53 protein-coding genes, 1 tRNA gene and 2 pseudogenes (2 of these 56 running past the window's edge) are annotated in these 54,984 nt (G+C 68.1%); 41 read left to right on the top strand and 15 right to left on the bottom strand.

Annotated elements, in window-relative coordinates; genetic code table 11:
• Positions 1-1,222, bottom strand: the 5' portion of a protein-coding gene (locus AC3A6X_RS15475) for a protein adenylyltransferase SelO (RefSeq protein ID WP_487843017.1). Its footprint begins 269 nt before the window's first position; 1,222 of the gene's 1,491 nt are visible here — the first part of the coding sequence; it begins with the start codon at positions 1,220-1,222; the stop codon falls past the left edge of the window.
• Between the two features lie 170 nt (positions 1,223-1,392).
• On the opposite strand from AC3A6X_RS15475, the gene AC3A6X_RS15470 reads away from it, so the two are divergent.
• Positions 1,393-2,694 (top strand): UDP-N-acetylglucosamine 1-carboxyvinyltransferase, encoded by a 1,302-nt coding sequence (locus AC3A6X_RS15470; RefSeq protein WP_487843016.1) that lies wholly within the window; start codon positions 1,393-1,395, stop codon positions 2,692-2,694.
• A gap of 17 nt (positions 2,695-2,711) precedes the next feature.
• Here AC3A6X_RS15470 and AC3A6X_RS15465 read toward each other — a convergent pair whose 3' ends face one another.
• Positions 2,712-3,806: an AraC family transcriptional regulator gene (locus tag AC3A6X_RS15465; protein WP_487843015.1), complete on the bottom strand. Its 1,095-nt coding sequence runs from the start codon at positions 3,804-3,806 to the stop codon at positions 2,712-2,714.
• Positions 3,807-4,091: 285 nt separating this feature from the next.
• Between AC3A6X_RS15465 and AC3A6X_RS15460 the strand changes: the two genes are divergently transcribed.
• The 19 genes from AC3A6X_RS15460 (at position 4,092) to AC3A6X_RS15370 (ending at position 25,325) form a co-directional block, all read left to right on the top strand.
• Complete coding sequence (locus tag AC3A6X_RS15460; protein ID WP_487843014.1) at positions 4,092-5,738, top strand: 3-(methylthio)propionyl-CoA ligase; 1,647 nt, start codon at positions 4,092-4,094, stop codon at positions 5,736-5,738.
• 162 nt (positions 5,739-5,900) lie between these two features.
• Positions 5,901-7,139, top strand: a complete 1,239-nt coding sequence (locus AC3A6X_RS15455; RefSeq protein ID WP_487843013.1) for a branched-chain amino acid ABC transporter substrate-binding protein — start codon at positions 5,901-5,903, stop codon at positions 7,137-7,139.
• Positions 7,140-7,239: 100 nt separating this feature from the next.
• Positions 7,240-8,187 (top strand): branched-chain amino acid ABC transporter permease, encoded by a 948-nt coding sequence (locus AC3A6X_RS15450; protein WP_309962329.1) that lies wholly within the window; start codon positions 7,240-7,242, stop codon positions 8,185-8,187.
• Between the two features lies 1 nt (position 8,188).
• Entirely contained in the window at positions 8,189-9,574 is a 1,386-nt protein-coding gene (locus AC3A6X_RS15445; protein ID WP_487843012.1) for a branched-chain amino acid ABC transporter permease, read from the top strand.
• Between the two features lie 82 nt (positions 9,575-9,656).
• A complete protein-coding gene (locus AC3A6X_RS15440; RefSeq protein WP_309962333.1) occupies positions 9,657-10,427 on the top strand; it encodes an ABC transporter ATP-binding protein in 771 nt (256 codons plus the stop codon).
• Positions 10,428-10,429: 2 nt separating this feature from the next.
• The gene (locus AC3A6X_RS15435) at positions 10,430-11,125 is read left to right on the top strand and encodes an ABC transporter ATP-binding protein (protein ID WP_487843011.1); all 696 of its coding nucleotides are present in this window, start codon (positions 10,430-10,432) and stop codon (positions 11,123-11,125) included.
• 181 nt (positions 11,126-11,306) lie between these two features.
• Positions 11,307-13,409, top strand: coding sequence for a 3-hydroxyacyl-CoA dehydrogenase NAD-binding domain-containing protein (locus AC3A6X_RS15430; protein ID WP_487843010.1), 2,103 nt, complete (start codon positions 11,307-11,309; stop codon positions 13,407-13,409).
• A gap of 24 nt (positions 13,410-13,433) precedes the next feature.
• Positions 13,434-14,903: a M20 family peptidase gene (locus AC3A6X_RS15425; protein WP_487843009.1), complete on the top strand. Its 1,470-nt coding sequence runs from the start codon at positions 13,434-13,436 to the stop codon at positions 14,901-14,903.
• A 37-nt stretch (positions 14,904-14,940) separates the two neighbouring features.
• Positions 14,941-16,116 (top strand): acetyl-CoA C-acyltransferase, encoded by a 1,176-nt coding sequence (locus tag AC3A6X_RS15420; RefSeq protein ID WP_487843008.1) that lies wholly within the window; start codon positions 14,941-14,943, stop codon positions 16,114-16,116.
• Between the two features lie 3 nt (positions 16,117-16,119).
• On the top strand, positions 16,120-17,952 hold the full coding sequence (locus AC3A6X_RS15415; protein ID WP_487843007.1) for an acyl-CoA dehydrogenase: 1,833 nt from the start codon (positions 16,120-16,122) through the stop codon (positions 17,950-17,952).
• Complete coding sequence (locus tag AC3A6X_RS15410) at positions 17,952-18,155, top strand: hypothetical protein (RefSeq protein ID WP_487843006.1); 204 nt, start codon at positions 17,952-17,954, stop codon at positions 18,153-18,155. The genes AC3A6X_RS15415 and AC3A6X_RS15410 overlap by 1 nt, the downstream gene beginning before the upstream one ends.
• A 46-nt stretch (positions 18,156-18,201) precedes the next feature.
• Complete coding sequence (locus AC3A6X_RS15405) at positions 18,202-18,996, top strand: SDR family oxidoreductase (protein ID WP_487843005.1); 795 nt, start codon at positions 18,202-18,204, stop codon at positions 18,994-18,996.
• 1 nt (position 18,997) lies between these two features.
• Positions 18,998-19,459 (top strand): PaaI family thioesterase, encoded by a 462-nt coding sequence (locus tag AC3A6X_RS15400; RefSeq protein WP_487843004.1) that lies wholly within the window; start codon positions 18,998-19,000, stop codon positions 19,457-19,459.
• A gap of 12 nt (positions 19,460-19,471) precedes the next feature.
• A complete protein-coding gene (locus AC3A6X_RS15395) occupies positions 19,472-20,488 on the top strand; it encodes an NADP-dependent oxidoreductase (RefSeq protein ID WP_487843003.1) in 1,017 nt (338 codons plus the stop codon).
• 25 nt (positions 20,489-20,513) lie between these two features.
• On the top strand, positions 20,514-22,154 hold the full coding sequence (locus AC3A6X_RS15390) for an isovaleryl-CoA dehydrogenase (protein WP_487843002.1): 1,641 nt from the start codon (positions 20,514-20,516) through the stop codon (positions 22,152-22,154).
• A gap of 22 nt (positions 22,155-22,176) precedes the next feature.
• A complete protein-coding gene (locus AC3A6X_RS15385) occupies positions 22,177-23,115 on the top strand; it encodes a glutathione S-transferase family protein (RefSeq protein WP_487843001.1) in 939 nt (312 codons plus the stop codon).
• Positions 23,116-23,221: 106 nt separating this feature from the next.
• Complete coding sequence (locus tag AC3A6X_RS15380; protein ID WP_487843000.1) at positions 23,222-24,130, top strand: SDR family oxidoreductase; 909 nt, start codon at positions 23,222-23,224, stop codon at positions 24,128-24,130.
• An 83-nt stretch (positions 24,131-24,213) separates the two neighbouring features.
• Entirely contained in the window at positions 24,214-24,684 is a 471-nt protein-coding gene (locus tag AC3A6X_RS15375) for a hypothetical protein (RefSeq protein ID WP_487842999.1), read from the top strand.
• Between the two features lie 281 nt (positions 24,685-24,965).
• Positions 24,966-25,325, top strand: a complete 360-nt coding sequence (locus tag AC3A6X_RS15370; RefSeq protein WP_487842998.1) for a DUF1428 domain-containing protein — start codon at positions 24,966-24,968, stop codon at positions 25,323-25,325.
• 73 nt (positions 25,326-25,398) lie between these two features.
• Here AC3A6X_RS15370 and AC3A6X_RS15365 read toward each other — a convergent pair whose 3' ends face one another.
• The gene (locus tag AC3A6X_RS15365) at positions 25,399-26,334 is read right to left on the bottom strand and encodes a LysR substrate-binding domain-containing protein (RefSeq protein ID WP_487842997.1); all 936 of its coding nucleotides are present in this window, start codon (positions 26,332-26,334) and stop codon (positions 25,399-25,401) included.
• A 124-nt stretch (positions 26,335-26,458) separates the two neighbouring features.
• Between AC3A6X_RS15365 and AC3A6X_RS15360 the strand changes: the two genes are divergently transcribed.
• Together AC3A6X_RS15360 and AC3A6X_RS15355 are read left to right on the top strand one after the other, a co-directional pair.
• Positions 26,459-27,157 carry an FMN-dependent NADH-azoreductase gene (locus AC3A6X_RS15360; RefSeq protein ID WP_487842996.1) on the top strand — a complete coding sequence of 233 codons (699 nt, stop codon included), beginning with the start codon at positions 26,459-26,461 and terminating at the stop codon, positions 27,155-27,157.
• Positions 27,154-27,564 carry a RidA family protein gene (locus AC3A6X_RS15355; RefSeq protein ID WP_487842995.1) on the top strand — a complete coding sequence of 137 codons (411 nt, stop codon included), beginning with the start codon at positions 27,154-27,156 and terminating at the stop codon, positions 27,562-27,564. The genes AC3A6X_RS15360 and AC3A6X_RS15355 overlap by 4 nt, the downstream gene beginning before the upstream one ends.
• Before the next feature lie 10 nt (positions 27,565-27,574).
• Here AC3A6X_RS15355 and AC3A6X_RS15350 read toward each other — a convergent pair.
• A pseudogene (locus tag AC3A6X_RS15350) lies at positions 27,575-27,745 on the bottom strand (EscR/YscR/HrcR family type III secretion system export apparatus protein); the annotation flags it as partial.
• An 81-nt stretch (positions 27,746-27,826) separates the two neighbouring features.
• Positions 27,827-29,569: a winged helix-turn-helix domain-containing tetratricopeptide repeat protein gene (locus tag AC3A6X_RS15345; protein WP_487842994.1), complete on the bottom strand. Its 1,743-nt coding sequence runs from the start codon at positions 29,567-29,569 to the stop codon at positions 27,827-27,829.
• A gap of 222 nt (positions 29,570-29,791) precedes the next feature.
• Between AC3A6X_RS15345 and AC3A6X_RS15340 the strand changes: the two genes are divergently transcribed.
• Genes AC3A6X_RS15340 through AC3A6X_RS15310 form a run of 7 tightly spaced genes read left to right on the top strand, consistent with a single transcriptional unit; the run spans position 29,792 to position 35,574 of the window.
• Complete coding sequence (locus AC3A6X_RS15340) at positions 29,792-31,138, top strand: vanadium-dependent haloperoxidase (protein ID WP_487842993.1); 1,347 nt, start codon at positions 29,792-29,794, stop codon at positions 31,136-31,138.
• Between the two features lie 52 nt (positions 31,139-31,190).
• Entirely contained in the window at positions 31,191-31,580 is a 390-nt protein-coding gene (locus AC3A6X_RS15335; protein WP_487842992.1) for a hypothetical protein, read from the top strand.
• Between the two features lie 56 nt (positions 31,581-31,636).
• Positions 31,637-31,771 carry a hypothetical protein gene (locus tag AC3A6X_RS15330; RefSeq protein ID WP_487842991.1) on the top strand — a complete coding sequence of 45 codons (135 nt, stop codon included), beginning with the start codon at positions 31,637-31,639 and terminating at the stop codon, positions 31,769-31,771.
• 51 nt (positions 31,772-31,822) lie between these two features.
• Positions 31,823-32,266 (top strand): helix-turn-helix transcriptional regulator, encoded by a 444-nt coding sequence (locus AC3A6X_RS15325; protein WP_487842990.1) that lies wholly within the window; start codon positions 31,823-31,825, stop codon positions 32,264-32,266.
• A gap of 42 nt (positions 32,267-32,308) precedes the next feature.
• The gene (locus AC3A6X_RS15320; RefSeq protein WP_487842989.1) at positions 32,309-32,728 is read left to right on the top strand and encodes a VOC family protein; all 420 of its coding nucleotides are present in this window, start codon (positions 32,309-32,311) and stop codon (positions 32,726-32,728) included.
• Positions 32,725-35,121: an ATP-binding cassette domain-containing protein gene (locus tag AC3A6X_RS15315; protein WP_487842988.1), complete on the top strand. Its 2,397-nt coding sequence runs from the start codon at positions 32,725-32,727 to the stop codon at positions 35,119-35,121. The genes AC3A6X_RS15320 and AC3A6X_RS15315 overlap by 4 nt, the downstream gene beginning before the upstream one ends.
• Positions 35,122-35,574 carry a barstar family protein gene (locus tag AC3A6X_RS15310; protein WP_487842987.1) on the top strand — a complete coding sequence of 151 codons (453 nt, stop codon included), beginning with the start codon at positions 35,122-35,124 and terminating at the stop codon, positions 35,572-35,574.
• 117 nt (positions 35,575-35,691) lie between these two features.
• Here AC3A6X_RS15310 and AC3A6X_RS15305 read toward each other — a convergent pair whose 3' ends face one another.
• The 5 genes and pseudogenes from AC3A6X_RS15305 to AC3A6X_RS15285 all read right to left on the bottom strand — a co-directional run bounded on the left by AC3A6X_RS15305 (position 35,692) and on the right by AC3A6X_RS15285 (position 40,856).
• Positions 35,692-36,561, bottom strand: a complete 870-nt coding sequence (locus AC3A6X_RS15305; protein ID WP_487842986.1) for a glycosyltransferase — start codon at positions 36,559-36,561, stop codon at positions 35,692-35,694.
• 3 nt (positions 36,562-36,564) lie between these two features.
• Positions 36,565-37,542 (bottom strand): ATP-binding protein, encoded by a 978-nt coding sequence (locus AC3A6X_RS15300; protein WP_487843294.1) that lies wholly within the window; start codon positions 37,540-37,542, stop codon positions 36,565-36,567.
• A 177-nt stretch (positions 37,543-37,719) separates the two neighbouring features.
• Positions 37,720-38,373, bottom strand: a pseudogene (locus tag AC3A6X_RS15295) (winged helix-turn-helix domain-containing protein); the annotation flags it as partial.
• Between the two features lie 215 nt (positions 38,374-38,588).
• The gene (locus tag AC3A6X_RS15290) at positions 38,589-39,620 is read right to left on the bottom strand and encodes an aldo/keto reductase (protein ID WP_487842985.1); all 1,032 of its coding nucleotides are present in this window, start codon (positions 39,618-39,620) and stop codon (positions 38,589-38,591) included.
• 45 nt (positions 39,621-39,665) lie between these two features.
• A complete protein-coding gene (locus tag AC3A6X_RS15285; RefSeq protein WP_487842984.1) occupies positions 39,666-40,856 on the bottom strand; it encodes an MFS transporter in 1,191 nt (396 codons plus the stop codon).
• Positions 40,857-40,999: 143 nt separating this feature from the next.
• Between AC3A6X_RS15285 and AC3A6X_RS15280 the strand changes: the two genes are divergently transcribed.
• The 10 genes from AC3A6X_RS15280 to AC3A6X_RS15235 all read left to right on the top strand — a co-directional run bounded on the left by AC3A6X_RS15280 (position 41,000) and on the right by AC3A6X_RS15235 (position 49,142).
• Positions 41,000-41,248 (top strand): type II toxin-antitoxin system Phd/YefM family antitoxin, encoded by a 249-nt coding sequence (locus AC3A6X_RS15280; protein WP_487842983.1) that lies wholly within the window; start codon positions 41,000-41,002, stop codon positions 41,246-41,248.
• 1 nt (position 41,249) lies between these two features.
• Entirely contained in the window at positions 41,250-41,759 is a 510-nt protein-coding gene (locus tag AC3A6X_RS15275) for a type II toxin-antitoxin system VapC family toxin (protein ID WP_487842982.1), read from the top strand.
• Position 41,760: 1 nt separating this feature from the next.
• Positions 41,761-42,705, top strand: a complete 945-nt coding sequence (locus AC3A6X_RS15270) for a LysR family transcriptional regulator (protein WP_487842981.1) — start codon at positions 41,761-41,763, stop codon at positions 42,703-42,705.
• The gene (locus AC3A6X_RS15265; RefSeq protein ID WP_487842980.1) at positions 42,702-43,325 is read left to right on the top strand and encodes a paraquat-inducible protein A; all 624 of its coding nucleotides are present in this window, start codon (positions 42,702-42,704) and stop codon (positions 43,323-43,325) included. Before AC3A6X_RS15270 ends, AC3A6X_RS15265 begins: the two co-directional genes overlap by 4 nt.
• 55 nt (positions 43,326-43,380) lie before the next feature.
• Positions 43,381-44,043, top strand: coding sequence for a paraquat-inducible protein A (locus AC3A6X_RS15260; RefSeq protein WP_487842979.1), 663 nt, complete (start codon positions 43,381-43,383; stop codon positions 44,041-44,043).
• Positions 44,040-45,668: a PqiB family protein gene (locus AC3A6X_RS15255; protein WP_487842978.1), complete on the top strand. Its 1,629-nt coding sequence runs from the start codon at positions 44,040-44,042 to the stop codon at positions 45,666-45,668. The genes AC3A6X_RS15260 and AC3A6X_RS15255 overlap by 4 nt, the downstream gene beginning before the upstream one ends.
• The gene (locus AC3A6X_RS15250) at positions 45,665-46,288 is read left to right on the top strand and encodes a PqiC family protein (protein WP_487842977.1); all 624 of its coding nucleotides are present in this window, start codon (positions 45,665-45,667) and stop codon (positions 46,286-46,288) included. Before AC3A6X_RS15255 ends, AC3A6X_RS15250 begins: the two co-directional genes overlap by 4 nt.
• A 1-nt stretch (position 46,289) precedes the next feature.
• Positions 46,290-46,832, top strand: coding sequence for a methylated-DNA--[protein]-cysteine S-methyltransferase (locus AC3A6X_RS15245; protein ID WP_487842976.1), 543 nt, complete (start codon positions 46,290-46,292; stop codon positions 46,830-46,832).
• Positions 46,833-47,007: 175 nt separating this feature from the next.
• Positions 47,008-48,201 (top strand): DegT/DnrJ/EryC1/StrS family aminotransferase, encoded by a 1,194-nt coding sequence (locus AC3A6X_RS15240; protein WP_487842975.1) that lies wholly within the window; start codon positions 47,008-47,010, stop codon positions 48,199-48,201.
• Positions 48,195-49,142: a glycosyltransferase family 2 protein gene (locus tag AC3A6X_RS15235; protein WP_487842974.1), complete on the top strand. Its 948-nt coding sequence runs from the start codon at positions 48,195-48,197 to the stop codon at positions 49,140-49,142. Before AC3A6X_RS15240 ends, AC3A6X_RS15235 begins: the two co-directional genes overlap by 7 nt.
• A 16-nt stretch (positions 49,143-49,158) precedes the next feature.
• Here AC3A6X_RS15235 and AC3A6X_RS15230 read toward each other — a convergent pair whose 3' ends face one another.
• Positions 49,159-50,196 (bottom strand): endonuclease/exonuclease/phosphatase family protein, encoded by a 1,038-nt coding sequence (locus AC3A6X_RS15230; RefSeq protein WP_487842973.1) that lies wholly within the window; start codon positions 50,194-50,196, stop codon positions 49,159-49,161.
• Positions 50,197-50,382: 186 nt separating this feature from the next.
• On the opposite strand from AC3A6X_RS15230, the gene AC3A6X_RS15225 reads away from it, so the two are divergent.
• Together AC3A6X_RS15225 and AC3A6X_RS15220 are read left to right on the top strand one after the other, a co-directional pair.
• Positions 50,383-51,816 carry an MFS transporter gene (locus AC3A6X_RS15225; protein WP_487842972.1) on the top strand — a complete coding sequence of 478 codons (1,434 nt, stop codon included), beginning with the start codon at positions 50,383-50,385 and terminating at the stop codon, positions 51,814-51,816.
• A gap of 85 nt (positions 51,817-51,901) precedes the next feature.
• On the top strand, positions 51,902-53,506 hold the full coding sequence (locus tag AC3A6X_RS15220) for an MFS transporter (protein ID WP_487842971.1): 1,605 nt from the start codon (positions 51,902-51,904) through the stop codon (positions 53,504-53,506).
• An 84-nt stretch (positions 53,507-53,590) separates the two neighbouring features.
• Here the strand turns inward: AC3A6X_RS15220 and AC3A6X_RS15215 are convergent.
• The 4 genes from AC3A6X_RS15215 to AC3A6X_RS15200 form a co-directional block, all read right to left on the bottom strand.
• Positions 53,591-53,664 (bottom strand) — tRNA-Gly (locus AC3A6X_RS15215).
• 59 nt (positions 53,665-53,723) lie between these two features.
• Positions 53,724-54,200 (bottom strand): c-type cytochrome, encoded by a 477-nt coding sequence (locus AC3A6X_RS15210; RefSeq protein WP_487842970.1) that lies wholly within the window; start codon positions 54,198-54,200, stop codon positions 53,724-53,726.
• A 30-nt stretch (positions 54,201-54,230) separates the two neighbouring features.
• Positions 54,231-54,863 carry a TetR/AcrR family transcriptional regulator gene (locus AC3A6X_RS15205; RefSeq protein ID WP_487842969.1) on the bottom strand — a complete coding sequence of 211 codons (633 nt, stop codon included), beginning with the start codon at positions 54,861-54,863 and terminating at the stop codon, positions 54,231-54,233.
• Between the two features lie 2 nt (positions 54,864-54,865).
• A protein-coding gene (locus AC3A6X_RS15200; RefSeq protein ID WP_487842968.1) for an ester cyclase crosses the window boundary here: on the bottom strand, positions 54,866-54,984 show its end. It continues 307 nt past the right edge of the window; 119 of the gene's 426 nt are visible here — the last part of the coding sequence; the start codon falls outside the window, past its right edge; it ends in the stop codon at positions 54,866-54,868.

Genomic DNA, 54,984 nt, shown 5'->3' with positions numbered 1-54,984 from the left:
CGATGCCGGCATGGTCGAGGAACAGGTCGCGCACCGCGGCCGGATCGCCGCCCGCCTTCAGGTCGGCGAGGCGGCGCCAGAAGATCGTGTAGTCCACTTTCTCCTGCGCCAGCAGCTTGAGCACGCCTTCGATCAGCGCGCGGTCGTCCGGCGCCGCTTCGGCCAGGCCCAGCTTGGCCCGCATGCGCGCCGCGTAGGCCTCGGGGAACACCGTCTTGTACGACTCCAGCGCGGCCACCGCGACCTCCTGGTCGCCGATCAGCGGCAGCAGCGCCTGGGCCAGGCAGAACAGGTTCCAGTAGGCGACGTTGGGCTGCTGGTTGTAGGCATAGCGCCCGCCGGTGTCGCTGTGGTTGCAGATGTGGCGCGGGTCGAAGCCGTCGAGGAACTGGAAGGGCCCGTAGTCGATGGTGAGCCCGAGGATGCTCATGTTGTCGGTGTTCATCACGCCGTGGCAGAAGCCGACGGCCTGCCATTGCGCGAGCAGCGTCGCGGTGCGCTCGCTGACCGCTTCGAGGAAGGCTGCGTAGGCGTTGCCGCCGAAGCGCTCGAAGCGCGCGTCATGGCGGCAGGCCGGGTAGAAGCGGTCGATCGTGAAGTCGGCCAGCGCGCGCAGCTCATCGACGCGGTTGTTGGCCGCGAAATGCTCGAAGTGGCCGAAGCGGATGAAGCTGGGCGAGGCGCGCGTCACCACCGCGGCGGTTTCGATCTCCTCGCGCACCACCTGTGCGTCGGAGCCGGTCACGCACAGGGCGCGCGTGGTGGGGATGCCCAGCGCGTGCATGGCCTCGCTGCAGAGGAACTCGCGGATGCTGGATCGCAGCACCGCCCGGCCGTCGCCCATGCGCGAGTAGGGCGTGCGCCCCGAGCCCTTGAGCTGCAGCTCCCAGCCGCTTGCGGTCTCGCCCAGCAGGATGGCGCGGCCGTCGCCCAACTGACCGGCCCAGACGCCGAACTGGTGGCCGCTGTAGACGCTGGCCAGGGGGCGGGTGCCGGCGAGCGGCACGTTTCCGGTGAAGGCGGCCAAGCCGTCTTGCGAATGCAGGCTGGCCTCGTCCAGCCCGATCTCGCGTGCCAGGGCCAGGCTGCGCCCGACCCAGTAGGGTTCGGGCAGGGGCGTGGGCCGGAGCTCGGTGAAGAAGGCAGGGCCCAGGGTGGAGAAGCCGGCGGTCCAGTCCAGTCCGAGGTCGACCACTTCCGCTTCGTCTGCAAGCATGCTCATGGGGGCGATTGTCCCGTACCCACTGAATCCCCGGGCCACGGAGGCCATCGCGGCCTTTCTGTTTCCATTTGTGTGCATCGGGCCTGCGGCGGGATTTCCGAGCCCGCGAGCCGGTAGAGTGCGGCGTCGCGCTGCCTTCGCGCCTCCACATCCAAGTTTCTTCCCCTCCCATGTCCAGTCTCATCGTCCACGGCGGCGCTCCCCTGCGCGGCCGGATCAGCCCTTCGGCCAACAAGAACGCGGTGCTGCCCGTGCTCTGCGCCACCTTGCTCACGCGCGAGCCCCTGCGGCTGCACGGCGTGCCCGACATCACCGACGTGCGCAAGATCCTCGAGATCTTCCAGGCGCTGGGCAGCGAGGTGCGGCTCGACCGCGAGACCGGCACGCTGGACCTGCACCACCGCGACACCGCTTTCGACGCCACGCGCCACCGCCTCCCGGAAGAGATGCGCTCCTCGATCATGCTGGTGCCGCCGCTGCTCGCCCGCTTCGGCGTGGCGCGGCTGGAGGACAACGTCAAGGGCTGCACCCTGGGCGTGCGCGAGATCGACCCGCATGTCGAGGTCCTGCGCCATTTCGGCGGCAGCGTGGAGCGCACCGAAGGCTCGCTGCTGGTGCGCTTGGCCGAGGGCATGCGGCCCGTGGACCATTGGCTGGACTACGCCTCCGTCACCACCACCGAGAACTTCGTGCTCTGCGCGGTGGCCGCCACCGGCACCTCGACGCTGACCAACGCCGCCTCGGAGCCCCACGTGCAGGAGTTCTGCCGCTTCATGGCCATGATGGGCGCGCGCATCGAGGGCATCGGCACCTCCAAGCTCACCGTGCGTGGCGGTGCGCCGCTGGCCGGCGGCGAGTTCCGCTTCGACGAGGACTTCCACGAGATCACCACCTTCCTGGCGCTGGGCGCGATCACGGGCGGCGAGGTGCAGGTGCGCAACAGCGCGCCCGGCCAGTTCCCGCTGATCGACCGCACCTTCGCCAAGTTCGGCGTGCAGATCGTGCATCGCGACGGCTGGTCCGAGGCGCGCCGCAGCGGCCCGCTGAAGGTGCAGGCGCCCTTCACGGCCAACGTGCTGACCAAGGTCGAAGCCGCGCCCTGGCCCTACTTCCCGGTCGACCTGCTGCCGATCTTCATCGCGCTGGGCGTGCGCGCCCAGGGCAACGCGATGTTCTGGAACAAGGTCTACGACGGCGCGCTGGGCTGGACCGGCGAGCTCTCGAAGTTCGGCGCCCATGTGTTCTCGTCCGATCCGCACCGGCTCATCACCTTCGGCGGGGGGCCGCTGGCGCCGGCCGTGGTCGAGAGCCCCTACATCATCCGCGTGGCGATCGCGCTCTTCATGGTCGCGGCCAGCATCGAGGGGCGCTCGGAGATCCGCAACGCGGCGCCGATCCGGCGTGCGCATCCGCGCTTCGTGGAGAACCTGCGCAGCCTGGGGGTGCGGGTGGAGTGGACGCAGGACGAGTAGGGCGGGGCCGCCGAGGCTCAGTTCAGCAGCAGCGCCCCCGGCACCGTCACCGCCGGGCCGCCGCTTTCGCGCCACAGCTGCGCCCGGTACTGGGCCGGCGGCAATCCGAACCAGCGCTTGCAAGCCCTGAAGAAGTTGCTGGCGTCGACGAAGCCCAGCAGGTCCGCCACCTCGTGCAGCGTGTGCCGCGCCTCGGCCAGGTATTGCCGGGCCAGCTCGCGCCGGGTGCGGTCGAGCAGGGCCTGGAAGGACACCGACTCCTCCTGCAGCCGCCGCTGCAACGTGCGCTCGGCCAGGCCGAGGCCTGCCGCCACGTCCTGCCGGCGCGGCTCGCCTTGCTGCAGGCGGCGCGCGATCTCGGCACAGACCCGGCTGCTGGTACTGGTCTGGCCCAGCTGCGCGAGCTGCTTGTCCAGCAGTTCGGTATGCATCGTGGCCAGCGCCGCGTGCTGCGTGGGAAGGGACACCCTCAGGTCGGCGTCGGACAGCAGCATGCGGTTGGCGCGGGCGTTGAAGCGGATCTCGCAGCCGAAGGCCTCGCGGTGCAGCCGCTCGTCTGCCGGCGCGGGGTGGACGAACTCCATCGCCAGCGGGCGCAGCTCGCGCCGGGTGAGCCACTGGCACAGGGTGAACACGGTCAGCATCGCGTACTCGGTGCGCTGCCGGGGGATCGGCAGGATGCCGCCGCCCTGTTCCAGCGACATCCAGCTGCCGCGGGGGTCGGAGCTCATCGAGAAGGTGGTGGCGTCGGAGATTACCGCCATGTAGCGCGTGAGGTTGTCCAGGCCGGTGCGCAGGTCGGGGCTGCAGCTCATCGCGTGGCCCACGGTGCCCAGCCGGCTGCAGGTCGCGGCCAGCCCGCGGCTCAGGCCCAGCGTGGGCTTGCCCACCCGCGCCACGGCGAGCTGCCACAGCGTCGTGACCTGGTCGACTGCGAAGCGCGCGTCCTCCCGGTGCAGCGATTCGCGGTCGAAGCCGGCGTCGCGCAGCAGCGCCGGCGCATTCAAGCCCTCAGCCTCGAACATCGTGAGGACACCTTCCAGCCAGGCGGCGGAACTGGTGCGTGATGGGGGTTGCTGCGGGCAGCCGGCCCGGCGGGGCGGCTGCGGCATGGAGGCTCCTGAAGTCACTGTTTTGGCGCGCTTGCGATAACGGGAAAGGAGGGGGCGATTCCTAGAATTCCGGCGGTCCGGGGGCGCAGCAGTATGGGCGCCCGGGGCCGATGCGGGAATTGCGACTAACCCGGTGTGGGGACGCCGACGCGACAGGCCAGGGCCATGCTCTGCGGGTTTCTGTCCTTGTGGGATGCCACGAAGATTGCGTGAATCTCAAGTGCCGAAGGGGCCGCCGCCGCGGCCCCGGAGTTTTCAAGATCTGTTGTTTGAAGGAGCCTTCCGATGCTGGGTTTGATGCAGGACCAACCATTGCTGATCTCGTCGCTGATCGAGTTCGTCGAACGCCACAACGGCGACGGGGAAATCGTCTCGCGGCGGGTCGAAGGCGACATCCACCGCAGCAGCTGGCGCCAGATCGCATCCCGTGCGCGCCAGGTCGCCAACGCGCTGGACCAGGAGCAGCTGATCTTCAGCGACCGGGTGGCGACTCTGGCCTGGAACGGCTACCGCCACCTGGAGCTGTACTACGGCGTCAGCGGCAGCGGCCGCGTGCTGCACACCATCAACCCGCGCCTGCACCCCGAGCAGATCGCCTGGATCGCGAACCACGCCGAAGACCAGATCCTGTGCTTCGACCTCACCTTCCTGCCGCTGGTGCAGGCCGTGCACGCCAAGTGCAGCACCGTCAAGAAGTGGATTGCGCTGTGCGACGCCGACAAGCTGCCCGCCGACAGCGGCATCCCCAACCTGGTGAGCTACGAGGCCTGGATGAGCCCCCTGTCCGACCGGTACGACTGGCCCAGCTTCGACGAGAACTCGGCCTCGAGCATGTGCTACACCAGCGGCACCACCGGCAACCCCAAGGCCGCGCTCTACAGCCACCGCTCGACCCTGCTGCATGCCTATGCCGCCGCGCTGCCGGACGTGATGAACGTGTCGGCGCGCGACTCGGTGTTGCCCGTGGTGCCGATGTTCCACGTCAACGCCTGGGGCATTCCCTACTCGGCCGCGCTGACCGGCGCCAAGCTGGTGTTCCCCGGCCCGGCGCTGGACGGCAAGTCGGTCTACGAGCTGATCGAGAGCGAGCGCGTCACCTTCGCCGCCGGCGTGCCCACCGTCTGGCAGATGATGCTGGGCCACATGCAATCGCAGGACCTGCGCTTCTCCACCCTGAAGCGCACCGTGATCGGCGGCTCGGCCTGCCCGCCGGCCATGATCAACGCCTTCCAGCAGCAGTACGGCGTGGAGGTCCTGCATGCCTGGGGCATGACCGAGATGTCGCCGCTGGGCACGCTCTGCACCCTGAAGAACAAGCACCTCTCGCAGCCGCAGGAGCAGCAGACGGCCATCCGCATGAAGCAGGGCCGCGCCATCTACGGCGTCGACATGAAGATCGTCGACGGCGACGGCAAGGAGCTGCCCTGGGACGGCAAGACCTCCGGCGACTTGCTGGTCAAGGGCCCCTGGGTGGTCAAGGAGTACTTCAAGGGGGAGGGCGGCGATCCGCTGGTGCCCGATGCGCGCGGGCGCGGGTGGTTCCCCACCGGCGACGTCGCCACCATCGACCCCGACGGCTTCCTGCAGATCACCGACCGCAGCAAGGACGTGATCAAGTCCGGCGGCGAATGGATCAGCTCCATCGACATCGAGAACATCGCGGTGGCGCACCCGGCGGTCGCGATGGCGGCCTGCATCGGCGTGGCACACCCCAAGTGGGACGAGCGGCCGATCGTGGTCGTGGTGAAGAAGCCCGGCGCCGAGCTCACGCGCGAGGAGCTGCTGGCCTTCTACGGCGGCAAGACGGTGGCCAAGTGGCAGGTGCCCGACGACGTGGTCTTCGTCGAGGCGATCCCGCTGGGCGCAACCGGCAAGATCCTCAAGACCCGGCTGCGCGAGCAGCTGCGCGACTACAAGCTGCCGGAGTGCTGATGCCCGGCCATCCTACCGGCCGGTAGCACCTTCGCGGTGCGGCCTGTCGCCTGGGTGATAGAAAGCGCCCCCGCGGCGGGCTTCTTACGGGCATTCCCTGACGGGCGGGGGTGCAAAGACCAGTAACCTCATCTCGCATTGCAGCATGACCAGGAGACAGCAATGAAATTCGCACTGAGACTTGCAAGCGCGGCCATTCTCGCCGCCATCGCCACCGGCGCTCTGGCCCAGAAGGGCGAGACCGTGAAGATCGCGATGATCGAGGGGCTCTCGGGCCCCTTCGCCAACGTCGGCCAGAACCAGCTCAAGAGCTGGCAGCTCGTCACCGAAAAGCTCAGCGGCGCCAAGAATGCGGCCGGCGTCAAGTTCGAGGTCGTCGGCATGGACAGCAAGAGTTCCCCGCAGGAGGCGCTCAACCTGCTGAAGGCGGCCAGCGACCAGGGCTTCCGCTATGTCACGCAGGGCAACGGCTCGAACGTGGCGGTGCCGCTGGCCGACGCCGTGGCCAAGCACAACGAGCGCAACCCCGGCAAGGAAATCATCTACCTGAACTACGCCGCGGTCGACCCGGTGCTCACCAACGAGAAGTGCAGCTACTCGCATTTCCGACTCGACGCCGACACGTCCATGAAGATGGCGGCGCTGACCTCCTTCATGAAGGACCAGCCCAAGATCTCGAAAATCTACCTCATCAACCAGAACTACTCGCACGGCCAGCAGGTCTCCAAGTACTTCAAGGAAGGCCTGGCGCGCAACCGGCCCGACGCCAAGATCGTGGGCGACGACCTGCATCCGCTGGGCCAGGTCAAGGACTTCGCGCCCTACGTGGCCAAGATCAAGCAGTCGGGCGCCGACACCATCGTCACCGGCAACTGGGGCCAGGACATGACGCTCCTGATCAAGGCGCTGAACGACTCCGGCCTGAAGATCCCGATCTACGCCTACTACGCGGGCGTGTCCGGCACCCCCACGGCGCTTGCGTCGGGCGGCGACCTCGAGGTCTACCAGATCGCCTACAACCACTCGAACTACACCGGCGAGCTCGGCACGCTGATGAACGAGTTCAAGACCAAGTTCGGCGACGACTTCTACACCTTCTCGATCTACAACGCGATCGTCATGCTGGGCGACGCCATGGCCAAGGCCAAGTCCACCGACCCCATGAAGGTCGCCGCGGCCGTGGAGGGGCTGAAGTTCAAGGGCTTCAACGGCGAAACCGAGATGCGCAAGACCGACCACCAGCTGCAGCAGGGTCTCTGGATCTCCAAGTGGCAGAAGGTCGATGCAAAGTACAAGTACAACGTGGAGAACACGGGCTACACCTTCGCGCCCGTGAAGTACCTCGAGCCCTACATCGCCAGCACGCCCACGTCGTGCGAGATGAAGCGTCCGGCGCCCTGAGCCAGGCTCCACCAGCAAAACGCCGGCGGGTGATGCAAGTCGCTCCCCGGCGCTTTTTTTAGGCCCTGGCCATCGCGGCTGCAACGACGACGACGAACTCGTGGAATTCTTTGCCATCTCCCTCCTGAACGGCCTCAGCTACGGGCTGCTGCTGTTCATGCTGAGCTCGGGCCTCACGCTGATCTTCAGCATGATGGGCGTGCTCAACTTCGCGCACACCAGCTTCTACATGCTGGGTGCCTACTTCGCCTACACGATCTCCGGCGTGCTGGGCTTCTGGCCCGCGCTGGTCGTGGCGCCCCTGCTGGTCGGCGCGCTGGGCGCGCTCTTCGAGCGCTACAGCCTGCGGCGCGTTCACAAGTTCGGCCACGTGCCCGAGCTGCTCGTGACCTTCGGGCTGTCCTACCTGATCCTGGAACTGGTGCAACTGGTGTGGGGCCGCGCCACCGTGCCCTACGGCCTGCCGCCGCAGCTGCAGGGGCCGCTCTTCACGCTGTTCGGAACGCAGTTCCCGAAGTCGCGCTCCTTCATCATGCTGCTCGCGCTGCTGATGCTGGTGTCGGTCTGGCTGCTGCTGACCCGCACGCGCATCGGCCTGGTGATCCAGGCCGCGCTGACCCACCCCGAAACGGTGGAGGCGCTGGGCCACAACGTGCCGCGCGTGTTCATGCTGGTGTTCGGCGGCGGCGCGGCGCTGGCTGCCCTGGCCGGCGTGATCGGCGGCAACACCTACGTGACCGAGCCCGCCATGGCGGGCGCGGTCGGGTCGATCGTGTTCGTGGTGGTGGTGGTCGGCGGCATGGGCTCGCTGGCGGGGGCCTTCCTGGCATCCCTGCTGATCGGCGTGCTGCAGACCTTCGCCGTGGCCATCGACGAATCGCTCGCCTCCGGGCTGAAGGCACTGGGCGTCGCGGTGACGGCCAGCACCCCGGGCTACGACCTGCTCCAGCTCACCGTGGCGCAGATCGCCCCGATCCTGCCGTACCTGCTGCTGGTGCTGATCCTGATCTTCCGGCCCAAGGGCCTGCTCGGCAAGCGGGAGGGATGACATGACAAAGAACGTGGCGCACGACGGCTTCGAGCCGGTGGGCGGCCCCGCGGGGCGCGGCACCGGCGCGGCCGGAACGGCGCGCGCAAGCCAACGGGTTGCGTACTACCGCTTCAAGCCCTGGAACATCGGGCGCGTGCTGATCTGGACCCTCTTCGCCGTGAGCCTGATCGTCGCGCCGCTGATCTTCCGCAGCAGCCTGGCCCTGACCATGCTGTCCCAGATCGGCTACCTCATCATCATCTGCCTGAGCTACAACATCCTGCTCGGGCAGGGCGGCATGCTGAGCTTCGGCCATGCGGTGTACACGGGCATGGGGGCTTTCATCGCGGTGCATGCGATGAACCTCGCCACCAAGGGCGCGGTGCCGCTGCCGCTGGTGACGATCCCGCTGGTGGGCGGCCTCGCGGGCGCAGGCTTCGCAATCCTGTTGGGCTACGTGACCACCAAGAAGTCGGGCACCACCTTCGCGATGATCACCCTGGGCATCGGCGAGCTGGTCGCGGCGATGTCCCTGATGTTCCCGGGCTTCTTCGGCGGGGAGGGCGGCGTTACCACCAACCGTGTGTACGGCACGCCTTTCCTGGGCTTGACCTTTGGGCCCCAGATCCAGGTGTACTACCTCATCGCGGCGTACTGCTTCGTCTCCACCGCGCTGATGTTCGCCTTCACCGGCACGCCGCTCGGCCGCATGCTCAACGCGGTGCGCGACAACCCCGAGCGCGTGGAGTTCATCGGCTACGACACGCAATGGGTGCGCTACATGGCCTTCATCATTGCCGGCTTCTTCGCCGGCATCGGTGGCGCGCTGGCTTCCATCAACTTCGAGATCGTCAATGCGTCGGACAGCCTGAGCACGGTCCGCTCGGGCGGCTACCTGCTGTTCACCTTCCTCGGCGGCGCGACCTTCTTCTTCGGGCCGATCATTGGCGCCGTGCTGCTGGTGCTGGCCTCGGTGCTGCTGTCGGAGCTGACCAAGGCCTGGCTGCTGTACCTGGGCCTGGTGTTCCTGTTCATGGTGATGTTTGCCCCGGGCGGCATCGCGAGCCTCGTCATGATGAACCTGCGGGTGGCCAAGTTCGGCAAGTTCAAGCCGCTGTGGAGCCTGTACGGCCTCCTCATCATCACCGGCGCCGTGATGGTGGTTGGCGCAGCGGCGCTGGTCGAGATGATCTATCACATCCAGCTCAACGCGGCGATCGGGCCCAAGCTCAACTTCATGGGCGTCGAGCTCGACACGTCGAGCGTGGCCAGCTGGGCCGGTGCCGGCATCCTGTTGGTGGTGGGCGTGGCGCTGGTGGAATGGGCGCGCCGTCGCTTCGCGAAAGCCTGGGGGCACGCGCAGGAGGAGATCGAAGCGGAAATCAAGCGCAGGGAGACCGCATGACCGCAGCGAAGAACCGCTTCAAGCAAGGTCGCGCCCCCTTGGGGGGCAGCGAGGACACGTCAGTGCCGAGCGTGGGGGCCCTATGACTCATGCACTGGAACTGAAGGCTCTGCGCAAGAACTTCGGCAAGACCGAGATCATCCGCGGCGTGGACCTGGCGGTCGAAGCCGGCGAGCGCATCGCCATCATCGGGCCCAACGGCGCCGGCAAGTCCACGCTCTTCAACCTCATCAGCGGCCGCCTCGAGCCCACCAGCGGCGAGGTGCTGCTGCACGGCCAGCGCATCGACGGCCGCCGGCCCTACGAGATCAACCGCCTGGGCCTGTCGCGCAGCTTCCAGATCACCAACATCTTCCCCAAGCTGAGCGTCTTCGAGAACCTGCGCTGCGGCGTGCTGTGGAGCCTGGGCTACCGCTACAGCTTCCTGCGCTTTCTCTCGAACCTGGACGACGCCAACGAGCGTACCGAGGAACTGCTGCGGCAGGTCCACCTGGAAAAAAAGCGCGACGTGCTGGCGGTGAACCTCACCTACGCCGAGCAGCGGGCGCTGGAAATCGGCGTCACCATCGCCGGCGGCGCCAGCGTGATCCTGCTGGACGAGCCCACCGCCGGCATGAGCAAGACCGAAACGGCGCACTTCATCGCGCTGATCAAGCAGGTGACGGTCGGCAAGACCCTGCTCACCGTGGAGCACGACATGGGCGTGGTCTTCGGCCTGGCCGACAAGATCGCGGTGGTGGTGTACGGCGAGGTGATCGCCTTCGACAAGCCGGCGGCGGTGCGCGCCAACGCGCGCGTGCAGGAGGCCTATCTCGGCTCGTCGGTGGCAGACGCCCAGGCAGGAGGCCACTGAACATGCTCAAGCTCGAAGACATCCACGCCTACTACGGCAAGAGCCATGTGCTGCATGGCGTTTCCTTCGCGGTCAATCCCGGCGAGATCGTGGCCCTGCTGGGCCGCAACGGCTCGGGGCGCTCGACCACCGCCAAGGCCATCATGGGCCTGGTGCATGCCGAAGGCGGCCTGCACTGGAAGGGCCAGGACATCCTGCGCAGCAAGGCGTACGAGATCGCGCACATGGGCATCGGCTACGTGCCGGAGAACCGCGACATCTTTCCCAAGCTCACCGTGCACCAGAACCTGCTGCTCGGGCAGAAGGGCAGCGGCAAGGGCAGCCGCTGGTCCTTCGACGACATGTATGGCATGTTCCCGCGCCTCAAGGAGCGCCAGCACACCGAAGCCGGCGTGCTCTCGGGCGGCGAGCAGCAGATGCTGACCCTGTGCCGCACCCTGATGGGCGACCCCGACCTGATCATCATCGACGAGCCCACCGAAGGCCTGGCGCCCAAGATCGTCGAACTGGTGGGGCAGTACCTGCGCACGCTCAAGGACAAGGGCATCTCGGTGCTGCTGATCGAGCAGAAGCTGACCATCGCGATGGCGATCTCCGACCGCGCGCTCGTCATGGGCCACGGCAGCATCGTCTTCGACGGCACGCCGAACAGCCTGCGCGCCGATGCCGCGACGCGCAAGGAGTGGCTCGAGGTCTGAGCTTTCGGCGGGACTTTGTCTCGCCAGCGACTGGGGGCCGTTGCCGGCCTCCAGGAAACGCCTAGAATTTCCGAAAAAAAGAACGTCCGTGCTTTTTAGATGCGGTGCAGCGTCGCTAGGTGCATGCTGCATCCCCTCCAACCGGTTTTTTCGATCCTCTCCCATCCCAAAGGAACGCAGCATGACGGCTGAATACAAAGTGCTCGGCGATGTCGCCGTGATCACCCTGGCGAACCCCCCGGTCAATGGCCTCGGTTTCTCGACGCGCACCGGCATCACCGACGGCCTCTCCAAGGCCCTGGAGGACGCGGCCGTCAAGGCGATCGTGATCACCGGCGCCGGCAAGGCCTTCTCCGGCGGCGCCGACATCAAGGAGTTCGGCACGCCCAAGGCGCTGCAAGACCCCAATCTCCTGAGCGTGATCCTCGCCCTCGAGGCATCGACCAAGCCCATCGTCGCAGCCATCCATTCGGTGTGCATGGGCGGCGGCCTCGAACTGGCCCTGGGCTGCCACTACCGCGTGGCCGCGCCCGGCACCAGCGTCGCGCTGCCCGAAGTCAAGCTGGGCCTCCTGCCCGGCGCCGGCGGCACGCAGCGCCTGCCGCGCGTGCTGGGCGTGGAAACCGCGCTCAACATGATCGTGAGCGGCGAGCCCGTCAAGAGCGAGCTGCTCGCCTCGCTGCCCGGCCAGAAGCTCTTCGACAAGCTGGCCGCCTCGCCCGAGTCGCTGTTCGAGGAGGCGGTCGAGTTCGCCAAGTCGGTGGCCGCCAAGGACGGCGAGCTGCCGCTGGTGCGCAACCTGCCGTGCAAGCATCCGCAGGGCGACGCCTACTTCCAGTTCGCGCGCAACATGGTCGGCGGCATGTCGAAGAACTACCCGGCGCCGCTCAAGTGCGTCGACGCGGTGCAGGCCGCCACGCAGATGAAGTTCGACGACGGCATGGCCGAGGAGCGCCGCCTCTTCACCGCGCTGATGTTCACCCCCGAATCGCTGGCGCTGCGCCATCTGTTCATGGCCGAGCGCGCGGCTTCGCGCATTCCCGACGTGCCGGAAGACACGCCCCAGCGCACCATCAAGTCGGTGGGCGTGATCGGCGCCGGCACCATGGGCGGCGGCATCACGATGAACTTCCTGAACGCCGGCATCCCCGTCAAGATCCTCGAGATGAAGCAGGAGGCGCTGGACCGCGGCATCGCCACCATCCGCAAGAACTACGAGGCCCAGGTCAAGAAGGGCAAGCTCAAGGCCGACAAGTACGACCAGCGCATGGCGCTCCTGTCCACCACGCTGGCCTACGACGACCTGAAGGACGCCGACCTCATCATCGAGGCCGTGTTCGAGGAACTGGGCGTCAAGGAGAAGGTGTTCAACGAGCTGGACCGGGTGGCCAAGCCCGGCGCCATCCTGGCTTCGAACACCTCCACGCTCGACGTCGACAAGATCGCCGCCTTCACCAAGCGCCCGCAGGACGTGGTCGGCATGCACTTCTTCAGCCCGGCCAACGTGATGAAGCTGCTGGAGGTGGTGCGCGGCAAGGAGACCGCCAAGGACGTGCTGGCCACTGTCATGGCCGTCGCCAAGAAGATCAAGAAGACCGCCGTGGTCTCGGGCGTGTGCGACGGCTTCATCGGCAACCGCATGATCGAGCAGTACTCGCGCCAGGCCGGCTTCCTGCTCGACGAAGGCGCCACGCCGCAGCAGGTGGACAAGGCCGTCGAGAAGTTCGGCTTTGCCATGGGCCCGTTCCGCATGGGCGACCTGGCGGGCAACGACATCGGCTGGGCCATCCGCAAGCGCCGCGCGGTCGAGTATCCCGACATGAAGTACAGCCGCACGGCCGACAAGCTCTGCGAGCTCGGCCGCTACGGCCAGAAGACCGGGGCAGGGTGGTACGACTACCAGGCGGGCAAGCGCGATGCGATCCCGTCGGAGCTGGTCAACAAGATGATCGAGGAGCACCGCAAGGAGCTGGGCATCACCCCGCGCAAGATCTCCGACGAGGAAATCGTGCAGCGGCTGGTGTATGCGCTGGTCAACGAGGGTGCGCACATCCTCGAGGATGGCATCGCCTCCAAGTCCGGCGACATCGACATGGTGTACCTCACCGGCTACGGCTTCCCGATCTGGCGCGGCGGCCCGATGCACTACGCCAACCAGGTGGGCCTGTACAACGTGGCCGAGGCCATGAAGCGCTTCGCCAGGAATCCGCGCGACGACGCGAGCTTCTGGCAGCCCGCGCCGCTGCTCCGGAAGCTGGTCGCCGAAGGCAAGCAGTTCAGCTGACGCGAGCGAGGGCGAGGGCAGGCCATGGTCAAACGGGTGTTGTGGACGCTGCTGCTGGCCGTGGTCGTGCTGGCGGTGGTGATCGCGGGCAATACCTGGCGCCGGGCCTCGCTGCAGTTGCAGGTGCCGCCGGTGCAGCAGGTGGAGGTCGACGAGAAGGCGGCGGCCGACCGGCTGGCGGGCGCAATCCCGATCCGCACCGTCTCGGGCATGGAAGGGCTGCAGTCCGACGGCGAGGCGTTCAAGAAGCTCCACGCCTACCTGGCGCAGCAGTTTCCCAAGCTGCATGCCACGCTCAAGAAAGAGGTGGTCGGCGACAACGCGCTGCTCTACACCTGGACCGGCAGCGATCCCTCGGCCAAGCCCATCGCGCTGATGGCGCACCAGGACGTGGTGCCCATCGCGCCGGGCACCGAGAAGGCTTGGGCGGCCGATCCCTTCAGCGGCCAGATCAAGGACGGCTTCGTGTGGGGCCGTGGCACCTGGGACAACAAGGGCAATTTGCTGGCCCAGATGGAGGCCATCGAGATGCTGCTGGCCCAGGGCTTCCAGCCGCGGCAGACGATCTACCTCGTTTCAGGCGACGACGAGGAGCTCGGCGGCCTGCGCGGCGCCAAGCCGATCGCCGAGTTGCTGAAATCGCGCGGCGTGCGGCTCGAATGGGTCCTCGACGAAGGCCTTGTCATCACCGATGGCATGCTTCCCGGGCTGGACAAGCCGGCCGCTTTGATCGGCATGGCGGAGAAGGGCTACGGCACCTTCTTCCTTTCGCTGGACCAGGCGCCCGGCCATTCCTCGATGCCACCGAACAAGACGGCCATCGGCACCCTGAGCGCGGCGCTCGCGCGGCTCGAGGCGAACCCGATGCCCGCGTCCATCACGGGCGTGGCCGCGGACATGTTCGCGACGATCGCGCCGGAGGTGAATGGCCTCAACCGCGTGCTGCTCTCGAACCTCTGGCTCTTCGGGCCACTGGTGCAGCGCCAGCTGGAGCAGGGCGCGAGCACCAACGCCATCTTGCGCACGACGACTGCGCTGACCATCGTGCGCGCGGGCAACAAGGACAACGTGCTGCCGGGGCGCGCCGAGGCCGCCGTCAACTTCCGCATCCTGCCGGGCGACACGCTGGCCTCGGTGGAGGCGCATATCCGCAAGACCATTGCCGACGATGCGATCGTCATCAAGCCCTATCCGGGCAACGCGGAGCCGACGCCGGTCACGTCCACCGGCACCGCCAGCTACCGCGCACTGCAGGTGGCGGTGCGGCAGACCTTTCCGGACGTGATCGTCGTACCGGGCCTGTACATCGCCGGGTCCGATTCCAAGTATTTCGTCAACGTGGCGGACAGCATCTACCGCTTCTCGCCGGTACGCGCCCGTCCCGAGGACCTGTCGCGCTTCCACGGCACCAACGAGCGCATCTCGATCGCCAACTACGTCGAGATGATCCGCTTCTATCACCATCTGCTGCGCAACACGGCGCAGCCCCAGTAAGCCTCTTTCCCTCTCATTTCTTGCAAAGGACCTCACCATGACCCGCGCCGTCATCGTCTCCACCGCCCGCACGCCGCTCGCCAAGAGCTGGAAGGGCGCCTTCAACATGACGCACGGCGCCACCCTGGGCGGCCATGCCGTGCAGCACGCGGTGGCGCGCGCCGGCGTCGACGCCGCCGAGGTCGACGACGTCATCATGGGCTGCGCCAACCCCGAAGGCGCCACCGGCGCCAACATCGCGCGCCAGATCGCGCTGCGCGCCGGCCTGCCCATCACCACCTCGGGCATGACCATCAACCGCTTCTGCTCCTCGGGCCTGCAGACCATCGCAACCGCCGCGCAGCGCATCGTGGCGGGCGAGGGCGAGGTCTACGTGGCCGGCGGCGTGGAGAGCATCTCCTGCGTGCAGAACGAGATGAACAAGCACATGCTGGCCGACCCCTGGCTGGTCAAGCACAAGCCCGAGATCTACTGGAACATGCTGCAGACGGCCGAGCAGGTGGCCAAGCGCTACGACATCGGCCGCGACGCCATGGACGAGTACGGCGCTGCCAGCCAGCAGAGGGCCGCGGCCGCGCTCGAGAAGGGCCTGTTCAAGGACGAGATCGCCCCGATCACCGTGCTGGCCGGTGTGGCCGACCCGGTGCTGGGCCTGCGCACCAAGGAGGTCACGGTCGAGAACGACGAGGGCATCCGCGCCGGCACCACCAAGGAAGGCATCGCCGGCATTCGCCCGGCCCTTCCCGGCGGGCTGATCTCGGCCGGCAATGCCAGCCAGTTCTCCGACGGCGGCGGCGCCTGCGTGGTGATGGAGGAGAAGTACGCCGAGAAGAAGGGCCTGAAGCCCCTGGGCCGCTTCCTCGGCTTCGCGGTGGCGGGCTGCGAGCCCGACGAGATGGGCATCGGCCCCGTGTTCGCGATCCCCAAGGTGCTCAAGCGCCTGGGCCTGAAGATCGAGGACATCGACCTGTGGGAGCTCAACGAGGCCTTCGCCGTGCAGGTGATCTACTGCCGCGACAAGCTGGGCATCCCCGGCGACCGCCTGAACGTGAACGGCGGCGCCATCGCGGTGGGCCATCCCTACGGCGTGAGCGGCCAGCGGCTGACCGGGCATGCGCTGATCGAGGGCAAGCGCCGCGGTGCCAAGAAGGTCGTGGTGACGATGTGCATCGGCGGCGGCATGGGTGCGGCAGGGGTGTTCGAAGTTCTCTGAGCCATGAGCCTTCGTCCAACGCTCGACTTCCTGCTCTACGACTGGCTCCACGCCGAGTCCCTCAACGAGCGGGAGCGCTTTGCCGATCATTCGCGCGAGACCTTCGATGCGGTGCTCGACACCTGCGAACGCATCGCGCGCGAGAAGTACGCGCCGCACAACCGCACCGTCGACACCCAGGAGCCGCACTTCGACGGCGAGAAGGTGATCCTGCCGCAGGCCACGCACGATGCGCACAAGGCCTTCGTCGAATCGGGCATGCTGAGCGCCGCGCAGGACTACGAGATCGGCGGCATGCAGCTGCCCTACACCCTGCAGGCAGCGGCCAACAGCTTCTTCGCCATGGCCTCGGTCAGCATCGGCGCCAACATGCTGACCAGCGGCAACGCCAATCTGCTGATGGTGCACGGCACGCCGATGCAGCAGGCGGTGTTCGCGAAGAACGAGTTTTCGGGGCGATGGGCGGGCACCATGTGCCTGTCGGAGCCGCAGGCGGGCTCCAGCCTCAGCGATGTGGCGACCCGCGCCGTGCCGGATGGCCCGGACTTCCAGGACGATCCGCTGGGGCCACGCTACCGGCTCACGGGCAACAAGATGTGGATCTCGGCCGGCGACCATGAGCTGACCGAGAACATCGTTCATATCGTGCTGGCCAAGATCCCCGACGAGAACGGCAAGCTGGTGCCGGGCACGCGCGGCATCTCGCTGTTCATCGTGCCGAAGAAGATGGTCGACACGGATGGGCAACTCACCGGTGAGCGCAACGATGTGGCCCTGGCCGGCCTCAACCACAAGCTCGGCTGGCGCGGCACTACCAACACGCTGCTCAACTTCGGCGAAGGCAAGTTCCCGGTCAACGGCAAGCCCGGCGCGGTGGGTTACCTGGTGGGCCAGCCCGGCAAGGGCCTGCATTGCATGTTCCACATGATGAACGAGGCCCGCATCGGTGTGGGCACCGCGGCCACCATGCTGGGCATGGCCGGCTACCACGCGTCGCTGGACTATGCGAAGAACCGCCCACAGGGGCGCCCCGCGGGCCCGGCCGGCAAGGACGCCGCCAAGCCGCAGGTGCGCATCATCGAGCACGCCGACGTGCGCCGCATGCTGCTGGCGCAGAAGTCCTATTGCGAAGGCGCGCTGGCCCTGGAGCTCTATTGCGCCCGCCTGGTCGACGAGCAGAAGACCGGCGACGCCCAGGCCGCCGACGACGCGCGCCTCCTGCTCGAGGTGCTGACGCCCATCGCCAAGAGCTGGCCCAGCGAGTGGTGCCTGGAGGCCAACTCGCTCGCGATCCAGGTGCATGGCGGCTACGGCTACACGCGCGACTTCCCGGTGGAGCAGTACTGGCGCGACAACCGCCTGAACATGATCCACGAGGGCACCCACGGCATCCAGGCCGCCGACCTGCTGGGCCGCAAGGTGCTGATGGAAGACGGCCGCGGCCTGCAGCTGCTGGCCGCGCGCATCACCGACACCATCGGCCGCGCCGCGCGCGTGCCTGCGCTGGCCGCGCATGCCAAGGCGCTGGCCGAGGCCCTGCAGCACATCGGCAGCGCCACCCGCGCGGCCTGGGCCACCGGCAACCCGCAGGAAGCGCTGGCCAATGCCGTGCCCTACATGCAGGCCTTCGGTCACACGGTGCTGGCCTGGATCTGGCTCGACGTCGCCGAGCATGCCTTGGGCGGCGATGCCTCCAGGGCCCTGCCGGCCACGGCCGGGCGCGTGGGCGCGACCGACTATTTCTTTCACTACGAGTTGCCCAAGATCGGCGCCTGGCTCCAGGTGGTGGAGCGCCGCGACCCGACCTGCGCAACCCTTCCCGAAGAAGCCTTCTGATGACCACCACCCCTCCCAAGCCCCATGCCCGGCTCGAGAAATGGATCTGGATCCTGATCTACGGCGGCCTGTTCCTGCTGATCCTCGGCATCGCGACCGGCCGCACCAACGAGGCGCTGGGCTGGTCGATGGCCACGCCCGGCGTGCTGCTGGCCGCGGCCGGCGTGGTGCTCATCTACGTTCGATCGAGGCTCAAGCCATGAGCGAGCACCTCGCGATTGCGAACCCCCTGAACCCGGAGACAAGACCATGAGCGCACGAAGCATCCAGAAACTGTTCGACCTGAGCGGCAAGACCGCCCTGGTCACCGGCGGCTCGCGCGGCCTGGGCCTGCAGATGGCCCATGCGCTGGGCGAGGCCGGCGCAAAGGTCATGCTGAGCTCGCGCAAGGCCGAGGACCTGGAGCAGGCCGCGGCCGAGCTGCAGGCGGCCGGCATCGACGCCCGCTGGATCGCCGCCGACTGCTCGAAGGAAGAAGACACGCGGCGCCTCGCCGACGAGACCCTGGAGCGCATGGGCGCGGTCGACATCCTGGTCAACAACGCGGGCGCCAGCTGGGGCGCGCCGGCCGAGGACCACCCCGTGGAGGCCTGGGACAAGGTGATGAATCTCAACGTCCGCGGCTACTTCATCCTCGCGCAGCAGATCGCGCGCGGCTACATGATCCCGAAGAAGAGCGGGCGCATCATCAACATCGCCTCCATCGCGGGCCTGAACGGCAACCCGCCCGAGATGCAGACCCTCGCCTACAACACCTCCAAGAGCGCGGTGATCGGCTTCACGCACACGCTGGCGGCCGAATGGGGCCGCTACAACATCAACGTCAATGCGATCTGCCCGGGCTTCTTCATGACCAAGATGGCGGCCGGCCTGATCAAGTCCATGGGCGAGGAGAAGATGGCCTCGCATGCCCCGCTGGGCCGGCTGGGCGACGAGGAAGACCTCAAGGGCATCACCCTGCTGTACGCGAGCGATGCCGGCAAGCACATCACCGGCCAGTGGCTGGCCGTGGACGGCGGCGTGAGCGTGGTGCTCGGGGCCTGAGATGGCCTTCGGGTCCGACGACATCAACATCCGCTCCTACGCGAGCCAGATTCCGTTCGCGCGCCACCTGGGCTTCGAGCTGACGAAGTTCGAGGGCGGCGAATCAGAGATCCGCTACACGGCAAGGCCCGAGCATCTCAACACCTTCGACGTGACCCACGGCGGCGCCTGCATGACCCTGCTGGACATCGCCATGGCCGCTGCCGCGCGCAGCCAGACGCCGGAGCTCGGCGCCGTCACCATCGAGATGAAGACCACCTTCATGCGGCCCTCGGTCGGCCCCCTGCATGCACGCGGCCGGCTGGTGCACCGCACCGCCACGCTGGCCTTCACCGAAGCCACGATCTACGATGAACAGGCGCGCGTCTGCGCCCATGCCACCGGCACCTTCAAGTACGTGAAGCGGCGCCTTCCCACCGGCCCCGGCAGCGCGAACGCCATGCGTCCGCCGTCCACCGATTAAGAGATAGTCAACATGCCCACCAATCGCCAGCAACTGCTCGACAACCGCCCCGAGGGCGAAGCCGTCGCCTCCAACTTCAAGCTCGTCAGTGCGGAAACGCCGCCGCTGAAGGAGAACCAGGTCCTGGTGCGCCACCACTACATGAGCCTGGACCCGTACATGCGCGGGCGCATGAACGACGCCAAGAGCTATGCCCAGCCGCAGCCCTTGGGCCAGGTGATGCAGGGCGGCACCGCCGGCGAGGTGGTGGAGAGCCGGCACCCCAAGTACGCCGTCGGCGACAAGGTGGTCGGCTTCGGCGGCTGGCAGGAATACAGCGTGGTCGATGCCTCGCAGCCGGGCGCGCTGAAGAAGGTGGACACCACCCATGTGCCGCTGTCGCACTACCTCGGCGCCGTCGGCATGCCGGGCGTGACGGCCTGGTACGGGCTGGTGAAGATCATCGCCCCGAAGGCCGGCGAGACGCTCGTGGTCACCGCCGCCGCCGGAGCGGTCGGCAGTGCCTTTGGCGCGCTGGCCAAGGCGCGCGGCTGCCGGGTGGTCGGCATCGCGGGCGGCGCGGACAAGTGCAAGTACGTGAAGGACGAACTGGGCTTCGACGCCTGCATCGACTACCGGCAGCACCCCGACGTCAAGAGCATGAGCGCCGCGCTCAAGGAGGCCTGCCCCGGCGGCATCGACGGCTATTTCGAGAACGTCGGCGGCTACATCTTCGACGCGGTGCTGCTGCGCGCCAATGCTTTCGCGCGCATCGCGCTGTGCGGCATGATCGCCGGCTACGACGGGCAGCCGCTGCCGCTGGCCAACCCGGCGCTGTTCCTCATCAACCGGATCAAGCTCGAGGGCTTTATCGTCAGCGAGCACATGGAAGTCTGGCCCGAGGCACTGGCCGAGCTGGGCCAGCTGGTCGCGAGCGGCAAGCTCAAGCCGCGCGAGTCGGTCGCGCAGGGCATCGAGTCGGCGCCGGAGGCCTTCCTGGGGCTGCTCAAGGGCAAGAATTTCGGCAAGCAACTGGTGAAGCTGATCTAGGCTTCACGCGCGCAAGGAGGCCGTGATGGACGCGACGCACGAGGTCTTCAACCAGCCGGAGCCGCTGGCCGATTACAAGCTGTTCGACACCAACCGGCCGTTGCGCGACGCGCTGAAATTCAACGCGCCGCAGCTGCAGCTTTCGCCGCTCGAACATCTGGGCGGTGTGCTCGGCTCGGCCGAGATGCAGGTCCATGCGCGGCTCGCAAACACCAACCCGCCGGTGCTGCACACGCACGATCGATTCGGGCGGCGCGTCGACGAGGTGGAGTTTCATCCGAGCTACCACGCGTTGATGAAGGCGGCGGTAGGGGCGGGCCTGCATGGCACGCCGTGGACGGGCGAATCGGCTTCGCCCCACGTCCAGCGCGCTGCCGGCTTCATGCTCTTCACCGAGCTCGAGCCCTCCATCCTCTGCCCCATCTCCATGAGCTACGCCGTCACGCCCGCCCTGCGCGGCAACGCGGCCCTCCATGCCGACTGGGGCCCCAAGCTCGCGAGCCTCTGGTACGACCCGGCCTTGAAGCCCTGGCGCGACAAGCCCGGTGTGACCATGGGCATGGGCATGACCGAGAAGCAGGGCGGCTCCGACGTGCGGGCCAACACCACCCGCGCCGTGCGCGCCGGCAGCGACGCCTGGGGCGAGCGCTACGAGATCACCGGCCACAAGTGGTTCTTCTCGGCTCCGATGTGCGATGCCTTCCTGGTGCTGGCGCAGGCCCCGGCGGGCCTGAGCTGCTTCTTCCTGCCGCGCGTGCTGGACGATGGCAGCCGCAATGCGATCCGCATCCAGCGCCTGAAGGACAAGCTGGGCAACAAGGCCAACGCCAGCTCCGAGGTCGAGTTCCACGGTGCCAGCGCCTGGCTGGTGGGCGAGGAGGGCCGCGGCATCCCGCAGATCCTCGAGATGGGCACCATGACGCGCCTGGACTGCGCGCTGGGCACCAGCGGCCTGATGCGCCAGGCGCTCAGCCTCGCGTTGAACCATACGTCCCAGCGGCAGGCCTTCGGCAGGCCGCTCATCGAGCAGCCGCTGATGAAGAACGTGCTGGCCGACCTCGCGCTCGAAAGCGAAGCGGCCACCGCGCTGGCGATCCGCCTGGCGCGCGCCTTCGATCGCCCGCAGGACGCGCACGAGCGCCTGATGGCGCGCCTGCTCACGCCGGTGGCCAAGTTCTGGATCTGCAAGCGCGGCAGCCACTTCGCCCAGGAGGCGATGGAATGCCTCGGCGGCAACGGCTACGTCGAGGAGGGCGGCGAGGGCGTGATGGCGCGCATCTACCGCGAGATGCCGCTCAACTCCATCTGGGAAGGCGCCGGCAACATCATGGCGCTCGACCTGCTGCGCGGCCTGCGCAAGGGCGATGCCGTCGCCGCGCTGGCGCAGGAACTGAAGCCGGTTCGCGGCAGCGACGTGGCGCTCGACCGCCTGGCCGACGCGCTTCCGGCGCGCATCGAGGCCATGGCCACCGAAGCCGAGGCGCGCCGCCTCGCGCAGGACGTGGCGCTGGCCGTGCAGGCCGCGCTGCTGGTGCAGACCGCACCGCCCGCGGTCGCGGGCGCCTTCTGCACCTCCCGCCTCGGCGGCGACTGGGGCCAGGCTTTCGGCACCCTGGGCGCCGGCACCGATTTCGATTCCATCATCGCGCGTGCCCAGCCCCGGTGAGCGCAAGGAAGCAAGAAGAACCATGCCAGACCTGATCCTCCACCACTACGCCACCTCGCCCTTCTCCGAGAAGCTGCGCCTCGTGCTCGGCTACAAGAAGCTGGCCTGGAAGTCCGTGATCATTCCGAACATCGCGCCCAAGCCCGACCTGGTCGCGCTCACCGGCGGCTACCGCCGCACGCCGGTGCTGCAGATCGGCGCCGACATCTACTGCGACACCTCGCTCATCTGCGACGTGCTGGAGCACGTGGCGCCGCTGCCCTCGCTGTACCCCGAGCCGGGCAAGGGCTTGGAGCGCGTCGTCGCGCAGTGGGGCGACACCACGCTCTTCTGGGCCTCGATGGCCTACAGCATCAGCGGCAAGGGCACCGCCGACCTCTTCGCCAAGGCGCCGCCCGAGGCCGCGAAGGCCTTCGGCGAGGACCGCAAGGCCATGAGCGTCAACATGGTGCGGCACCGGCCCGGCGATGCCGCGGCGGCCTACAAGTCCTACCTGCGGCGGATGTCCGACATGCTCGACGACACCGATTACCTGGTCGGCGCCTATCCCACCGTGGCCGACTTCGCCTGCTACCACGCGCTGTGGTTCACCCGCAAGCGCACGCCCTCGATGGCCGGCATCCTGCAGATCACGCCGGCGGTGACCGACTGGATGGACCGCATGGCCGCCATCGGCCACGGCACGATGGAGACCTTCGACGCCGCCCAGGCCATCGCGGTGGCTGCCGCCAACACGCCGCACACGCTGCTGTCCGACAGCACCTTCCAGGACGAGCACGGCATCCCGCTGGGCACGCGCGTCACGGTCGCTGCCGAGAGCTTCGGCCCCGAGCCCTCCGAAGGCGAACTGATGGCCGCGACCCGCACGCACTACACGCTGCGCCGCACCGACCCGCGGGCGGGTACGGTGCATGTGCACTTCCCGCGCATTGGCTACACCATGCGCAAGGTCGAAGCCTGAACGTGAAGGCGGGGACTGAACGCAGAAGTCGCAGAGGTTACGCAGAAGTCGCGCAAGCACAGCCAGAATTTTGGTTGTCTTCTTCCTCCGCAAACAAGGACCCCCAATGATCCAGGACTTCCACGGCACCACCGCCGTTCTCACCGGCGCCGCCTCCGGCTTCGGCCTCGAATGCGCGCGCATCGGCGCGGCGCGCGGCATGAACCTGGTGCTGGTCGACGTGCAGCAGGACGCGCTGGACAAGGCGCGCGCCGAGATGGAGGCGGCCGGTGCCCAGGTCCTGGCGCGCAAGGTCGACGTGGCCGACGCGGGCCAGATGGAACAGCTCGCAAAAGACGTGAAGGAGCGCTTCGGCGCGCCGCATTTCGTCTTCAACAACGCGGGCGTGGGTGCCGGCGGGCTGGTCTGGGAGAACACCGTCGCCGACTGGGAATGGGTGCTCGGCGTCGACCTCTGGGGCGTGATCCACGGCGTGCGCCTGTTCACGCCGATGATGCTCGAAGCGGCCGCCCAGGACCCGGCCTGGCGCGGCCACATCGTCAACACCGCCAGCATGGCGGGCCTGCTCACCCCGCCCAACATGGGCATCTACAACACCGCCAAGGCGGCGGTCGTGAGCCTCACCGAAACCCTCTACCAGGACCTCAAGCTCATCACCGACCAGGTCGGCGCGAGCCTGCTGTGTCCGTACTTCGTGCCCACCGGCATCACCAACAGCGAGCGCAACCGGCCCGGCGCGCTGGCGGCCGACAAGCCCACCCGGAGCCAGCTGATCGGCCAGGCCATGAGCAACAAGGCGGTGAGCAGCGGCAAGGTCACGGCCGTCGAGGTGGCGAACCAAGTCTTCGAAGCGATCAGCGCCAACCAGTTCTACGTGTTCAGCCATCCCAAGGCGCTGGGCAACGTGAGGAGCCGCATGGAGAACATCGTCTCCCTCACCAATCCGGCCGATCCCTTCCTGGAGCGGCCCGAGATCGGCGCGCGGCTGCGCGCCCAGCTGCGCGGCGCGGACTGAACCCGGGCCGGGTCGGACTCGGGAGGGCCCCCGCGTAGGTCTTCGCTGGCAGACAGTGCGCCTGCTTTGGGGACACTGGCTCGATGCTGAACCAAGCCTACGCAACGCCCGAAGCGGCGCGGCGCGACTACGGCCCCGTGCACGCCCAACTGACCAAAGCCGATCTCGGGGCCCAGCTGGCACGCCGCGCCGACGAATGGATCCGCCACGCGGGTCCCGCCGAGCTGTTGAGCGTCATCCTCTCCGGCGGCCTCAGTCCGGTGATCGTCGAAGAGGACGGCCACGTCCGCACCGGCATCGAGCTCGGCGAAGAGCCGGGCCTGCTGTCGAAGCTCGGAATCATCTGGTCCGACCTGCCGCCGGCGGAGACGTTGCCCATCGTCGCCCTCGTCTGGGAGGCGACCCCGCCGCCCGCCGACAGCCGCCTCTGGGAGGCCTGGCTGGCCCTCGACGGCCATGCGCGGGAGGGTGCGCGCCGTTTCCTGCACGACGAAGTCGACCAGAGCATCCCCCTGTTCGAGGCCTGCGCCGAGGCCTGGCTCCGCGAGAACTAAACCCTTCGTTGTACCTGTTGCATTCGGTTGTAACCCACTGCTTCTTCAACAGGCAATCCGGCGGCAGGCCTTGTGCGACAAGGCTTCGGGGAGTTGCTCCCGGAGTTTTCCACAAGCTTGTCCACCTTCCGCGGGGACATTTCCGAGGAATGTCGCACAAGGGCGAGGAAGGGCGAGGTGCCGTCAGGGCTTCTGTGCCGGCACTTGCGATAGTGCCGGCAGGCACTACGCTGTCTTGACTGCCTTCCCGTTTGCCTTCAAACCAGCCCAAGGAGATCTGCATGGCTTACATCGACGGATATGTTCTTCCGGTCCCCAAGCGCAACATCGAGCAGTACCGCGAGATGGCCACCAAGGCGGGCAAGATCTGGCGCGAGCACGGCGCCCTCGAGTACCGCGAGTGCGTGGCCGACGACGTGAAGTCCGGCGAGGTGACGTCCTTTCCGCAGGCCGTGAATCTGAAGGAGGACGAACTCGTCGTCTTCTCGTACATCGTGTACGAATCGCGCGCGCACCGGGACGAGGTCAATGCCAAGGTGATGAGCGATCCGCGCCTGGCCGACATGATGGACCCCAAGACCTTGCCCTTCGACGGCAAGCGCATGTTCTGGGGCGGCTTCGAGACGCTGGTCTCGGTCTGACGCCGCGCGCGGCTCACTGGAGTACCTTCGCCTTCGGCTGCGGTGCTATTCGCCTTCGGAGCGGCCGTGCGGCTCATGCCCGGGCTTGGCCGGCCTGCGCCGCGATCCACTCCCACACGGCCCGTATCCCCGGCTCGCGCTCGCGGCCTCTGGCCGTGGCCAGGAAATAGCGGCCGGTGTCGAGCGCCGGGCCGAAGGGCTGCACCAGCGCGCCGCTGCGCAGCTCCTCGGCCGCGAGCGTGAGGCTCAGCAATGCGACGCCATGGCCCGCGAGCGTGGCGAACATCGCGTGCGTCTCGTCCGAGAAGCTGAGGCCGGTGGCCGCCGCACGCGAGCGGCGCTTCGGCATGGCCAGGCCTGCTTCCGAGAACCAGCGCGGCCATTGCGCGGGCGCACTCGCATTCGGCTGCCAGTCGCAATGGATCAGGCGGTGCTGCAGCAGGTCCCGCGCGCGCTTCAGGCCAAGCGCAGGACTGCACAGGGGCGCATAGCGTTCGGCCATCAGCTCCGCCGTCGCGAGGCCGGGCCAGTCGCCCCGGCCGGAGCGGATCGCGAGGTCCGCCTCGCCGCGTGCCAGGTCGACCAGCGTATCGCTCGCATGCAGCCGCAGCTCGATGCCGGGGCAGGCGCTGCGAAAGGCCGCGATGCGCGGCAGCACCCACTTGGCGACGAAGGCGGTGTTGGCCGTGAGCGTGACCGTCTCGCCCTCGGCCCGCGCGCGCAAGGCCTGCACGCCGGCTTCCAGCGTGTCGAAGCCTTCGCGCAGCGCATGGAACAGGCGCAGGCCCGCGGGCGTCAGTGCCAGCTGGCGCGTCAGGCGCCGGAACAGCGGCTGGCCCAGCATGCCTTCGAGGCCGCGCACCTGGTGGCTGATGGCGGTGGGCGTGACCGAGAGCTCGGCCGCGGCGCGCTGGAAGCTGGCATGCGCCGCGGCCGCCTCGAAGGCGCGCAGCGCGGACAGGGGCGGTAGCCGGCGAGGCGGCCGGATGGGTGAGTTGAACTCATTCATCGGGGAGAAATCGTCATTTGCGGCGCAACGCGAGCAGCTCTAGATTCGATGCAGGCATGGGTGTCGCCCGAGGGTACGACACACAAGCCAGATTCATCCATCGATTCCAAGGAAAGCCTTCTTCATGAGCACGCTTCTGCACATCGACGCCAGCGCCCGGCCGGGCCGCTCGGGCATCGACCCCCATGGTTCCCACACGCGCCGGCTGTCGGCGCGCTTCGTCGAGCGCTGGCGTGCGGCACGCCCGCAGGACCGCATCGACTACCTCGACGTCGGCGCCCGGCCGCCCTCGCACGTGACGGGCGCATGGATCCACGCCGCCTTCACGCCGCCGGCCGCGCGCGAGCCGTGGATGCGCGAGGCGCTGGCCGAGAGCGATCGTCTCGTCGACCAATTGATCGCGGCCGACCTGATCGTGGTGGGCTTGCCGATGTACAACTTCGGCGTGCCCGCGCAGTTCAAGGCCTACATCGACAACATCGTGCGCGTGGGCCGCACCTTCGGCTTCGACCGTGCGCGCGGCGAGGTGCCGTACTGGCCGCTGCTGGCCGATGCGGGCAAGCGCCTGGTGCTGCTGGGTTCGCGCGGCGACTTCGGCTACGGCAAGGGCGAGCGCATCGCGCATCTCAACCACACGGAGGCCAGCGTGCGCTCGGTGTTCGGCTACATGGGCATCATGGAGGTGCATGAACTCGCGGTCGAATACGACGAGTTCGGCGGCGAGATGCTGGCACAGTCGCTGGTGCAGGCCGAGTGTGCGGTCGATCGCCTGGTCGACCAGCTCTCGGCCCAGCATGTTCAACTCATCATGGAAAACGCATGAAAACCTCTTTTCAACTCGTCAATCCGTCCGGCCTCTACGACCCGGGCCCCAATGGTTACTCGCACCTCGCGGACGTCCCGCCGGGACGCCGGTTCGTGCTCGTGTCGGGGCAGGGCGGCGAGGCGAGGGACGGGCAGTTGCCACCCGATTTCGACACGCAAGTGCGGCAGGCCCTCTCGAACATGCGCGTCGCGCTCGCGTCCGTCGGAGCCGAGCCAGCGGATGTGGCGCGGCTGCTGGTGCTGGTGGTGGACCACAGCGAAGAGCGGCTGCAGGTGATCGGAGCGGAACTCGACCGTATCTGGGGCGATGCGCCAAAGCCGGCATGCACGCTGGTGCCGGTGCCGCGGCTGGCGCTGGATGGGATGCTGTTCGAGGTCGAGGCGACGGCTGTGGTGCTTGCCTAGGGCCGGTCCGTCACCGATACGACAACACCAACCCATGCACCAGCCGTGTCCACCCATCCAGCATCACGAACAGCAACAGCTTGAACGGCAATGAAATCGTCGTCGGCGCAATCATCGACATCCCCAGCGCCAGCAGCACGGTGGCGACGATCAGGTCCACCACCACGAACACCAGGTAGATTCAGCCGCATGGCCGAAGCCAAGGACGAGCGCGACGGCATGGGCTACGACGCGGCGCTCGCGCAGCTCCGTGAAGGCGACGCTATCGCTCCGGCAGGCCTGCCGCGCGCAGGCCTGCGACGAACCTGTTGCGGCTGGCCAGGTAGGCGTCGGCGCCGGCAGGATTGTTGGTGACGTACCGCTCGATCGTGTTGTGCGGCATCAGCTTGCGGTGCTCCGCCATGTTCCTCTCAGCATCCGCCTGGCGGCCGTGCAGCGCGTCGATCGACGCCAGCGAGGCATAGGAGAGTCCGAAGTTCGGCCTTTCCGCCAAGGATCGTCGTGCCAGCGCGTAGGCTTTTTCGTCGTCTTCGAGCGTGAAGGCTGCGTTCGACGCCACGAAGTAGGCCGAGGCCATGATCCGCGAGTCCCGGTATCCTATCCGCATGGCACTGTCGATGTGGGGCTGCATCTCCGCAGCACGGCCGTTGAGTTGCAATGCCGTCGCATACCTCAGGCGCGCGTTCGGGTTGGAGGGCGAGCGCAGCATCGCCTTCTCGTAGACAGGCAGCGCCACGTCCGGCTGGCCGCGAAACAGCAGCACATTGGCCCAGTTGATGAGCGCGACCGTGTTGTTCGGTGCAATGGCCAGAGCGCGCCCCGCAACGCGTTCCGAAGCGGCAATATCTTCAGGCGGAGCCTCGCCGGAATGGCCAAAGCGCTCGGACATGAGCGCGGCACCCAGGCCGGTCAGTGCGACCACGGAATTCGGATCGGCGCGCAAGGCGGCCTCGAAACGCTCCCGACCTCGCTTGACGTCTTCCATGGACTGGCGCCGGTCGATGTCCTCCCATCCCGACAGCGCAAGGTCCACAGGGTCGAACTGGTAGCCGGGCCGACTCACCCTCGCCTTGTGCATCTCCGACTGACGCAGCCTGAGGCTGCTGACGGCACGAAGAGCGACGTCGACGTTCAGCGCCGGATCATTCGCATCGGCATACTCGAAGTGCTCCGACCAGACGATGTTTCCCTCGGGAATCGTCTTGACCTGCGTGTCGATCGCGACGCCGCCGTCGCGCGCAGCAATACGGCCGCTCATCGCGTAGCGCGCGCCGGCAGCCGATTCCGAGCGAATGACCATCGTGCTCTGCCGCTCTGAGAGCTGGGCGGCAATCTCATCCACGAGTCCGTTCCGGATATTCGCAGGGGCGGGGAGGGTGCCGATGTCCTGGAACGGGATCAGGACAATGGAATTGCGCCTGGCGATCTCTTCGTCGATGCGAAGCGGCGCCGGCGGCGACGCCGATCCGACATAGAGGGCTGCGCCAGCGATCACGAACGCCGCCAGCGCGACGGCTGCAGCAAGGCCGCGCTTGCCATGACGCGTGGGTGATGCTGCCGGCACAGTCGGCGCCGCCACTGGCGTGCCTGTCGTTGGCGCGAAATGGCCAGCCTCGCTCGGACCGACAGGCCGAACGTCTGCCTCGAACATGTAACCGCGCCGCGGCAGCGTGGTGATCAACCTCGCGCCTTGATCGCTCAGCCGGCTTCGCAGGTCGCCGACGCACTGCACGAGCGAGTCGTTCGTCACCACGACGTCCGCCCACAGGCTCTCCATCAGTTCGGCCCGGCTGATGAGGCGTTGGGGATTGGCCAGGAAATAGCGCAGCAGCGCGCTTGGCTTGGGGCTGAGCGGTATCGGCGAGCCGTTCCGTCGCAGCTGATCGCGCTCGAAATCGAACTCGAAGTCGACGAATTGCACGACCGCCGGAATCCCGACTCGAGCGCGCGATGGTGTGGGCGCGGTCGGGACTCGCTCATGGATGCTCGATTGCCCGTCGTTCATGGACCCGCCCTTCACGCAACGCAGGCGCCCGGCACTTCGGGGCGGCGATCCGCCAGGGCATTCTCCTCCCGTTTGCGACGACGTGGAAGGCTTCAAGACCTCGCATCCTCGGAGATTCATCGCCTGTTCATCGGGGTTCGATCGTGATGATTGCGCCCGCCGCGCCTATGGTGACTCGACGGCGCCCGCTCAATTTCGCGCGGTCCGACCAGCAGCACCCTGATGACGAAGGAGCAGTCCATGAACAAACACTTGACGGGCGGGCTGGCCGGCGCGCTGGCCGCCATCCTGGCCGTGGTCCCGGCTTGCGGCGGTGGAGGCGGGGGCAGCAGTGGCTCAGTCGGCGGGGGCGTGGGTTTCTCCGCCGTGCCACCCGTCAAGGTCAATGTCACGGGACCCAACGCGGTGACCTACTGGAACGAGGTGGCGAGCGACACCGTCAACCTCCCCGCTGCTGCCACGGGGTCACCGGCCGAACAACGGCCGTCCGATGCAGTGGACCTCGCCGTCGTCCATCTGGCCATCTACAACGCACTCGCCGCGATCACCGGGCAATATCAGCCGTACGGGGGCCTGACGCAAACCGCTTCCAACGCAGATGCGTCCCAGCAGGCAGCGATCGGCGCGGCGGCCCATGGCGTGTTGAAGGGAATGTTCCCGAATCGGTCGGCCCGATATCAGGCTCCCTACGACAGCTTCCTGGCGTCGATCCCTGACGACGCGGCCAAGTCCGAGGGCGTCGCAGTGGGCACGGGAGCGGCGAGTGCCATGCTTGCTTTGCGTGGCGACGACGGTCGCTCGGTGGCGCTGGCGCCCTATGTGCCCGGCACGGAACCGGGGCGCTTTCGGGGCGTGAACCCGATCAACCGCAACGCGCCGTTCATCAAGCCGTTTGCGATAACCAGTGCCTCGCAGTTCCGCACGCCTTCGCCGCCTGCGCTCGACAGCGAGACCTACGCCATCGATTTCAATGAATCGCGCCTGCTGGGCGCCGCCGTCGGCAGCTCGCGCACCGACGCCCAGCTCGAGATCGCCAGGTTCTACACGGAGGCCCCGCCACGCTATTGGCAGCGCAACTTGCGCCGGTTTGCCATGAGCGACGCCAGCCTGGTCGATCAGGCGCGGCTGATGGCCATGCTCTTCACGGTCGAGGCCGATGCAGGCATCGCCTGCTTCGAGTCGAAGTACCACTATGAATTCTGGCGGCCGCAAAGCGCCATCCCGCTGGCCGAAACGGACGGCAACGCGGCCACGCCGGCCGACGCCACATGGACGCCCGTGGTGCCGACCCCCAATCACCCGGAATACCCCGCGGCCCACGGCTGCATCACGGCGGCGATGGCCGAAACGCTCAAGACCTACTACCGCACCGACCAGGTCGAATTCACCCTCGACAGCACGGTGACCGGCACCACGCGCAGTTTCAAGACGACGAAGGCCATGGTGGACGAGGTCTGCGACGCCCGCGTCTACGGTGGCATGCATTTTCGAAATTCGACGCTTCGTGGCGCGGAGCTCGGAACCCACGTGGCCCGGTGGGTGTTGCAACGCAACTTCCTGGCGCGATGAGCAGGCTTGGGCCAGCGGAGCCAGCCACACATGCGATGGGTTGGAGTGAACGATGCACGCACGCGTCTTCGTCTCGATGCTTTTCAGCTGGATGGGACTCTTCCCGCCGACCGGTCCGGTGACGGCTGCGGAAGAGCGCATCTATCTCAGCAAGGCGGACATCGAGCGCGTTCTCATCGGCAAGGGCCTCGAGTCGAGGAACCTGTCGACCGGCATGGTGTCGCACTGGGTCTTTCTGCCGAACGGCAGCGTCGAGTTCGCCAACAAGAGAGGCCCGGGCAACGCTTCCGGGACCTGGATCGTTCGAGCCGATGGCTTGATGTGCGTGACGATGCTCGCCCGCACGGGGTGCCGCTATTGGTTTCGTCAGGGCGGTGCGCTCGCCAACGCGATCAGCAAGGATCCTGATTCGCCGCTGGTGGCCGAGATCGAGTTCGAGTAGGCCGAGGGAGCGCGCCGGCGCTGCCCGAGGCGCGGGAGCAGGGCGGCGAAAACCATGTGACGAGCGAGGCGCTGTCGCAGCTCTTCAACCTCAACCCGCGCTTCGACAAGCGGCTGATGGACGGCATCGTGACGAACGTCGAAGGCGATCCCGACACGCTGATCGACGGCTGGAAGATCCGGGTCGGCTAGCGAGACGGCGCGATGATTGAGTACGCCGGTTCGGCGTGGCACGATCGCGCGATGACCAGCAGATCCACCGAAGCGCAGAACCTGCGTGACCTCGCGCGCCTGCGCCGCGTTCGCGACCGGATCGACCGGGAGTACGCGCAGCCGCTGGACGTCGAGGCGCTCGCCCGCGGCGCGAACATGTCGGCCGGGCACCTCAGCCGCGAGTTCCGGCTCGCCTACGGCGAGTCGCCCTACAGCTACCTGATGACGCGCCGCATCGAGCGCGCGATGGCGTTGCTGCGCCGTGGCGATCTCAGCGTCACCGAGGTGTGCTTCGAGGTCGGCTGCGGGTCGCTGGGCACCTTCAGCACCCGCTTCACCGAGCTGGTCGGCGTGCCACCCAGCACCTACCGCCGCCAGGCCGCGGGCGCGACCGCGGGGATGCTGTCCTGCGTGGCGAAGCAGTTCACGCGACCGATCAGGAATCGAGAAGCGCCGGTCTCCGAGCCGCAATAGACTGCCCGCCATCGACACCCTCATTCACTTCGATTGACCGCCATGGACATCACCATTCACGCGAGCTTCCTTCCGCACAACGACCCGGAAGCAGCGCTGGCCTTCTACCGCGACACCCTCGGCTTCGAGGTGCGCAACGACGTCGGATACGGCGGAATGCGCTGGATCACGGTCGGCCCTGCCGGGCAGCCCGGCACATCGATCGTGCTGAATCCGCCGGCCGCCACTCCCGGCCTCACCGACGACGAGCGCCGCACCATCGCCGAAATGATGGCCAAGGGCACCTACGCCATGCTCCTGCTGGCCACCAAGGATCTAGCCGGCACTTTCGAGCGGCTGCAGGCCAGCGGTGCCGAAGTCGTGCAGGAGCCGACCGAGCAGCCTTACGGCGTGCGCGACTGCGCCTTCCGCGATCCTGCGGGCAACCTGATCCGCCTCCAGGAGCTGCGTCAGACACGATGAACAGAGCCACGAAGACGGACAAGAAATCGCCGGCGCCGCCGCCCGCTGCCGACAGCCACGACCGGATCCGCGTGCACGGCGCGCGGGTGAACAACCTCAAGGACGTCAGCATCGAGCTGCCGAAGCGCCGGCTGACGGTGTTCACCGGCGTCTCCGGCTCGGGCAAGAGCTCGCTGGTGTTCGGCACGATCGCCGCGGAGTCGCAGCGGCTGATCAACGAGACCTACAGCAGCTTCGTGCAGGGCTTCATGCCGACGCTGGCGCGGCCCGAGGTCGACGTGATGGAAGGGCTGACGACCGCGATCATCGTCGACCAGCAGCGCATGGGAGCCGACGCCCGCTCCACGGTCGGGACCGCCACCGACGCCAACGCGATGCTGCGCATCCTCTTCAGCCGGCTGGGCAAGCCGCACATCGGCTCGCCCAGCGCCTTCGCCTTCAACGTGCCCTCGGTGCGGGCAAGCGGTGCGATCACGGTCGAACGCGGTGAAGGCAAGACCAGGACCGTGAAGCAGACCTTCTCCCGCACCGGCGGCATGTGCCCGCGTTGCGAGGGCATGGGCGCGGTCACCGACTTCGACCTGGCGGCGCTGTACGACGACAGCAAGTCGCTCAACGAAGGCGCTCTCATCATCCCCGGCTACAGCATGGAGGGCTGGTACGGCCGCATCTTCCGCGGCTGCGGCTTCTTCGATGCGGACAAGCCGATCCGCAAGTTCACCAAGAGGGAGCTGCACGACCTGCTGCACAAGGAGCCGACGAAGATCAAGGTCGACGGCATCAACCTGACCTACCAGGGCGTCATCCCGCAGATCCAGAAGTCCTTCCTGTCGAAGGACGTCGATGCGCTGCAGCCGCACGTGCGCGCCTTCGTGGAGCGGGTGGTGACCTTCAGCACCTGCCCCGAGTGCGGCGGCACCCGGCTCAGCGAGGCTGCCCGGTCCTCGAAGATCAAAAAGCTCAGCATCGCCGACGCGTGTTCGATGCAGATCAGCGATCTGGCCGGATGGGTGCGCGGCCTCGACGAGCCCTCGGTGGCGCCGCTCGTCGCCGCGCTGGCGCACACGCTCGACTCCTTCGTCGAAATCGGGCTGGGCTACCTCTCGCTCGACCGGCCGTCGGGCACGCTGTCGGGCGGCGAGGCGCAGCGCGTCAAGATGATCCGCCACCTCGGCTCCTCGCTCACCGACGTCACCTACGTCTTCGATGAGCCGACCACGGGCCTGCATCCGCATGACATCCAGCGGATGAACGAGCTGCTGCTGCGGCTGCGGGACAAGGGCAACACGGTGCTCGTGGTGGAGCACGAGCCGGAGACGATCGCGGTCGCCGACCACGTCGTCGACCTCGGTCCCGGCGCCGGCACGGCCGGCGGCACCGTCTGCTTCGAGGGGAACGTCGGCGGGCTGGTGGCCAGCGGCACCATCACCGGCCGCCATCTGGGCGACCGGGCCGCGCTCAAGAAGACGGTGCGCAAGCCCACGGGTGTGCTTCCGATCCGCGGCGCGAAGACGCACAACCTGCGCGAGGTCGACGTCGACATCCCGCTCGGGGTGCTGGTCGTCGTCACCGGCGTGGCCGGCTCAGGCAAGAGCTCGCTGGTGCATGGGTCGATCCCCGCCGGCGCGGGCGTCGTGGCGGTCGATCAGGGCGCGATCCGCGGCTCGCGACGCAGCAATCCGGCCACCTACACCGGGCTGCTCGACCCGATCCGCAACGCATTCGCGAAGGCCAATGGCGTGAAGCCGGCGCTCTTCAGCGCCAACTCCGAGGGCGCCTGTCCGAACTGCAACGGCGCCGGCGTGATCTACACCGACCTGGGGCCCATGGCCGGTGTCGAAACTCCCTGCGAGGAGTGCGGGGGCAAGCGTTACCAGGCATCGGTGCTGGAGCACAAGCTCGGCGGCCGCGACATCAGCGAGGTGCTCGCGATGTCGGTGACCGAGGCCACGGCCTTCCTCGGCGGCGGCAAGGCGCACACGCCGGCCGCGCACGCCATCCTCGAACGGCTCGCCGACGTGGGCTTGGGCTACCTCAGCCTCGGCCAGCCGCTCACCACGCTGTCCGGCGGCGAGCGGCAGCGGCTCAAGCTGGCCACGCACATGGCCGAGAAGGGCGGCGTCTACGTCCTCGACGAGCCGACCAGCGGCCTGCACCTTGCGGACGTCGAGCAACTGCTCGGCCTGCTCGACCGGCTGGTCGATTCAGGCAAGTCGGTCATCGTCATCGAGCACCACCAGGCGGTGATGGCGCGCGCCGACTGGATCATCGACCTGGGCCCCGGCGCCGGCCACGACGGCGGGCGGATCGTCTTCGAGGGCACGCCGGCGGATCTCGTCGCGGCCCGTTCCACCCTTACCGGCAAGCACCTCGCGGCGTACGTGGGCGGGTGAGTGTTGGCAAAGCTTGGGCGGCTGACGCTCGAGCTGACCCGCGGCGCTCTGGCGGACAGAAGGCAGGCGAGCGAAAAGGGGGACTTCGTCCTGAGAGTTCCTGCTGGCATTTGCTCCAAGAACGATCTGCTTGCGGCGCTGGCGAGCGCTGGCCGCTTCCCTGACTACTTCGGCGGCAACTGGGATGCATTGCAGGACTGCCTGCACGACCTCAGTTGGATAAGCAACAGGAAGGTGGTCGTGGTACGCAGCGACCTTCCATTACGTGACAAGCAGTCGGAGTGCCGCACCTATCTTGAAGTACTTCAAGCTGCGCTCGCCAATTGGGCAGAAGGCGTCAAGCCAGATGCGACCGAGTCTCCGCCAGGATGGTCATACGTTGATCACGAACTCCGAGTTGTCTTCCCGATCGATGCAAATGCAGCAATTGCCCGCCTTGTTGCCCGCACGTGAAGGCGCCATTAGAGGAACTGGAAGGCACCGGGAATGGCGCCTCGCGGATCATGCGGGATATCCGACACCATGCAGCAAGTGACGTTGCGGAACTGGGATCGTGCTTCAGTGGGTACTTCATGAAGAACTACGGCGCGAAAGACGCCAACCCACACCCAGTGCGAATCCGCGGGCAATCTCACTCCGAACAGCTTGAACCACCCCCAACCACTCCCTCCAGCACTCAGTCACCCATCTCGCCGAGTGGACAAAGCGCAAGCTCCGATTGCGCCGCCCCGCGATCACACCCGGCGGGTTGCACTCGCCTTGAAAGACCACGCGCGCCCCCGACGGCACGAAGGGCGCGCGCCAGTAGTTGCTCGGCCACCTCGGGATGCTGTGGTGCTTGAAGCTCGGGCACCAAGCGGCCGGCCAGTACCCAAGCTTGCCCTGGCGGTGCAGGAAGTCCGAGACGTAGGCCTGCTCGTTGCGGAAGGTCGAGCTCACTTCAGCGACGTTGTTGCGGAAATGCTCGAGCACATCCGGATGAGCACCGATCTCGAAGCGGCAGACTGAGAAATCGCCCGTCACGCGCCGCCGCCACCGCCACCGCCGCTTGTAGTCCTCGATGACCAGGAACTTGCCCGGATACTCGAAGAAGGGATCGAGCCCGCCGACGATCACCACGTCCAGGTCGAGGAAGAGCGCCGTGCCGCGCAGGCCGTACAGATCGGCGGCGAAGCCGACCAGCTTGGTCGGGCCGCGCTCGGGCGTGCCCTCGGGCAGGTCGAGCGGGGGGATGGGCCGACACTCCACCTCGGAGCGGATGCCCTGCGGGTCGTCCGTCAGGCAGGTGAAGCGGAAGCCGCTGCCCAGGTGGCGGCGCACCATGGCATAGAGGCGGTTGACGTACTCGGGGCCGTACTTGGTGCCCCACTTCATGCACAGGATGTGGCGGCGCTGCGCATTGAGCAGGGTCACGTGGAAGGGAATTCGGGTGTCGGACATGGTTCAGTTCGGCGGAGAAGGCATGCAGCGGACATGGACCGCGAGTCCGCCCAGGGCCGGGGAGCGCCCGATGTCGATCGCCATGCGATGCACTGCAGCGATGCGGCGCGCAATCGACAAGCCCAGGCCGCTGCCGCTTTCCGCGTTGCCCAGGGCCCTGAAGAAGCGCTCGCCCAGGCGGCGCATGTCTGAATCGCGCAGGCCGGGGCCGCCATCTTCCACGCTGAGCCGAACCCCCGAGGCGCCGCATGCAACGCGCACCTCGATGCGGGCCGAGCGCGGACTGTAGCGCACGGCGTTGTCGACGAGGTTGCGAACCAGCACCGCCAGCAGCGTCTCGTCGCCGCGGATGATGCAGCATGGGCCATCGCTCAATTCAAGGGACTGCCGCTTGGCAAGTGCCCGCGGCGCGATGTCGGCCAGCACGCGGCGGGCGAGGGCGGCGAGGTCCACGTCCTTGTCTTCGGGCATGGCATCGGCTTCCAGGCGCGAAAGCGTGAGCAACTGCTCGACCAGGCGCGTGGCGCGGTCGCAGCCATCGAGGGTGCCTTGCAGCGCACGGGAACGGCGCTTTTCATCCGCCTCCTGCATCGCGACCTGCGCATGCGCGCGGATCGCCGCGATGGGCGTGCGCAGCTCATGGGCGGCGTCGGAGGTGAAGCGCCGCTCGGATTCCAGCAGGAACTCGATGCGCCGGAACAGGGCATTGAGCGCATCGATCATCGGCACCATCTCGGAAGGCGCATCGTCGAAGCGCACGCGGTCCAGTACATCGGGCCGGCGCTCCAGCAGCGAGCGCCCGAGCCGCCGCATCGGGCGCAGTCCGCGGTGCACCGCCCACCACACCGCCAGCACCAGCAGCGGCAAGGCGGCGAACAAGGGCCACAAGGTGCTCCGGAGAACAGCCCAGAGGATGGCGTTTCGATGCGACGCGAGCACGTCGACCTGGAGATCGTTCCCGGACCCGCCCTGCCGGGCCATGACCAGCGCGGCCACCTGCGCGAGATGGCTGTCGAGAATTTTCTCCACTTCTTGGCGCGCGTCGAACCAGGTGATGACCGCGGTGCCGATCCAGGCCACGACCACAAAGCCCAGTACCAGCCTTGCCAGGCGGCCCTGCAGCGAGTAGGCGGCCCGGATCACGGCGAAGCGGAAGGAGCGCATCAGCACATAGCCGACGCCGCGCACGGTTTGAATGAGCGCATTGCCCAGCTTGCGACGCAGCCGATGGACATGGACCTCGATGGCGTTGCTCTCCACCTCCTGGCCCCAGCTGTAGAGGTGCTTCTCCAGTTGCTCCCGCGACAGGACGCGGCCGGCGTGCAGCATGAGCGTGTGCAGCAGGTCGAACTCCCGGCTCGAGAGCAGCACCGGCTCGCCCGCCTTGTGGACCGCGCGTGCGGCGGGGTCCAGGAGCACATCCCGGGCCATCAGGCATTCCTGCGGCTGGCCATGCGAGCGCCGCACCAGCGCCCGCAGGCGTGCCGCGAGCTCGCGCATGTCCACCGGCTTGACCACGTAATCGTCCGCGCCTGCATCGAGGCCGCGGACCCGATCGTGCAGCGCGTCCCGCGCCGTCAGCACGAGCACGGGCAGCGTCACGCCCGCTCCGCGAATGGCGGTGAGCACCGACAGCCCGTCCTTGAGAGGCAGGCTCAGGTCGAGCACGCAAGCCGCGTACGGGTTTGCACGCAGCTCGAGTTCGGCGGCGATGCCGTCGTGGACCCAGTCGACCTGAAAGCCGAGTTGCTGGAGGCCGGCGCGAAGGCCTTCGCCGAGCAGGGTGTCGTCTTCCGCGAGAAGGATGCGCATGGGGCGGGATTGTCTATCCGGCAGGGCCGCTCAGCGATCGCCCTCCGGCTCGCGCCCGGGTTTCGGTGACAGTGACGGGCTTGTGGTCGGGGTTCGGCATGCGTGTTCAGGTCCGGTTGGCCGCCATGATGCACACCCGTCCTTATCGCATCCTTAACAGTGCGCCGGACCGGGGCGCTCGTCGCCGTCCCCGCCACGCCCAAGCACGTAAAGGCTCAGACGGCCACCGGGCTGCGCTCCGAGAACTGCCCGTTCCAGTAGGGGTAGTAGGGGTAGGGCGGCGTCACGGCGCTGGCCGCATCGAGGCGCTTCACCTGCTCGGCCGTCAGTTGCCAGCCCAGCGCGCCGAGATTGTGCTTGAGCTGTTCCTCGTCGCGCGCGCCGATCAGCACGCTGGCCACGGTGGGGCGCTGCAGCAGCCAGTTGAGCGCGATCTGCGGCAAGGTCTTGCCGGTCTCCTCGGCCACCTGGTCCATGGCGTCGACCACGCGATAGAGCCGCTCCTCCTCGACCGGCGGCGCGAAGCCCGCGGTGTCGTGCAGCCGGCTGCCGGCCGGCAGCGGCTGGCCACGCCGGATCTTGCCCGTGAGCCGGCCCCAGCCCAGCGGGCTCCAGACGATCGCGCCCACGCCCTGGTCGATGGCCAGCGGCATCAGCTCCCATTCGTAGTCGCGGCCGATCAAGGAGTAGTAGGTCTGGTTGGCGACGTAGCGCGACAGGCCCAGCCGGTCGGAAGCGGCCAGCGACTTCATCAGCTGCCAGCCCGAGAAGTTCGACACGCCGATGTAGCGCACCTTGCCCGCGCGCACCAGGTCGTCGAGGGTGCGCAGCACCTGCTCGACCGGCGTCATCGCGTCGAAGGCGTGCAGCTGCAGCAGGTCGATGTAGTCGGTGCCCAGGCGCTCGAGCGCGGCATCGGTCGCCGCGACCAGGTGGTGGCGCGAGGAACCGACGTCGTTGGGCCCGTCGCCGGCGCGCAGCGACATCTTGGTCGACAGGATCACCTTGTCGCGCCGGCCCTTGACGGCCGCTCCGAGGATGGATTCGGAGGCGCCGTTCGAGTACACGTCGGCGCTGTCGAAGAGATTGACGCCGGCGTCGAGGCAGATGTCGACGATGCGGCGTGCGCCGTCGACGTCGGTGTTGCCCCAGGCGCTGAAGAGCGGCCCCTGGCCGCCGAAGGTGCCGGCGCCGAAGCCGAGGGCCGGCACCTTGAAGCCGGAGTTGCCGAGGTAGCGATGTTCCATGACGAGTCCTTGGTTCGAATCGGGTTGAGGAATGAGGAAGCGATTTCAAGTGCGGGCGGGGGCGCAATCCGCGAGCGCCGGCTCGCGCCGGTCGAGCGCGCGGCTCCACAGCGCGATGGCCAGGCCCACCAGCGTGATCAGCGCCGCCACCCAGCCCAGCGCGCCGAGGCCGGGACCGCGCTCGATCACCGCGCCGCCGACCCAGGCGCCGAGCGCATTGCCGAGGTTGAAGGCCGCAATGTTGAGGCTGGAGGCGAGGTTCTGGCCCGCGCCGGCCGCCTTCTCGAGCACGCGCAACTGCAGCGGCGCCACCGTGGCGAAGGCGGCGACGCCCAGCAGCCCGACGAAGAGGGCCGCCGTCACGCCTGTCTGGAGCGCCGGCTGCATCAGGGCCATCACCGCGGCCAGCACCGCCAGCGTACCCAGCACCGCCGGCATCAGCGCCCGGTCGGCCAGCTTGCCGCCCAGGATGTTGCCGACCGCAAGGCCACCGCCGAAGAGCAGCAGCAGCGGCGAGACGGCGGATTCGGGCAGGCCGGTGATGCGCGTGAGCAGCGGCTGGATGTAGGTGAAGACCACGAACACGCCGGCATAGCCCAGCACCGTCATCGCGAGCCCCAGCAGCACCTGGGGCCGGGCCAGCACCGCGAGCTCTTCGCGCAGCGGGGCCGGGGCCTGCCGGTCCGTGCTGCGGTCGCGCGGCACGAAGAGCGCGAGCACCGCCAGCGCGAGCACGCCGATCAGCGCCACGGCCCAGAAGGTCGAGCGCCAGCCGAAGTGCAGGCCCAGCCAGGCGCCGGCCGGCACGCCGAGCATGGTGGCGGCCGTGAGGCCGGTGAACATGATGGCGATGGCCGAGGCGCGCTTCTCGGGCGCCACCAGTCCGGTGGCCACCACCGAGCCGACGCCGAAGAAGGTGCCGTGCGCGAGCGAAGTGATCACGCGCGCGGCCATCAGCGTCTCGTAACTGGGCGCGAGCGCACAGGCGATGTTGCCGAGCGTGAAGATCGCCATCAGCGCCAGCAGCACGGTCTTGCGCGAGGCGCGCCGCGTGGCGATGGTGAGCAGCGGCGCGCCGACCGCGACCCCGAGCGCATAGCCCGAGATCAACAGGCCGGCGGCCGCGATGGAGACATGAAGATCCGCCGAGACCTGCAGCAGCAGGCCCATGATGACGAATTCGGTGGTGCCGATGCCGAAGGCACCAGCGGTGAGGGCGAGGAGGGCGATGGGCATGATGTCCCGTACTGTGCGGGCATCTGTAAGCTGCGACTAGCGGGCCCTATGGACAAGCATTGATGAGTTGAAGTTGAAGGTGGGCCGGCTATGCACGAATCCGCATCCGGCATAAAATGTACAGACCGTACGGAAGGATTCCCATGCCCCTGCACACCATCGGACTCGAACAGGGCCGCAACACCTTGCCCGAACTTGCATCGCGCGCGCACGCCGGCGAACCGAGCCTGCTGACGCGGCACGGAAAGCCCTATGCGGCCATCGTTTCGCCCGACATGCTCGCGAAGGCCAGGCCGCGCTCCCGCTTCCTGGCACTGCGCGGCAGCGGCAAGGGGCTCTGGAGCACCTCTCCCTCGAAGGTGATCGCGGACATGCGCAGCGAGTGGGATTGAGGTGGCGGGCACCTCCAGGAAAAAGTCGTCGAGTCCAAGGGCGCGCAAGACGACTGCAGGCATCGCCCTGTGGGGTGGCCTGCGTGGCGGCGATCTGGTCGTTGTGGACTCCGCGCCGCTCATCTACCTGCTCGACGACCATCCTGAGTTCGCCGCAGCCTTCGTCGGGCTCTTTGACCTGCAGGCCGATGGAAGGGTTCAGATCGCCATCTCGACCATCGCGATGGCAGAAGTGCTCGCCGGACCTTTCAAGCATGGGCAGGATGTGCTCGCCAAGCGCTACGAGAAGGAGCTTGCCAACTTCGAGGTCGTGCCTGTCTCCCAGGAGATCTCGGTGACCGCGGCCCGCATTCGTGCAAGCACAGGGCTACGCCTGCCCGATGCAATTCAAGCCGCGACGACGCTGGAAGTGGGGGCGGCCGCGCTGGTCACGCACGACCGCGATTTCTCACGTCTTTCAGGCCTGCGCGTGATCCTTGGCGACACGGTGCAGCAGGGAGCGCGCAACTGACATGCCCCGCATCGATGTCAACCGCTCCGGCGAAATGGAAGCCTTCGTGCAGGTGGTCGACCGCGGCAGCTTCTCGGCCGGCGCGCGGGTGCTGGGCATGACGCCCTCGGCCGTGAGCAAGCTGGTGGCGCGCCTCGAGGCCCGGCTGGCGACGCAGCTGGTGCATCGCTCCACCCGCAAGCTGCAGCTCACGCCCGAGGGCCAGAATTTCTACGAGCGCAGCGTGCGCGTGCTGGCCGACATGGACGAGGCCGAGCGCTGCGCCGCCGCCGGGGCCGCGCCGCGCGGGCGCGTGCGCATCAACGCCAGCTACTCCTTCGGCCATTGCGTCCTGATGCCGCTGGTGCCGCGCTTCCTGGAACTGCACCCGCAGGTCACGCTCGACATCGTGCTGACCGACCGCGTGGTCGACCTGATGGACGAGCGCACCGATGTCGCGATCCGCTGGGGCCCGCTGCCGCCCTCCGACCTGGTGGCGCGCCACCTGTTCGACACCGGCCAGGCGATCGTCGCCTCGCCCGCCTACCTGGAGCGCTACGGCACGCCCCGCACGCCCGAGGAGCTGGAGGCGCACAACCGCATCGGCTCCACCTACCGCCGCCATGCGGCCGACTGGCCGCTCCTGGTCGACGGCCGCCAGGTCGAGATGTCCGTGGCGGGCACGGTGCGCGCGGGCGACGGCGAGACGCTGCGCCGGCTGGTGCTGGAGGGCGTGGGCCTCGGGCGGCTCTCGCTCTATCACATCGAGCCCGACCTCCAGGCGGGGCGCCTGGTGCCGGTGATGGAGGAGTTCAACCCCGGCGACAAGGTGCCGGTCCATGCCGTCTACCTGGGCAAGGCCGGCCGGCTGCCGGCGCGCATCCGCGCGCTGCTCGACTACCTGGCCGCGCGCCTCGCGGACAATAAGCCGCAGCGGGCCGCGGGCCCGCGCCATTCACGACCATGAAGGAAGTTCCCGACGCCATCGTCTGCGAGGGCTGCGACGCGGTCTACCAGCGTCAGCCCCTGCGCCGGCGCCAGGTCGCCCGTTGCGCCCGCTGCGGCGCCGAGCTGGACCGCCATGCCGGCGAGCAGGGCGCGCGCGTGCTGCCGCTCACGGTGGCCAGCCTGATCCTGTTCGCGATCGCCAACCTGTTCCCGATCGTCGAGATCCAGGTGAAGGGCCTGCACAGCCAGACCACGCTGGCCGGCGCGGTGGTGGTGCTCAGCACCGAGGGCATGTCGCCGGTGGCGCTGCTGGTGCTGGCCACCACCATCCTGTTCCCGCTGCTGCAGCTGTGCATCCTGTTCTACCTGCTGGTGCCGATGGCCCGCGAGCGCAAGCCAGCCGGCTTCGGCATCCTGGTGCGGATCCTGCAGATGCTGCGGCCATGGGGAATGATCGAAGTCTTCCTGCTGGGCGTGCTGGTCGCGATCGTCAAGCTCTCCAGCCTGGCGCAGGTGGTGGCCGGGCCGGCGCTGTGGGCCTTCATGGGCCTCACCGTGCTGCTGACGGCGGTGCTGTCCTTCAACCCGCGCGCCTTCTGGGAAATGGCGTTCGAGCCCCGGCCGGGGCAGCGCAAATGAGCCGCCGGGCCGCTCCCGAGGCGAATAGCACCGCAGCCGAAGGCGAGGTACTCCAGTGACCATCCAGACGGCCGCCGGGCTCGGCCTGCTGAGCTGCCACCACTGCGGCACCGTGTGGCGCGACACCGACGAGGGCGAGCCCTGCGGGCGCTGCGGCACCCACCTGCACCGGCGCAAGCCGCAGAGCATCCAGCGCACCTGGGCCTACCTGATCGCGGCCTGCATCATGTACGTGCCGGCCAACCTGCTGCCGGTGATGATCACCAAGAGCCTGCTGGGCTCGCAGTACGACACCATCCTCTCCGGCGTGATCTACTTCTGGGTCTCGGGCGCGTACGGGCTGGCGGCGATCATCTTCATCGCCAGCTTCCTGGTGCCGCTGTTCAAGCTCACGTCGCTGATCCTGCTGGCGGTGCTGGCCCAGCGCCACAGCGACTGGCGCCAGCCCGAGCGGGCGAAGCTCTACCAGGCGCTCGAGATCATCGGCCGCTGGTCCATGCTCGACGTCTTCGTCGTGTCGTTGCTGGCCGGCCTGGTGCGCATCCAGGGCTTCGCCGAGATCACGGCCGGCGTCGGCATCGCAGCCTTCGGCGCGGTGGTCGTGCTGACCATGCTGGCCTCGCTGAGCTTCGATGCGCGCCTCACCTGGGACACCAAGGACGTGATGGAAGACGAGGAGCCCGAACCCCGCATGGCTAGCAAGGAACAAGTGGTATGACCGACCCGCAGGACGAAACGAGGCCGCTGGCCAAGCCGGTCATCGTCAGGCGCCGCAACTGGCTGCCTTCGCTGATCTGGCTGATTCCCATCGTGGCGGCGCTGGTCGGCGTCGCGCTGGTGGCGCGCATCCTGTTCGACCGCGGGCCCGAGGTGGTGCTGACCTTCAAGACCGCCGAGGGACTCGAGGCCGGCAAGACCGCCGTCAAGTACAAGGACGTGCAGATCGGCACCGTGCAGACCATCCGACTGGCCGACGACCGCTCCAACGTGCGCGTGGTGGTTCAGCTCAACAAGGAAGCGAAGAGCTTTACCGCCCAGGACACGCGCTTCTGGGTGGTGCGTCCGCGCCTGGACACCTCGGGCATCTCGGGGCTGGGCACCTTGCTTTCGGGTGCCTACATCGGCGCCGACGCCGGCAGCTCCGAGGAGACGGCGAGCGAATTCACCGGGCTGGAGGCGCCGCCCATCGTCACGCGCGACGCCTCGGGCAAGCAGTTCCTGCTGCGCGCGCGCGACGTCGGTTCGCTGGACATCGGCTCGCCGGTCTACTTCAGGCGCATCAAGGTGGGCCAGCTCGCGGCCTACGAGCTCGACAGCGACGGCCGCGGCGTCCTGCTTCGCGTGTTCATCAACGCGCCTTACGACAAGTTCGTCGGGGCGAACACCCGCTTCTGGCATGCCAGCGGCCTCGACGTGCAGCTCAGCGCCAGCGGGGTGAAGCTGCGCACGCAGTCGCTCGCCACCATCGTGCTCGGGGGCATCGCCTTCCAGGCGCCCGACGATGCGCAGGGACCGCTGGCGCAGGAGAACACCACCTTCGCGCTGGCCGAGGACGAAGTCACCGCCATGAAGGAGCCCGACGGGCCCTCGCAACCCCTGCTGATGTACTTCAACCAGTCGCTGCGCGGGCTCTCGCCGGGCTCGGTGGTGGACTTCCGCGGCGTCGAGATCGGCGAGGTCAAGTCCATCGGTGTGGAGTTCGACCCGCAGGGGCGCGAGTTCAAGATGCCGGTGCTGGTCCAGGTCTACCCCGACCGCCTGCGCCGCGGCCAGGACCTCGGCATGCAGGAGTCGCGCTACACGCAGACCGAGCGCCTGAGGTTTCTCGTCGAAAAAGGCCTGCGCGCGCAGCTGCGCACCGGCAACCTGCTGACCGGCCAGGTCTACGTGGCGCTCGACTTCTTCCCCAAGTCGCCGCCGGTGAAGATCGACCTCGACAAGAACCCGGTGGAGATGCCGACCGTGGCCAACAGCCTGGACGAGATCCAGGCGCAGGTGGGCGACATCGCGCGCAAGCTCAACAAGGTGCCCTTCGAGGAGATCGGCCGCGACCTGCGCAAGACGCTGGCCACGCTCGACAAGACCTTGGCCGGCGCCGAGCAGCTGGCCACCAGCCTGAAGAACGACGTGAGCCCGGAGATGGCGGCCGCGATGAAGGACGTGCGCAAGACGCTCAACAGCGCCGAGAAAACCCTGGCCGACGATTCGCCCCTGCAGCAGGACATGCGCCAGACGCTGCAGGAAGTGACGCGCGCGGCGGGCTCGCTGCGCGTGCTGACCGACTACCTCGAACGCCACCCCGAGTCGCTGCTGCGCGGCAAGCCGGAGGACAAGAAGAAATGAGCACGATCCGAGCACGCGTCCTGGCGCTGGCCGCCGCCGCATTGCTGGCGGCCTGTGCCAGCACTGCGCCCCAGTACTACAGCCTGGCCGATGCCGATGCGCTCCCGCCCGCGCCGGCGACTGGCGGCGCCACGGGCTACATCGAGCTCGCGCCCATCGCCATGCCCGAACGCTTCGCGCGCCCGCAGCTCGTGGTGCGGCAGAAAGATGCGGCCGCGGGGCCGGAGGTCGATATCCTGGAACAGCACCGCTGGTCCTCCTCCTTCGAGAACGAGTTGCGCGATGCGCTGGGCAGCGGCATCGCGCGGCGCCTCGGCGCCGTGGACGCCACCAAAGGCGGCCGTCCGCGCGGTCAGCCGGTGATGCGTATCGCGGTGCAGCTGCGGCAGTTCGATGCCGTCGAAGGCAGCCGCGTCGACGCCGGCTTCAGCTGGACCCTGCGCCGCACCGAAGAGAGCCTGGCGATCGGCTGCCAGTTCTCCGTGTCGGAGCCCGTGGGAGGCCGCGGCATCGACGCCCTGGCTCGCGGCGCCCAGCGCGCCACGGCGGGGCTGGCCGACGCCATTGCGCGCAGCGTGACCGCGGTGCAGAACAACGCGGCGAGCCCCTGCCAGGGCTGAGATGAACCCCGAAGGCTTCGCGCTCTTCGACACCGCCATCGGCGCCTGCGGCATCGCCTGGGGCGCGCGGGGCATCGTCGGCGTGCAGTTGCCCGAGGCCGGGGAGGGCGCCACGCGCTCGCGCATGCAGCGGCGCTTCGCGCAGGTGCCGGAGGTGGCGCCGCCGGCCACGGTGCAAGCCGCCTGCGACGCGATCCGTGCGCTGCTCGAAGGCGAGCCGCGCGACCTGGCGGAGATCGTGCTGGACTACGAAGGCGTGCCGGACTTCCACCGCCGCGTCTACGAGATCGCGCGCCGCATCGTGCCCGGCCACACGCGCAGCTACGGCGACATCGCCGCCGAGCTCGGCGACAAGGGCCTCTCGCGCGCCGTCGGCCAGGCGCTGGGCCACAACCCCTTCGCGCCCGTGGTGCCCTGCCACCGCGTGCTGGCGGCCGGCGGCAAGCCAGGAGGCTTCTCGGCGCATGGCGGCGCGACGGCGAAGCTCAGGATGCTGATGATCGAAGGCGCGCGTCCGCCCAGCGATACCGAGCCTCTTTTTTGACGCGCGATTTGCGAGCGCGTTCATAGGTGTTTTCCAGCACCACTTGTCGTTAAGGATGCATCACTTTGTACTAGGATGCAGGCAGGAGCGAGGAGAAGTCAGGCCGCAGTCAGCCCACTGGCGCCGGCACTGGGTCTTGAACAGCGGGCGCGTTTGCCCGCAAGAGGGGAGCTCCATGCCCGTACGCAGCAGGGAAAATTTTCTGGTCTTCGGTTCGCCGAAGATCGAAGAGAGCGAGATTCTGGAGGTCGAAGCGGTCATGCGCTCGGGATGGCTCGGCACCGGCCCAAGGGTGGCGCGCTTCGAGCACGAGTTCGGCCGCTACCGCGGCGCGCCCCACGCCGTCGCGCTGAATTCCTGCTCGGCGGCCCTCCATCTTTCGCTGTTGGCCTCGGGCGTCGGCCCGGGCGACGAGGTCATCACCACGCCGCTGACCTTCTGCGCCACAGTCAACGCCATCATCCATGCCGGTGCAACGCCGGTGCTGGCCGACATCGACCCTGACACGCTGAACATCGACCCGGCACAGGTGCGCGCCAAGCTGAGCCCGCGCACGCGTGCCATCCTGCCGGTGCACTTCGCGGGGCGGCCCTGCGAGATGGACGAACTGATGGCGCTGGCGCGCCAGCACGGGCTCAAGGTCATCGAGGACTGCGCGCACGCCATCGAGACGCAGTACCACGGCCGCAACGTCGGCACCATCGGCGACTTCGGCTGCTTCTCGTTCTACGTGACCAAGAACATCGTCACCGGCGAAGGGGGAATGGTCCTGGCGCGCAAGGAGGAGGACGCCGCCCGCATCAAGGTGCTCGGCCTGCACGGGATGAGCAAGGACGCGTGGAAGCGCTTCGGCGATGAAGGCTACAAGCACTATTACGTCGTCGAGGCCGGCTTCAAGTACAACATGATGGACCTGCAGGCGGCGATCGGCCTCGAGCAGCTGGCGCATGTCGAGGCCTACTGGCAGCGGCGCAAGACGATCTGGGCGCGCTATGTCGACGAACTGTCGGAGCTCCCGCTGGCACTGCCCCCGGTGCCGGCGCCGGGGACGCGCCATGCGCACCACCTTTTCAGCGTGCAACTCGACCCGGCGCGCTGTGGCATTTCGCGCGACGACTTCCTCGACGCCATGACGGCGCAGGGCATCGGCGTCGGCGTGCACTACCTGGCGCTGCCGGAGCATCCCTACTACCAGCAAAGCCTCGGTTGGCGGCCGGAGCACACGCCGCATGCCACGCGTGTGGGGCGGGGCATTGTGTCGCTGCCGATCTCGGCCAAGCTGAGCGATCAGGACGTCGGCGACGTGATCTCCGCGGTGCGGCTGATACTGCAGCGGCACGCAGCGCCGGCGTCGGCAGTGCCGTGCTGATCTCCATCCTCATACCGGCGTACGCGCGCCCGGAACAACTGGCCGAAGCGCTGCAAAGCATCGCGCAGCAGGAGCGCTCGCTGATCGGCGAGATCATCATCGGCGACGACAGCCCGCGCTCGTACTGGGCTCGCAACCAGGCGGTCATCGCGCAGAGCGGTCTGGCGCAGCTAATCGACTACCACCCGAGCGAGCCCTCCAGGGGGACGTATCCCAACCAGTGTTTCCTGGCCTCGCGCGCGAAATTCGACCACCTGCTGATCCTGCACAACGACGACCAGCTGTGCGCCGGCGCGCTGAGCCTGTTGGCGGATGCCTGCGCCAACGAGACCGATGCCCGTGTCAAGCTGTGGTTCGGGACCCCGTTGATCATGGACGAGGCTGGCGTGGTCGACCCCGAGCGCTCCGCTGCCAGCGACCAGTGGTACGGCCGGCAGGGCCCGGCCGCGGCGCGTCCGGTGTGGGAATGGTGCCTCAAGGAGTCCATTCCGCCCGATGCCTTCCTGGTGGAAAAGGCGAGCTATCTGCAGCACATGCGCAGCGAGCGCGATGGCAACGTGGGCGATTGGGGCTTCTCGGTGCGCCTGGCCAACAGCGGGGCGTGGGCGCGTTACGTGGGGCAGGCCGTGTCACGCTACCGCGTGCAGGCCGGTTCCGTCACCGTTGCCGGGCGTGGCGTGGACGCCCACCGGGCCTTCGAGCTGGCGTGCCAGCTGCGCGTGCCGCCCGAGCATGAAGCCGCGAAAGCCCGCTTCTATCGGAACATGCGGGTGGTCGCCGTCCGCTATGCGCGCGACGGCGAGCGCATGCGCGCCTGGCGAGCGCTGCTGTGGCCCGGCATGCCATGGGAGCATCGCCTCTCGCTTCGCTTCGTCGTGATCGCCCTGATGCTGCTGACGCCGCGCCCGTTGTGGCTGTGGGCGCTGCACTACAAGAGCTGATCAGGGGCGGCCCGCGCTACACCGATCCCTTGATCGGCTTGTGCTTGAAAACGGCACGGATGATGCCGTGGTCATTGGTGCCGTCGGCCTTGTGGTCGTCGAAGTTGAGGTGGTCGTTGTTCACCGCCAATCCGTCGAAGAGCCAGAGCCGCCGGCGGCTGTTGTCGTAGAACTGCTCGCTGACCAGGATGTGGTCCAGCGATTCGCGGAAGTCCTGGTGTACGTGGGTGTAGTAGACGTCGCGCGTGTCCCGGTATTCCTGGAGCGTCTGCGCGGTGTAGAACGCCACGTCGCCGCCGCCGACGGAATCGCCCACCAGGTAGCGGGGCTGCTCGGTCAGGATGTTGGCGGTGTTGCTCTGCTGGCCGTCGTTGATGTCGCCGAGCACGATCACCGGCGTGTCGTTGCCCTTCATCTGCTCGGTCAGCAGAAAGCGCAGCGCAGCGGCCTCGGCGGTGCGCCGGATCGTCGACAGCGCGGCGCCCAGCGCCGTCGAATGCTTCCCATAGGCGGCCTTGTCGGCCTTGAACCATGCTTCGTTGAAGACCTTGGTGGGCGCCTTCGACTTGAAGTGGCACACATAGACATGGACGTCCGGCTCGTCCTCGCGCGGCTTGATCGTGAAATGCGCCACCGGCCTGGAGAAGCCGCGAATCGTCACGTCGATCTCCGGCGTCTGCGGATCGTCGCCGCTGGATTGCAGCTTGAACTTCTGCGGAAACTCGCTGATCCAGGTCGGCGTGCTGCTCAGCAGCCCCTTGCGCACGATCGCGGCGCAGACGATCTTGCGGCCGTCGGCGTCGGGCGGCACCAGCAGGTCGTACGAGTCCGTGAGGCCCGCGGCCTCGAGCGCCCGGGCAAGCGAGGCGGCATGCCACAGCTCCTGGAAACCGAAGATGTCCGACTTCAGCGTGCCGAGCTGCCGTACCGTCCAGGCGATCTTTCGCTCGTATTCCTCTTGCGTCCAACCGTCCCTGTCCGAGTAGAGCGCGCGGCCCGGCTCGTTGAGGTTGTAGAGATTGAAGGTGGCCAGGCTCAGTTCTTTCAGGTTCATCGTGGTGCTCCTCTGGATGCGGATTCAACTTAGCCGCGCTTGGTGACAGCAATGCGAACAGCAGCGCATTGGGCGTTCATCGGCATCCTTGCGCAACTACCAACTTTGGTAGGTCATCGGGCTGCTTAGCACAGCAGGTTGTATCCCGCTCGCACGCGTCATTGCGGCCTTGACGACAATCGGGCGATGACTTCCTTCGCTCAGCCGGCCGCCCCCGCCCAGGCACCCGTCGCCGACGGGCTGCCGCAGCCGCAGCGCCGTTGGGCAATGCTGGTGATCATCCTGGGCATCATGGTCGCCGTGCTCGACGGCACCATCGTCAACCTGGCGCTGCCCGGCATCGCGCGCGAGCTCCAGGCCGATCCGGCGCATGCGATCTGGGTGGTCAATGCCTACCAGATCGCGACGCTGGTGATGCTGCTGCCGCTGGCCTCGCTGGGCGACCTGGTCGGCTACCGGCGCGTGTACTTGGTGGGCATGGCGCTCTTCGCATTGGCCTCGTTGGGGGCGATGCTGGCCGACTCGCTCGCCACGCTCATCGCCGCGCGCGCCCTGCAGGGCTTGGGCGCCGCCGGCCTGATGAGCGTCAATTCGGCGCTGGTTCGGCTGGTTTATCCGCGCGCACAACTCGGTCGCGGCATGGCGATCAACTCGATGGTGGTGGCGTGCGCCTCGGTCGCCGGGCCCTCGGTGGCGGCTGCGATTCTTTCGGTGGCTTCGTGGCCCTGGCTGTTCGCGCTCAACCTGCCGCTGGGGCTCCTGGTACTGGCGCTGGGTTGGCGCGCGCTGCCGGCGCAGCCCGTGGCCGTCGCCGCTGGCGAACGCTTCTCCTGGGTCGACGTGCTGCTCAACGTGCTGATGTTCTCGCTGGTCTTCGTCGGTGCCGACCGGTTGGGCGTGCGCAGCGGGGCGGGGCAGGGCGCCCAGGCCGGCGCATGGTTGCTGCTGCTGGCCGGGTTGGCGGTGGGCGTCGTCTACCTGCGGCGCCAGCGTGCGCTGGCCGTGCCGCTGTTCCCGGTGGACCTGCTGCGCATCCCCGTGTTCGCGCTGTCGATGGGCACCTCGGTGGCCGCCTTCTGCGCGCAGATGCTGTCCTTCATCGCGCTGCCTTTCCTGCTGCTCGAAACCTACGGGCGCTCGCATGTGGAGGCTGGCCTGCTGATCACCGCCTGGCCGCTGGCCATCGTGGTGATGGCGCCGATCGCGGGGCGCCTCATCGGCCGCTACCCGGACGGCTGGCTGGGCGGCATCGGCCTGAGCCTGCTGTCGCTTGGCCTCGTGCTGCTGGCCACGCTGCCCGCGCAGCCGAGCAATGCCGACATCGTGTGGCGCATGGCGCTGTGCGGCCTGGGCTTCGGCCTGTTCCAGTCGCCCAACAACCACACCATCGTGACCTCGCCGCCCGCGCACCGCAGCGGCGCGGCCAGCGGCATGTTGGGCACCGCGCGGCTCACGGGCCAGACCTTGGGCGCGGTGCTGCTGGCCGGGATCTTCAGCGTGTGGCCCCCGCACGCGGGCCGCGGCCCCTTCATCGCGCTGGGCCTGGCCGCCGCCTGCGCGGCCGTGGCCGCGGTGTGCAGCACGCTGCGCACGCGCGAGCCGCGCACCCGCACCGCCTGAGGGCGCGCAGGAGGTTATCCGCAATGAGCCGCACGGCCGCTCCGAAGGCTCACAGCACCGCAGCCCGCAGGCTGGAGGCTATCCAATGAGTCAGATCGGCAAGCCCCCGGGCGACGACGCCCTGATCCGGCATGGCTGCGAGGCCACGGCATGCCCGCAGTCCTCGAAGCCCTGGGTGCTGGCCGCGGCCATCATCGGCTCGAGCATGGCCTTCATCGATGGCACCGTGGTCAACGTGGCGCTGCCCGCGATCCAGCGCGAGCTGAACGCGACGGCCTTCCAGGCGCAATGGGTGGTGGAGTCTTACGCGTTGTTCCTGGCTGCGCTGCTGCTGGTCGGCGGCGCGATGGGCGACCTGTTCGGGCGGCGGCGCATCTTCGCGATCGGCGTGCTGCTGTTCGCGCTGGCTTCGGTGGGCTGCGCGCTGGCGGGTACGGTGCAGCAGCTGATCCTGGCGCGCGCCGTGCAGGGCATCGGTGGGGCCTTGCTGGTGCCGGGCAGCCTGGCGTTGATCAGCGCCAATTTCGAGAAGAAGGAGCGCGGCCGCGCCATCGGCACCTGGTCCGGCGCGAGCGGCATCACCGCGGCCGTGGGGCCGGTGCTCGGTGGCTTCCTGGTCGACCACTATTCGTGGACCTGGGCCTTCCTGGTCAATGTGCCGATGGCGCTGGCGGTGCTGTGGATCGCGTGGCGCCATGTGCCGGAGAGCCGCGGCAGCTCCGCCGGCAGCGGGCTGGATGTGTGGGGCGCCGCGCTCGCGACCGCGGCGCTGGGCGGCATCGTCTATGCCTTCATCGAAGCGCCTACACAGGGCTGGCGTTCCGCGGCGGTGCTGGCGGCGCTGGCCGTCGGCATCGGAAGCAGCATCGCCTTCGTGGCGGTGGAGCGGCGCGTCCGATCGCCGATGCTGCCCTTGTCGCTGCTGCGCATCGGCAATTTCGGCGGGGCCAACCTGCTGACGCTGCTGCTGTATGCGGCGCTCGGGGGCGGGCTGTATTTCTTTCCGCTCAACCTGATCCAGGTGCAGGGCTACTCGGCGACGGTGGCGGGCGCTGCGCTGCTGCCTTTCATCCTGATCATGTTCGCGCTCTCGGGGTGGGCGGGGCAACTGGTGGATCGCTTCGGGCCGCGCCTGCCGCTGGTGGTGGGGCCGAGCATCGCGGCGGCGGGCTTCGCGCTGTTCGCGGTGCCCGGCGTTGGCGCGAACTACTGGACGGCCTTTCTGCCGGCGGTGGTGGTGCTGGGGTTCGGCATGACCATCACCGTGGCGCCGCTCACGACGACGGTGATGAATGCGGTGGGGGAGGAGGCGGCGGGCATCGCCTCGGGTGTGAACAACGCGGTGTCGCGCGCGGCCTCGGTGCTGGCGATTGCGGTGTTCGGCGTGGTGATGGCGTGGGTCTTCGATGCGGTGCTGGCCGAGGGCTTGCGCGAGGCGGGAGCGTCGGCGCAGGCCAGTGCTTTCATCGAAGGGCAGCGCAGCAAGCTGGCGGGGGCGGAGTTACCGCCGGGCATCGATGCGACTGCGGCGGCTGCGCTCAAGCAGGCAGTGGCCGAGTCCTTCGTGGCCGGCTTTCGGTGGGTGATGCTGGCCTGCGCGGGGCTGGCGCTGCTGAGTGCGTTGAGCGCGTGGGTGATGATCGGGCGCGGGCCGAGCGAGGCGAGGGTGGGGGTGCGGAAGGCGCGTTAGCTGTCAGGGAGGCAGCAGGCTCGGCGGGGGGCTCCGTGGGCGCGCCCCCTGGCAGCGCTTGGCGGCCTCGCGGGCACCAAGAGATGGAGCGGGTGAAGGGAATCGAACCCTCGTATGAAGCTTGGGAAGCTGCCGTTCTACCATTGAACTACACCCGCAGCAGGCGCGAATTCTAGCGCGTGTCCGGCACGCATCGCCGCAGTTTCCGCAGCTCGCCCTACTGCGGAAACTGCACCACCGGCCCCTGCGCCTTCTGCCCCGGCGGCACATAGGCCGGCGCCGGTGCGCCACCGGGCCCCAGCGAGCGGGTGAAGGCGTAGATGGCCTTCAGCTCGGCGTCGCTCATGGCGCGCACGTTGAACCAGGGCATGGGCGGCCTCGGCTCCATGTGGCGGGCATGGTGCAGCCACTGCCGCTCGGTCATGCTGGCCATCATGAGGCGCAGGTTGGTCGCATAGGTCGTGCCCCACGGGCCTGCCCAGCCCAGGTTGTCGCCGGTCAGCCAAAGCTTCTCGTCGACCTGGCCGTTCTTCTGTGCGTAGCCGGGCGTGTGGCAGTCGTTGCATCCGGCGATGCGGATCAGGTGGCGGCCGCGTTCCAGCTGGGTCTTGCCCGGCTCGGGCGGCGCGGCCACAGCCGCGGTGGAGGCGAGGGCGGTCATGGCTGCAGCGAGGAAGATCCGGTAAGGCGACATGAGGCACTCCTTGGATGTGTGGGTTGAATATCACTTCTTCGCGCCGGCGCGGCGAGCCGGCCCGGCCGGCGCCGCAGCCTCGACGAGCGCACGGATGGCCCAGCGCCTGGTCCTACGTGCCTCGGCATCGTCGAGTCGAAGCACGTCCTTGAAGACAACCATCGCTTCCGGCCCGACCACGAGCGCGAGCGCCTGCTTGAGGCGCTTCAGCGCCGCCGGCTTGAAGCGGGCGCGGGCCGGGTCGAGCGCGGCTTCGATCAATGGCGTGCGGCGGTTCTGGCGCGCGGGCATCTGCGCATCCACCTCGCCGCGCGCGCTTCGCTCCAGCGACTGCGCCAACATCATGCGAAGCGGCGCCTCGTTGGCCGCGATCATGGTGTGCAAGGCATCGTCCACATGCTCGAGGCGCGCGACGACGTCGTCGGCCGGCGCGCCCCGCAGCGCGTCTTCGGTGAGCGGCGTCTCGATGTCGATCGACGCCTCCAGGTGCAGCGCTTCCGCGTTCGGGAAGTAACGGTAGGCGGTGGCACGCGACACCAGCGCGTGCTCGGCGATTTCCTCGAGCGTCGGGCGGCGCCCTTGCATGGTCAGTTGCGCGGCGGCCTCGAGCAGGGCCTTGCGCGTGCGCTGCTTCTGCTGGGGGCGGCCCTGTGGTCCGGCCATGCTCAAGCCGCCGGCGGCAACTGCTGCAGGATGGCGCCCAGATCGACCCAGACGTTCTCCCTGCGGATGTCGCCGCTGTCCGCGAATTCGATGACGTGCAGCAGGCGGAAGGCGAGCGGGC

This window comes from Variovorax sp. Soil_C_12 (assembly GCF_057657375.1).
The sequence above is the reverse complement of the archived record's forward strand: the minus strand, read 5'-3'. Positions and strand labels throughout refer to the sequence as shown.

Bases quoted from the DNA above. Each gene is read 5' to 3' on its own strand.
- AC3A6X_RS15470 (WP_487843016.1), top strand. From the start codon at position 1,393: ATGTCCAGTCTCATCGTCCACGGCGGCGCTCCCCTGCGCGGCCGGATC.
- AC3A6X_RS15465 (WP_487843015.1), bottom strand. From the start codon at position 3,806: ATGCCGCAGCCGCCCCGCCGGGCCGGCTGCCCGCAGCAACCCCCATCA.
- AC3A6X_RS15460 (WP_487843014.1), top strand. From the start codon at position 4,092: ATGCTGGGTTTGATGCAGGACCAACCATTGCTGATCTCGTCGCTGATC.
- AC3A6X_RS15455 (WP_487843013.1), top strand. From the start codon at position 5,901: ATGAAATTCGCACTGAGACTTGCAAGCGCGGCCATTCTCGCCGCCATC.
- AC3A6X_RS15445 (WP_487843012.1), top strand. From the start codon at position 8,189: ATGACAAAGAACGTGGCGCACGACGGCTTCGAGCCGGTGGGCGGCCCC.
- AC3A6X_RS15440 (WP_309962333.1), top strand. From the start codon at position 9,657: ATGACTCATGCACTGGAACTGAAGGCTCTGCGCAAGAACTTCGGCAAG.
- AC3A6X_RS15435 (WP_487843011.1), top strand. From the start codon at position 10,430: ATGCTCAAGCTCGAAGACATCCACGCCTACTACGGCAAGAGCCATGTG.
- AC3A6X_RS15430 (WP_487843010.1), top strand. From the start codon at position 11,307: ATGACGGCTGAATACAAAGTGCTCGGCGATGTCGCCGTGATCACCCTG.
- AC3A6X_RS15425 (WP_487843009.1), top strand. From the start codon at position 13,434: ATGGTCAAACGGGTGTTGTGGACGCTGCTGCTGGCCGTGGTCGTGCTG.
- AC3A6X_RS15420 (WP_487843008.1), top strand. From the start codon at position 14,941: ATGACCCGCGCCGTCATCGTCTCCACCGCCCGCACGCCGCTCGCCAAG.
- AC3A6X_RS15415 (WP_487843007.1), top strand. From the start codon at position 16,120: ATGAGCCTTCGTCCAACGCTCGACTTCCTGCTCTACGACTGGCTCCAC.
- AC3A6X_RS15410 (WP_487843006.1), top strand. From the start codon at position 17,952: ATGACCACCACCCCTCCCAAGCCCCATGCCCGGCTCGAGAAATGGATC.
- AC3A6X_RS15405 (WP_487843005.1), top strand. From the start codon at position 18,202: ATGAGCGCACGAAGCATCCAGAAACTGTTCGACCTGAGCGGCAAGACC.
- AC3A6X_RS15400 (WP_487843004.1), top strand. From the start codon at position 18,998: ATGGCCTTCGGGTCCGACGACATCAACATCCGCTCCTACGCGAGCCAG.
- AC3A6X_RS15395 (WP_487843003.1), top strand. From the start codon at position 19,472: ATGCCCACCAATCGCCAGCAACTGCTCGACAACCGCCCCGAGGGCGAA.
- AC3A6X_RS15390 (WP_487843002.1), top strand. From the start codon at position 20,514: ATGGACGCGACGCACGAGGTCTTCAACCAGCCGGAGCCGCTGGCCGAT.
- AC3A6X_RS15385 (WP_487843001.1), top strand. From the start codon at position 22,177: ATGCCAGACCTGATCCTCCACCACTACGCCACCTCGCCCTTCTCCGAG.
- AC3A6X_RS15380 (WP_487843000.1), top strand. From the start codon at position 23,222: ATGATCCAGGACTTCCACGGCACCACCGCCGTTCTCACCGGCGCCGCC.
- AC3A6X_RS15375 (WP_487842999.1), top strand. From the start codon at position 24,214: ATGCTGAACCAAGCCTACGCAACGCCCGAAGCGGCGCGGCGCGACTAC.
- AC3A6X_RS15370 (WP_487842998.1), top strand. From the start codon at position 24,966: ATGGCTTACATCGACGGATATGTTCTTCCGGTCCCCAAGCGCAACATC.
- AC3A6X_RS15365 (WP_487842997.1), bottom strand. From the start codon at position 26,334: ATGAATGAGTTCAACTCACCCATCCGGCCGCCTCGCCGGCTACCGCCC.
- AC3A6X_RS15360 (WP_487842996.1), top strand. From the start codon at position 26,459: ATGAGCACGCTTCTGCACATCGACGCCAGCGCCCGGCCGGGCCGCTCG.
- AC3A6X_RS15355 (WP_487842995.1), top strand. From the start codon at position 27,154: ATGAAAACCTCTTTTCAACTCGTCAATCCGTCCGGCCTCTACGACCCG.
- AC3A6X_RS15345 (WP_487842994.1), bottom strand. From the start codon at position 29,569: ATGAACGACGGGCAATCGAGCATCCATGAGCGAGTCCCGACCGCGCCC.
- AC3A6X_RS15340 (WP_487842993.1), top strand. From the start codon at position 29,792: ATGACGAAGGAGCAGTCCATGAACAAACACTTGACGGGCGGGCTGGCC.
- AC3A6X_RS15335 (WP_487842992.1), top strand. From the start codon at position 31,191: ATGCACGCACGCGTCTTCGTCTCGATGCTTTTCAGCTGGATGGGACTC.
- AC3A6X_RS15325 (WP_487842990.1), top strand. From the start codon at position 31,823: ATGACCAGCAGATCCACCGAAGCGCAGAACCTGCGTGACCTCGCGCGC.
- AC3A6X_RS15320 (WP_487842989.1), top strand. From the start codon at position 32,309: ATGGACATCACCATTCACGCGAGCTTCCTTCCGCACAACGACCCGGAA.
- AC3A6X_RS15315 (WP_487842988.1), top strand. From the start codon at position 32,725: ATGAACAGAGCCACGAAGACGGACAAGAAATCGCCGGCGCCGCCGCCC.
- AC3A6X_RS15305 (WP_487842986.1), bottom strand. From the start codon at position 36,561: ATGTCCGACACCCGAATTCCCTTCCACGTGACCCTGCTCAATGCGCAG.
- AC3A6X_RS15300 (WP_487843294.1), bottom strand. From the start codon at position 37,542: ATGGCCCGGCAGGGCGGGTCCGGGAACGATCTCCAGGTCGACGTGCTC.
- AC3A6X_RS15290 (WP_487842985.1), bottom strand. From the start codon at position 39,620: ATGGAACATCGCTACCTCGGCAACTCCGGCTTCAAGGTGCCGGCCCTC.
- AC3A6X_RS15285 (WP_487842984.1), bottom strand. From the start codon at position 40,856: ATGCCCATCGCCCTCCTCGCCCTCACCGCTGGTGCCTTCGGCATCGGC.
- AC3A6X_RS15280 (WP_487842983.1), top strand. From the start codon at position 41,000: ATGCCCCTGCACACCATCGGACTCGAACAGGGCCGCAACACCTTGCCC.
- AC3A6X_RS15270 (WP_487842981.1), top strand. From the start codon at position 41,761: ATGCCCCGCATCGATGTCAACCGCTCCGGCGAAATGGAAGCCTTCGTG.
- AC3A6X_RS15265 (WP_487842980.1), top strand. From the start codon at position 42,702: ATGAAGGAAGTTCCCGACGCCATCGTCTGCGAGGGCTGCGACGCGGTC.
- AC3A6X_RS15255 (WP_487842978.1), top strand. From the start codon at position 44,040: ATGACCGACCCGCAGGACGAAACGAGGCCGCTGGCCAAGCCGGTCATC.
- AC3A6X_RS15250 (WP_487842977.1), top strand. From the start codon at position 45,665: ATGAGCACGATCCGAGCACGCGTCCTGGCGCTGGCCGCCGCCGCATTG.
- AC3A6X_RS15245 (WP_487842976.1), top strand. From the start codon at position 46,290: ATGAACCCCGAAGGCTTCGCGCTCTTCGACACCGCCATCGGCGCCTGC.
- AC3A6X_RS15240 (WP_487842975.1), top strand. From the start codon at position 47,008: ATGCCCGTACGCAGCAGGGAAAATTTTCTGGTCTTCGGTTCGCCGAAG.
- AC3A6X_RS15230 (WP_487842973.1), bottom strand. From the start codon at position 50,196: ATGAACCTGAAAGAACTGAGCCTGGCCACCTTCAATCTCTACAACCTC.
- AC3A6X_RS15225 (WP_487842972.1), top strand. From the start codon at position 50,383: ATGACTTCCTTCGCTCAGCCGGCCGCCCCCGCCCAGGCACCCGTCGCC.
- AC3A6X_RS15220 (WP_487842971.1), top strand. From the start codon at position 51,902: ATGAGTCAGATCGGCAAGCCCCCGGGCGACGACGCCCTGATCCGGCAT.
- AC3A6X_RS15210 (WP_487842970.1), bottom strand. From the start codon at position 54,200: ATGTCGCCTTACCGGATCTTCCTCGCTGCAGCCATGACCGCCCTCGCC.
- AC3A6X_RS15205 (WP_487842969.1), bottom strand. From the start codon at position 54,863: ATGGCCGGACCACAGGGCCGCCCCCAGCAGAAGCAGCGCACGCGCAAG.